This window comes from Arthrobacter sp. Y81 (genome assembly GCF_002929335.1).
Taxonomy (GTDB): Bacteria; Actinomycetota; Actinomycetes; order Actinomycetales; family Micrococcaceae; genus Arthrobacter.
Window position 1 is genome coordinate 1 of record NZ_PJIL01000009.1, and the last position, 56,778, is coordinate 56,778.

At 66.3% G+C, this 56,778-nt stretch carries 48 protein-coding genes and 1 pseudogene (1 of these 49 only partly in view); 26 read left to right on the plus strand and 23 right to left on the minus strand.

The genetic code is table 11. The annotated features are described in order from the left end of the window. Positions 1-104 precede the first annotated feature (104 nt). The gene (locus CXQ91_RS13095; protein ID WP_104174358.1) at positions 105-1,223 is read right to left on the minus strand and encodes a serine hydrolase; all 1,119 of its coding nucleotides are present in this window, start codon (positions 1,221-1,223) and stop codon (positions 105-107) included. After that, the gene (locus tag CXQ91_RS13100; RefSeq protein WP_104174359.1) at positions 1,214-2,230 is read right to left on the minus strand and encodes a magnesium and cobalt transport protein CorA; all 1,017 of its coding nucleotides are present in this window, start codon (positions 2,228-2,230) and stop codon (positions 1,214-1,216) included. The genes CXQ91_RS13095 and CXQ91_RS13100 overlap by 10 nt, the downstream gene beginning before the upstream one ends. Positions 2,231-2,467: 237 nt before the next feature. On the opposite strand from CXQ91_RS13100, the gene CXQ91_RS13105 reads away from it, so the two are divergent. The 3 genes from CXQ91_RS13105 to CXQ91_RS13115 all read left to right on the plus strand — a co-directional run bounded on the left by CXQ91_RS13105 (position 2,468) and on the right by CXQ91_RS13115 (position 3,798). Beyond that, on the plus strand, positions 2,468-2,869 hold the full coding sequence (locus CXQ91_RS13105) for a YccF domain-containing protein (RefSeq protein ID WP_104174360.1): 402 nt from the start codon (positions 2,468-2,470) through the stop codon (positions 2,867-2,869). A gap of 82 nt (positions 2,870-2,951) precedes the next feature. Continuing rightward, complete coding sequence (locus CXQ91_RS13110) at positions 2,952-3,302, plus strand: helix-turn-helix transcriptional regulator (RefSeq protein ID WP_104174361.1); 351 nt, start codon at positions 2,952-2,954, stop codon at positions 3,300-3,302. Beyond that, positions 3,295-3,798: an SRPBCC domain-containing protein gene (locus tag CXQ91_RS13115; RefSeq protein WP_181038878.1), complete on the plus strand. Its 504-nt coding sequence runs from the start codon at positions 3,295-3,297 to the stop codon at positions 3,796-3,798. The genes CXQ91_RS13110 and CXQ91_RS13115 overlap by 8 nt, the downstream gene beginning before the upstream one ends. Before the next feature lie 32 nt (positions 3,799-3,830). On the opposite strand, the gene CXQ91_RS13120 is transcribed toward CXQ91_RS13115, so the two are convergent. Both CXQ91_RS13120 and CXQ91_RS13125 read right to left on the minus strand, forming a co-directional pair. Then, entirely contained in the window at positions 3,831-4,583 is a 753-nt protein-coding gene (locus CXQ91_RS13120) for a 2-phosphosulfolactate phosphatase (RefSeq protein ID WP_104174363.1), read from the minus strand. Further along, complete coding sequence (locus tag CXQ91_RS13125; protein WP_104174364.1) at positions 4,580-5,467, minus strand: DUF4031 domain-containing protein; 888 nt, start codon at positions 5,465-5,467, stop codon at positions 4,580-4,582. Before CXQ91_RS13125 ends, CXQ91_RS13120 begins: the two co-directional genes overlap by 4 nt. A 160-nt stretch (positions 5,468-5,627) precedes the next feature. Here CXQ91_RS13125 and CXQ91_RS13130 point away from each other — a divergent pair, with 160 nt between their 5' ends. Further along, positions 5,628-7,364, plus strand: coding sequence for an HNH endonuclease signature motif containing protein (locus CXQ91_RS13130; RefSeq protein ID WP_104174365.1), 1,737 nt, complete (start codon positions 5,628-5,630; stop codon positions 7,362-7,364). Positions 7,365-7,508: 144 nt separating this feature from the next. Here the strand turns inward: CXQ91_RS13130 and CXQ91_RS13135 are convergent, their stop codons facing one another. Further along, a complete protein-coding gene (locus tag CXQ91_RS13135) occupies positions 7,509-8,843 on the minus strand; it encodes an FAD-binding oxidoreductase (protein WP_104174366.1) in 1,335 nt (444 codons plus the stop codon). A 191-nt stretch (positions 8,844-9,034) separates the two neighbouring features. Here CXQ91_RS13135 and CXQ91_RS13140 point away from each other — a divergent pair, with 191 nt between their 5' ends. The 7 genes from CXQ91_RS13140 (at position 9,035) to CXQ91_RS13170 (ending at position 17,726) form a co-directional block, all read left to right on the plus strand. After that, on the plus strand, positions 9,035-9,445 hold the full coding sequence (locus tag CXQ91_RS13140) for a molybdopterin-binding protein (RefSeq protein ID WP_104174367.1): 411 nt from the start codon (positions 9,035-9,037) through the stop codon (positions 9,443-9,445). Next, complete coding sequence (gene modA, locus CXQ91_RS13145; protein ID WP_104174368.1) at positions 9,442-10,260, plus strand: molybdate ABC transporter substrate-binding protein; 819 nt, start codon at positions 9,442-9,444, stop codon at positions 10,258-10,260. The genes CXQ91_RS13140 and modA overlap by 4 nt, the downstream gene beginning before the upstream one ends. A 7-nt stretch (positions 10,261-10,267) precedes the next feature. Continuing rightward, positions 10,268-11,152, plus strand: a complete 885-nt coding sequence (locus CXQ91_RS13150) for an ABC transporter permease (RefSeq protein ID WP_104174369.1) — start codon at positions 10,268-10,270, stop codon at positions 11,150-11,152. Next, entirely contained in the window at positions 11,149-12,207 is a 1,059-nt protein-coding gene (locus CXQ91_RS13155; protein WP_104174370.1) for a sulfate/molybdate ABC transporter ATP-binding protein, read from the plus strand. Before CXQ91_RS13150 ends, CXQ91_RS13155 begins: the two co-directional genes overlap by 4 nt. Before the next feature lie 198 nt (positions 12,208-12,405). Further along, positions 12,406-14,628, plus strand: coding sequence for a choline BCCT transporter BetT (betT, locus tag CXQ91_RS13160; RefSeq protein WP_258073965.1), 2,223 nt, complete (start codon positions 12,406-12,408; stop codon positions 14,626-14,628). Next, positions 14,625-16,139, plus strand: coding sequence for an aldehyde dehydrogenase family protein (locus tag CXQ91_RS13165; protein WP_104174371.1), 1,515 nt, complete (start codon positions 14,625-14,627; stop codon positions 16,137-16,139). Before betT ends, CXQ91_RS13165 begins: the two co-directional genes overlap by 4 nt. Positions 16,140-16,145: 6 nt before the next feature. Continuing rightward, positions 16,146-17,726, plus strand: coding sequence for a GMC family oxidoreductase (locus CXQ91_RS13170; protein WP_104174372.1), 1,581 nt, complete (start codon positions 16,146-16,148; stop codon positions 17,724-17,726). Here the strand turns inward: CXQ91_RS13170 and CXQ91_RS13175 are convergent. After that, a complete protein-coding gene (locus CXQ91_RS13175) occupies positions 17,723-18,232 on the minus strand; it encodes a carboxymuconolactone decarboxylase family protein (protein ID WP_104174373.1) in 510 nt (169 codons plus the stop codon). The genes CXQ91_RS13170 and CXQ91_RS13175 overlap by 4 nt on opposite strands. Before the next feature lie 663 nt (positions 18,233-18,895). Here CXQ91_RS13175 and clpB point away from each other — a divergent pair. Then, positions 18,896-21,565: an ATP-dependent chaperone ClpB gene (gene clpB, locus CXQ91_RS13180; RefSeq protein ID WP_104174374.1), complete on the plus strand. Its 2,670-nt coding sequence runs from the start codon at positions 18,896-18,898 to the stop codon at positions 21,563-21,565. Here clpB and CXQ91_RS13185 read toward each other — a convergent pair. Beyond that, entirely contained in the window at positions 21,562-22,314 is a 753-nt protein-coding gene (locus tag CXQ91_RS13185) for a septum formation family protein (protein ID WP_104174375.1), read from the minus strand. The two genes, clpB and CXQ91_RS13185, sit on opposite strands and share 4 nt — an antisense overlap. A 300-nt stretch (positions 22,315-22,614) precedes the next feature. Here CXQ91_RS13185 and CXQ91_RS13190 point away from each other — a divergent pair, with 300 nt between their 5' ends. Beyond that, complete coding sequence (locus CXQ91_RS13190; RefSeq protein WP_104174527.1) at positions 22,615-22,848, plus strand: DUF3073 domain-containing protein; 234 nt, start codon at positions 22,615-22,617, stop codon at positions 22,846-22,848. A 283-nt stretch (positions 22,849-23,131) separates the two neighbouring features. Here CXQ91_RS13190 and CXQ91_RS25735 read toward each other — a convergent pair. Beyond that, positions 23,132-23,278, minus strand: a pseudogene (locus tag CXQ91_RS25735) (alpha/beta fold hydrolase); the annotation flags it as partial. Positions 23,279-23,431: 153 nt separating this feature from the next. Here CXQ91_RS25735 and CXQ91_RS13200 point away from each other — a divergent pair. After that, positions 23,432-24,226 carry a VOC family protein gene (locus tag CXQ91_RS13200; RefSeq protein WP_104174528.1) on the plus strand — a complete coding sequence of 265 codons (795 nt, stop codon included), beginning with the start codon at positions 23,432-23,434 and terminating at the stop codon, positions 24,224-24,226. Then, the gene (locus tag CXQ91_RS13205) at positions 24,223-25,095 is read left to right on the plus strand and encodes a VOC family protein (RefSeq protein WP_104174377.1); all 873 of its coding nucleotides are present in this window, start codon (positions 24,223-24,225) and stop codon (positions 25,093-25,095) included. Before CXQ91_RS13200 ends, CXQ91_RS13205 begins: the two co-directional genes overlap by 4 nt. Positions 25,096-25,174: 79 nt before the next feature. Here the strand turns inward: CXQ91_RS13205 and purM are convergent, their stop codons facing one another. From purM to uraD, 5 genes are read right to left on the minus strand one after another with little or no spacing between them, the layout of a single operon-like run. Beyond that, positions 25,175-26,344, minus strand: a complete 1,170-nt coding sequence (gene purM, locus CXQ91_RS13210) for a phosphoribosylformylglycinamidine cyclo-ligase (RefSeq protein WP_104174378.1) — start codon at positions 26,342-26,344, stop codon at positions 25,175-25,177. Then, a complete protein-coding gene (gene purF / locus CXQ91_RS13215; RefSeq protein WP_104174379.1) occupies positions 26,341-28,005 on the minus strand; it encodes an amidophosphoribosyltransferase in 1,665 nt (554 codons plus the stop codon). The genes purM and purF overlap by 4 nt, the downstream gene beginning before the upstream one ends. Before the next feature lie 47 nt (positions 28,006-28,052). Further along, positions 28,053-28,403, minus strand: a complete 351-nt coding sequence (locus CXQ91_RS13220; RefSeq protein WP_104174380.1) for a hypothetical protein — start codon at positions 28,401-28,403, stop codon at positions 28,053-28,055. A 34-nt stretch (positions 28,404-28,437) separates the two neighbouring features. Continuing rightward, the gene (gene uraH / locus CXQ91_RS13225; protein WP_104174381.1) at positions 28,438-28,779 is read right to left on the minus strand and encodes a hydroxyisourate hydrolase; all 342 of its coding nucleotides are present in this window, start codon (positions 28,777-28,779) and stop codon (positions 28,438-28,440) included. Further along, complete coding sequence (gene uraD, locus CXQ91_RS13230) at positions 28,776-29,273, minus strand: 2-oxo-4-hydroxy-4-carboxy-5-ureidoimidazoline decarboxylase (protein ID WP_104174382.1); 498 nt, start codon at positions 29,271-29,273, stop codon at positions 28,776-28,778. Before uraD ends, uraH begins: the two co-directional genes overlap by 4 nt. A gap of 284 nt (positions 29,274-29,557) precedes the next feature. Between uraD and CXQ91_RS13235 the strand changes: the two genes are divergently transcribed. The 3 genes from CXQ91_RS13235 to CXQ91_RS13245 all read left to right on the plus strand — a co-directional run bounded on the left by CXQ91_RS13235 (position 29,558) and on the right by CXQ91_RS13245 (position 33,748). Beyond that, positions 29,558-30,841 carry a GAF domain-containing sensor histidine kinase gene (locus tag CXQ91_RS13235; protein ID WP_104174383.1) on the plus strand — a complete coding sequence of 428 codons (1,284 nt, stop codon included), beginning with the start codon at positions 29,558-29,560 and terminating at the stop codon, positions 30,839-30,841. Continuing rightward, a complete protein-coding gene (gene opgC, locus CXQ91_RS13240) occupies positions 30,828-33,344 on the plus strand; it encodes an OpgC domain-containing protein (RefSeq protein WP_104174384.1) in 2,517 nt (838 codons plus the stop codon). Before CXQ91_RS13235 ends, opgC begins: the two co-directional genes overlap by 14 nt. Before the next feature lie 164 nt (positions 33,345-33,508). Further along, entirely contained in the window at positions 33,509-33,748 is a 240-nt protein-coding gene (locus CXQ91_RS13245) for a hypothetical protein (protein WP_104174385.1), read from the plus strand. Positions 33,749-33,825: 77 nt separating this feature from the next. Here CXQ91_RS13245 and CXQ91_RS13250 read toward each other — a convergent pair whose 3' ends face one another. From CXQ91_RS13250 to CXQ91_RS13260, 3 genes are all read right to left on the minus strand, one after another. Further along, positions 33,826-34,635, minus strand: coding sequence for an IclR family transcriptional regulator (locus CXQ91_RS13250; protein ID WP_104174529.1), 810 nt, complete (start codon positions 34,633-34,635; stop codon positions 33,826-33,828). Positions 34,636-34,723: 88 nt separating this feature from the next. Next, entirely contained in the window at positions 34,724-35,980 is a 1,257-nt protein-coding gene (locus tag CXQ91_RS13255) for an aminopeptidase P family protein (RefSeq protein ID WP_104174386.1), read from the minus strand. A 128-nt stretch (positions 35,981-36,108) separates the two neighbouring features. Continuing rightward, complete coding sequence (locus CXQ91_RS13260) at positions 36,109-37,509, minus strand: MFS transporter (protein WP_104174387.1); 1,401 nt, start codon at positions 37,507-37,509, stop codon at positions 36,109-36,111. A 434-nt stretch (positions 37,510-37,943) separates the two neighbouring features. Here CXQ91_RS13260 and betA point away from each other — a divergent pair, with 434 nt between their 5' ends. The 6 genes from betA (at position 37,944) to CXQ91_RS13290 (ending at position 47,206) form a co-directional block, all read left to right on the plus strand. After that, complete coding sequence (gene betA, locus CXQ91_RS13265; protein ID WP_104174388.1) at positions 37,944-39,671, plus strand: choline dehydrogenase; 1,728 nt, start codon at positions 37,944-37,946, stop codon at positions 39,669-39,671. 9 nt (positions 39,672-39,680) lie between these two features. Next, the gene (locus CXQ91_RS13270; RefSeq protein ID WP_219816523.1) at positions 39,681-41,231 is read left to right on the plus strand and encodes an aldehyde dehydrogenase family protein; all 1,551 of its coding nucleotides are present in this window, start codon (positions 39,681-39,683) and stop codon (positions 41,229-41,231) included. Between the two features lie 175 nt (positions 41,232-41,406). After that, positions 41,407-43,008: an APC family permease gene (locus CXQ91_RS13275; protein ID WP_258073966.1), complete on the plus strand. Its 1,602-nt coding sequence runs from the start codon at positions 41,407-41,409 to the stop codon at positions 43,006-43,008. Between the two features lie 120 nt (positions 43,009-43,128). Further along, positions 43,129-44,268, plus strand: a complete 1,140-nt coding sequence (locus CXQ91_RS13280; protein ID WP_104174389.1) for an S-(hydroxymethyl)mycothiol dehydrogenase — start codon at positions 43,129-43,131, stop codon at positions 44,266-44,268. Then, a complete protein-coding gene (locus CXQ91_RS13285) occupies positions 44,265-44,885 on the plus strand; it encodes an MBL fold metallo-hydrolase (protein WP_104174390.1) in 621 nt (206 codons plus the stop codon). Before CXQ91_RS13280 ends, CXQ91_RS13285 begins: the two co-directional genes overlap by 4 nt. Further along, positions 44,882-47,206 carry an FdhF/YdeP family oxidoreductase gene (locus CXQ91_RS13290; RefSeq protein ID WP_104174391.1) on the plus strand — a complete coding sequence of 775 codons (2,325 nt, stop codon included), beginning with the start codon at positions 44,882-44,884 and terminating at the stop codon, positions 47,204-47,206. Before CXQ91_RS13285 ends, CXQ91_RS13290 begins: the two co-directional genes overlap by 4 nt. Here CXQ91_RS13290 and CXQ91_RS13295 read toward each other — a convergent pair. Further along, the gene (locus CXQ91_RS13295) at positions 47,203-49,359 is read right to left on the minus strand and encodes a glycogen debranching N-terminal domain-containing protein (protein WP_104174392.1); all 2,157 of its coding nucleotides are present in this window, start codon (positions 49,357-49,359) and stop codon (positions 47,203-47,205) included. The two genes, CXQ91_RS13290 and CXQ91_RS13295, sit on opposite strands and share 4 nt — an antisense overlap. A gap of 179 nt (positions 49,360-49,538) precedes the next feature. Between CXQ91_RS13295 and CXQ91_RS13300 the strand changes: the two genes are divergently transcribed. Beyond that, on the plus strand, positions 49,539-49,907 hold the full coding sequence (locus tag CXQ91_RS13300) for a hypothetical protein (RefSeq protein WP_146072336.1): 369 nt from the start codon (positions 49,539-49,541) through the stop codon (positions 49,905-49,907). 46 nt (positions 49,908-49,953) lie between these two features. On the opposite strand, the gene CXQ91_RS13305 is transcribed toward CXQ91_RS13300, so the two are convergent. The 3 genes from CXQ91_RS13305 to CXQ91_RS13315 form a co-directional block, all read right to left on the minus strand. Next, the gene (locus CXQ91_RS13305) at positions 49,954-51,078 is read right to left on the minus strand and encodes an RNA polymerase sigma factor (protein WP_219816524.1); all 1,125 of its coding nucleotides are present in this window, start codon (positions 51,076-51,078) and stop codon (positions 49,954-49,956) included. A gap of 171 nt (positions 51,079-51,249) precedes the next feature. Next, positions 51,250-51,504: a hypothetical protein gene (locus CXQ91_RS13310; RefSeq protein WP_146072338.1), complete on the minus strand. Its 255-nt coding sequence runs from the start codon at positions 51,502-51,504 to the stop codon at positions 51,250-51,252. Between the two features lie 235 nt (positions 51,505-51,739). Next, positions 51,740-52,090 (minus strand): DNA-directed RNA polymerase subunit alpha C-terminal domain-containing protein, encoded by a 351-nt coding sequence (locus CXQ91_RS13315; RefSeq protein WP_104174396.1) that lies wholly within the window; start codon positions 52,088-52,090, stop codon positions 51,740-51,742. 251 nt (positions 52,091-52,341) lie between these two features. Between CXQ91_RS13315 and CXQ91_RS13320 the strand changes: the two genes are divergently transcribed. Continuing rightward, positions 52,342-52,974 (plus strand): RNA polymerase sigma factor, encoded by a 633-nt coding sequence (locus tag CXQ91_RS13320; RefSeq protein ID WP_104174397.1) that lies wholly within the window; start codon positions 52,342-52,344, stop codon positions 52,972-52,974. A gap of 37 nt (positions 52,975-53,011) precedes the next feature. Here the strand turns inward: CXQ91_RS13320 and CXQ91_RS13325 are convergent, their stop codons facing one another. The 3 genes from CXQ91_RS13325 to purU form a co-directional block, all read right to left on the minus strand. Further along, positions 53,012-53,209: a DUF1508 domain-containing protein gene (locus CXQ91_RS13325; protein ID WP_104174398.1), complete on the minus strand. Its 198-nt coding sequence runs from the start codon at positions 53,207-53,209 to the stop codon at positions 53,012-53,014. Between the two features lie 188 nt (positions 53,210-53,397). Beyond that, positions 53,398-55,905, minus strand: coding sequence for an FAD-dependent oxidoreductase (locus CXQ91_RS13330; RefSeq protein WP_104174399.1), 2,508 nt, complete (start codon positions 55,903-55,905; stop codon positions 53,398-53,400). Positions 55,906-55,926: 21 nt separating this feature from the next. Further along, a protein-coding gene (gene purU, locus CXQ91_RS13335; RefSeq protein ID WP_181038879.1) for a formyltetrahydrofolate deformylase crosses the window boundary here: on the minus strand, positions 55,927-56,778 show its 3' portion. 126 nt of this gene lie beyond the right edge of the window; only the last 852 of its 978 coding nucleotides appear in the window; the start codon falls outside the window, past its right edge; the stop codon is at positions 55,927-55,929.

A 56,778-nucleotide genomic window follows, 5' to 3' on the forward strand; every position in this document is an offset into this window, starting at 1 on the left:
CAATCATCACCGAGGCCACACCTCACTCAAAGGTCAGCCACCGGCCAGCCGCGTCACTAACCTCTCAGGTCAATACACCTAGTCCCGTCCGGATCTCCTCATGTCTAAGGCATCCGGAGGATCAGCGAAAACAGCGTGGCGTAGTCGTAGCTCGTGGTGCTGTTGGACATGATCACGATTCCCCTGCCCCGTTCCGGGTAGAGGCGCATGATGTTCCAGAACCCCAGCCCCGTGCCGAAGTGCTCCACATAGGATCCGTCGGGCCCGTTCGTGTGCTTCCGGAACCAGCCTGCGGAGTGGTCAAACTGTTTTCCTTTGACGTGTATATCGCGCATCGCCCGTGCCGTGGATTCCTGAAGGATGCGGCGCCCCTCAGAACCCGCGGTAGCTTGCGGAGCCGTGGCGGTCCCCGGCAGTGCCGCCAGTCCGTCATTGAGGTGCAGCCGGGCAAACGCGGCTGCATCCAGCACGGTTCCCACCAGGCCCCCGTAGCCGGCCCCGTCCACCAGGAACGGGTTGATCGAAGAGTGGTCGCCGTGCCTGGGCCCGAGTGTCCCCGTCGGGAGGACCCCCGCCAATACCGGCGCGATGGGGCGGGGGATACGGACATAGCCAGTGGCCGCGGTATGTCCCGGCGGATACGAGAATCCGGTTGAATCCATGCCAAGCGGGCCAAGGATCTCGCGTTGGACGTAGCCCGTGAAAGGTTCGCCCGACACTTGGCTGATGATCTGCGCCGCCACAAGGTACCCGACGTTTGAATAGTGTCCTGTGCCGCCTACCGGGTAGCGGAACGGGCGGCGCCGGGCCATCAGCTTTCGCAGCATCTCCTCCTGGTCCGGCCTTGGTGAGCCCGCCCGGTGGACCCACTTCACGGGCAGCGGATTGCCCAGGCCGGCCGAATGCGTCAGCAGCTGCCACACCGTGGGCTGGGCATGGCCGGGGGCCCGCAGCCAATCGAGATATTCGTGCACGGGTGCCTGCAGGTCCAGCAGCCCGTGGTCCGAAAGCCGCAGGGCCGCAGTGGCTGTCACCGGCTTCGTCATCGAAAACCAGGGATAGACCGTACCGGGCGTCGCCGGGGTCAGTGCATCAAGGTCCGCGTATCCTGTCCCGCCGGAAAAGAGCACCCGCTCCCGCGACACTACGGCCAGGGACATTCCCGGAACGCGGGCCCGTCGGGCCGTGTCAGCCAGGGCGGCGCGGACCGCGGTCAGATCCATTTGTTGTGCTTGAACGCCGCGTACAGGACCACGCCCATGCCCGCCATCAGGCCAAGGGCCATGGGGTATCCGAAGATCCAGTCGAGCTCGGGCATGGTGCGGAAGTTCATTCCGTAGATGGTGCCCACCAGGGTGGGGGCGAAGAGGATGGCGGCCCAGGAGGAGATGCGTTTGACCTGCTCGCTCTGCGCGAAACTGGATTCCGTCAGGCGCCGCATCTCGTCATTCTGGCGCTGGGCCACCAACGCGGCGTTGACCGTGAGCGCGTTCTGGAGGAGGGCCCTGAAAGAAGTGGTCCGTTCACCCAGCCGCAGGACGTGGTCCAGGACGTCGCGCAGGTGGTCCAGCAGTTCCGTGCCGGGGAGGTGCTCCGGTGTTCCGGTGAGCAGGGCCTGCAGGATTCCCGCCAGCGGACTGGTCCCGCGCTGGAACATGATGACCTGGCGGGAGAGCTCATAGATCCGGCGCGACACGTCCGGGTCTCCGCCGAAGAGGTCATCCTCGATCTCGTCGATGTCGTTTTCCAGCCCGGCCACCACAGGTTCATACTCATCCACCACCTGGTCCAGGATGGCGTAAAGCACGGCGTCCGGCCCCAGTGCCAGGAACTCCGGCTGGGATTCCATCCTCCGTCGGACGCGGGCAAGGTCCGGTGATTCGGCGTGGCGGACGGTGACTACAAAATCCGGTCCCACGAAAACGTGGATCTCACCGAACTCAACCTTTTCGACCTCGTCGAGGTAGCGCGCTGGGCGCAGCACCAGGAAGAGGGTCTCGCCGTAGTGCTCAAGTTTCGCGCGCTGGTGCCCGGTCAGGGCGTCTTCCACGGCCAGATGACTGAGGTCGAACTCATCCGCCACGGATCGCAGTTCCTGCGAGTCCGGCCGGTACAGCCCGATCCAGGCCATTCCCTGACGCTGCCGCAGCAGGAAGTAGGTCTCCTCCAGCCCTTCCGGGTCGGTGGTCCGGCGGCCATTCACATAGACGGCGTTATCAACGATGGTCACGGCTGCGTCTCCTTCTCCGGAAGGCCATTGGGCCTGACGGTGGCCTTACCCGGCAAGCTGCCAACAGTATGCGCCACCGCTGCCGCGAAGCGACGCGATGCCGGCGTAAGGATTTCGTAAAGACCGGGGCCAGGCCGGGCGGCCCCGTGCAGCGGCCCGGTACAGCAACCCGGTTCAGGGGAGTTTTCAGGGCAATCCCCGAGGTCGGATCGGGCGGGCGCGGGGGAGAATGGCGGTATGAAGACATTGCTCAACATCATTTGGCTGGTATTCGGCGGACTCTGGCTGGCGCTCGGGTATTTCTTGGCGGGGATCATCTGCTGCCTGCTCATCGTGACCATTCCGTGGGGAATCGCGTCCTTCCGGATTGCGGCCTACACCCTCTGGCCTTTTGGCCGCATGGTGGTGGACAAGCCGGGCGGCAACGGCGTGTTTGCCCTGCTGGGAAATGTGATCTGGCTGTTGGTCGCAGGAATCTGGATCGCGATCGGCCACGTGGTGACGGCGTTCGCCATGGCCATCACCATCATTGGCATCCCGCTGGCCATTGCCAACCTGAAGCTCATCCCGGTCTCGCTGATGCCACTCGGCAAGCAGATTGTGCCGACGGACCGGCCGTTCGTCACCAGCTACCGCTAAGGAGCATGCTCCGGGTCTTGACGCAGGCAGCGTGCAGGAGCATATTTAACTTATTAGTTAATTAACGAAAAGGTTATATGCGATGGCGGCCGATCAGCTCACCATGATCTTCGCGGCGCTGGCAGATCCCACACGGCGGGCAATCCTGGCGCGCCTTGCCAGCGGCGATGCCACGGTCAACGAGCTGGCGGAGCCTTTCGACATCAGCCTCCCGGCCATTTCCAGGCACCTCAAAGTGCTGGAAGCCGCCGGGCTGATTTCCCGCAGCCGCTCCGCGCAATGGCGGTCCAGCCGCCTCGAAGCCGGGCCCCTCCAGGAGGCCACCCAGTGGATGGAAACGTACCGCCGCTTCTGGGACTCCAGCTTCGACCGCCTGGACACGCACCTCAAGAGAATCCAATCCCAGGAAACCGAGGATGACCCAAATGGTTGACAAAGCAGGACCAACGGAAGTTTCAGCGCAGCTGTTGACGCCAGACGACTCGATGCTGGTCATCACCCGTGACTTCGCCGCCCCCATCGGCGTCGTGTGGTCCGCCCTCACGGACCCGGACCAGGCTCCGGCCTGGTGGGGGCCGCGCGGATTCCACACGCCGCGGGAGACCATCGAAGCCGACTTCGAAGTGGGCGGCATGTACCGTGCCTGCATGGTCAGGGAAGAGACAGGCGAGAAGCTCTGGTGGAGCGGGGTCAACACCGAAATCGATCCGCCGCACCGCCTCGTGTTCACCCACGCCTGGGACAATGCGGACGGCACCCGGGGCTTCGAAACGGAAGTGACCTTTGAACTCGAGGAAACCGGCCCGGCCACGACCCGGATGACGTTCACCCAGGGACCCTTCGACACTACGGAGAACCGCGACGGGCATGGCGGGGGCTGGGGCGAGTCGTTCGACCGCTTGGCAGAGCACCTCGGCAGCGCGGCCTGAGCCGCTCTACTTTTTGGCTGTCATAGGCACCCTTACGCCCGTCGGAACGCGCCGCCGTCGAGAAGCGCGACGGCGGCGCTCCGGTTGAGTTCCGCCGCGATCTCCACGTCCTCGTGGTAGCCGCCGAAAACCAGTTCCCGTCCACTGGAGCATTCGAGCAGTGTCTCATTGAGGAGCGGCCCGGCAGCGGCGAAGGCGTCCATGGCCCACCGGGCTTCAGGGGAGAAACCTGCCCGGCGGTGCTCAGGCAGCGACGCCAGGAAAGCACCCGCGCCCAACTGGTCCTCGAGCGCCGGGCGGAGTCCGCCGTCGGGCCATTTTTCGCCGGCCGCGATGACGGCGATCACTGCCGCCGGCGGAAGGTTCCGGGCGGCCCAGTCCGCCGTGGCCCGGGCGTTCCGGAGGCACACCGCCGCCACCCGCGGCACCGCTCCCGCCAGGGAGTGGGCAAGTGTCGAGCCGTTGGGCGACGGCAGCACCACACGGTCCAGGGTGGGCACGTCCCGCAGGCTCGCGGGCGACAGGCTCACGCCGTTGCCGCCGCGACGGCCGGCCAGCACTGCCTCCTGCTGCGCGGCGAAATCAGCCGCAGTGCTGTCGTTCCAGCGGTAAGGAAACACCTCGGCGCCGCGGTCCACGGCAACGCTCACGCACGTGGTGAAACACAGAACGTCCACCACCACGGCCAGTTCGGCCCCAGGCGCAACGGCCACGGCGCCGTCGTGCCCCCAGTCGAAACGGACGGTGAACGGCAACTGCCGGTGCGCGGCGGGCACCTCGCTCACGCCAGCTTGCCTTCGGGGTTCAGCTCGCCTTTGAGGTTGCGTCGGGCGGAATCCAGCCAGAGTTCCCGGCCGCGGGCCGTGTTGAACAGCGGGTCCAGTTCCAGCAGGTGACGGACGACGGCGGCGCGTCCGGCCGCGAAGTCGGCGTCGCCGATGTGCGCGAAGTCTTCCCGGACGGCGCTGAGGTAGCGGCCGTAGGCCTTTGGTTCGCCGCCGAGTACGGAAAGGTCCGCGTCGCAGAGGAGGGCGCCGTCGTCGTCCCCGGCATCCGGCCGGTGGTCGGCAGTGAGCCGGACCAGCCGCCCCACCTCGTACGCCTCGTCTTCGGACAGGCCTGCATGCAGGAGCCGGTCCTCGGCGAGCCTGGCTGATTCCTCCTCGTCCTGGCCGGCGATGCCGCGGTACACGGCGTCGTGGAACCACGCGGCAAGGACTACGGTGCGGGGCGGATCGGCAGGTTCGGTGAGCAGGTCCAGGGCCTCGAGGACGGACAGCAGGTGGGTGCGGCCGTGGTACTTGCGGTGCTCCTCGCCCCAGCGGTCCAGGAGGTCCAGGAAGAGGGCGTCGTGGCCCGGCAGCACGGCGTTCCAGCGGTTCAGCAGCGGCACCTTGAGGGCTTTGCCGCGCTCGCGGGCCGGGATACGGAGGCCGCTGGCGATCAGTTTGCGGACCAGGACCCGGGCCTCCACGGGGATGGCGCCGGCTGCCACGAGGGCGTCATACCGGGCTTCGGAGACGTCGTAGTGGTCGCCGTCGAACGCCCTGTCCGTAATGCCGGCGGCGTCCGCGAAGCTGTGCAGCTCCTCGAGGGACGTGTCCGAGATGAGGTGCGAAAAGTGGGTTCCGTGGGCTGGCCAGAGCGGCGGATCCAGGTAGACGGCCATGAGGGAAGTCTAGTGCCGCGGGCGCCCGTGCCTGGTGCGGGAATGCCTGAGCGGTCGGCAGATCGCCTGGATGTATGGACCACGGCTGGCTGTGCAGCCAGCGGGTTCCACTGCCAGGGCGGCCTGCTTTTTTGTCTGACCCCTTTGGCAGAGTTATCCCATGGAAGCTGTTGGAGAACTCGCCCCGAACCAGGCCCCGCGCCTAGGGCAGATTTCCAGCGCTCCGTTAGAGCCTGTGCCGCTGGGCCGGACGCTGCATGCCGTTCCTCCGGATGGCCGCTTCGGCCGTGGTTCTAGCAGTCAGCCGGAGTCCGGCGCCGGCGGGTCCAGTGATCTGGCGCGGTGCCTTGAGCTGCTCAGGACCTTGAGTTCGACGGCGGTCGACGACGCCGCGCTGCTCGGCTTCCGCGAGGCCGCGGACTTCGCCGACAAGGTCGAGGAAATCTCCCGGGCCGCCGAATACCTGCAGATCGTCGCGGCCGGGGCCGTGGACCGGAGCCGCCGGGAAGCCGCAGCGGCTGCGCGCCCGGCCGCAGTCGGCTCAGGCGCGGGCGGCTCCAGCACCGGGGTTGGCTGGGTCACGGGATGGGGCGCAGAAACGGCCGCAGCGGATCATGAGGCGCCCCCGGCGCCGAACCCCGCCAATTCGGACCCCGCCAATTCGGACCCGGCTGATGACGGGTCCCGGAACGCGGCCGAGTTCCTCCGGGCACGGCTACGGATCAGCGCATCCGAGGCCCGGCGCCGGATCAGTCTCGCGTCCGCGGTGCTGCCCCGGACCGGGTTTGCGGGCAACACGGAACCGGCGGTGCGGCCCGAACTCGCCGCCGCCGTCGCCACCGGGACCGTCGCGTCCCGGGCCGCGACCATCATCACTCTGGCCCTGGACCGCGTCCGGCACCACGCCACCGAGGACACCACAGCCCGGATGGAACACGCCCTGACCCGCACCGCAGCCCAATACGACACCGACTTCCTCACCCGGATCGCCCGCCGCTGGACCGACGCGATCGACCAGGACGGATCCGAACCTTCCGAGGAAGAACTCCGCCGCCGCCAGGGCGTCTTCCTCCGCCCGGCCCGCCGCGGACTCCACCACCTGGAAATCTTCGCCACCCCGGACCAGTACGAACCCCTCCTGACCGTCATGAACACCGCCACCAACCCCCGCACCGGGGCGGTTGCTGACAGCGACGGCACGGACAGCGACGGAAACGGCGGCGGCCGCGGAACCGACACCAGCGGAACCGGCGGCGGACCTGACGCCGATCTGGACCAGCGGACCCGTCCGCAGCGGCTCCTCGACGGCCTGGTCGGTGCCTGCAAAGCAGCCCTCACCACCGATTCGCTGCCCGCCGCGGGAGGGCTCCGGCCCCAGGTGATGGTCACCATCGACTACCGCGACCTGCTGGACCGCCTCGAACACACCACCGCCCAGGGACCCCGCTACCGAACCGGAAGCACCGGCAGGCTCCCCGGCACGGGCTCGTGCACGTTCACCGGCCCGGTCCCGGCGTCCACGGTCCGGAAGATCGCCTGCGATGCGGACATCATCCCCGTCCTCCTCGGCAGCCAGGGACGCATCCTGGACATCGGCCGCACCACCAGGATCTTCCCGCCCCACATCCGCAAAGCCATCACCGCCCGCGACCAGGGCTGCGCCTTCCCCGGCTGCACCATCCCCGCCCCCTGGTGCGAAGCCCACCACATCACCTATTGGTCACACGGCGGACCCACCAGCACCGACAACGGAACCCTGCTCTGCTCCCATCACCATCATTTGATCCACAAGGAGAAGTGGACCATCCAGGTCAAAACCGGCATCCCCTGGTTCATCCCGCCACCACACATCGACCCACGCCAAAGACCTCAGCAGAACGACTACTTCAAGACGTGAATACCGGGTGAGGTCGGGCGCCGCTATGGGTCGAACCGGAAGCGTGGAATGGAATCGGCCCGGTGCTAACGGCCGAGGCCAGCCAGCTGCCGTAGTCCGACGCAGCGTAAGCACCAGGCCTCGCCTGCGGCTGGTCATTACGCCCTATGCCGGGGCGGGCGGGATGTTCTGGTTGCCGCGGAACACGTTGTCCGGATCGAACTCCCGCTTCACCTGGGATAGCCGGACGAAGTTCTCGTTCCCGAAGGCTGCCTGGACACGTGCCTGCCCTTCGTCACCCACGAAGTTCAGCCACACTCCGCCGGTGGCATACGGCGCAATGTCATGGCGAAACCTCTTGACCCAGGCCTTGGCTTCCTGCCCGCCTTCGGGAGTCTCCTCGATGCCGAAGGGGTGGCTGACCCAGCTGGCGTTGCGGTTCTGCAGGGGAGTCAGGGCGGCAGCGGGTCCGCCCACAGCCCCGCCCCAACGGGCTATCAGCTGTTGGGAATGCGGTCCCGGGAGGCTGCGAGCTGAATCGATGAAGATATCCAGCGCGTCGTCGGAGAGCTCGTTATGATAATCGGCGCTCCAGTAGTTGTAGAGGTTGGGCGGATCGTCGATCATGCACTGGAAATCGGCGTAGTTCATGTCGCCCACGAGGTCAACGGCGGGACCCAACTCACGGTACGGTTTGGCCTGTTCGGCACCCTCGCCCGCATCGCCGGCGAACACGTACGCCATCCCCACGGCCAACTTCCCGAGCATTTCTTCCGGCACGAACGGCTCCGGCGGGGCTGTCAGGTACACCAGGGCTGAGCCGACGGCGTCCGGCGCCTTGAGTGCCAGGTCGCGGTAGCCGCGGCTGATCTCCGGCGCCGCGTCGCCCGGCCAGAGCATCAGTCCGGCATGGACTGTTGGACCTAGTTGGTGGAGCGCGAATTTGAAGGACGTGGCCACCCCGAAGTTTCCGCCACCGCCGTGCAGTGCCCAGAACAGTTCGGGGTTCTCTTGAGCGCTGGCCGTCACCAGTTCGCCGGCTGCCGTGACGAGGTCCACCGAGACAAGGTGATCGCAGGCGAAGCCGTATGCCCTTTCCAACCAGCCCGAGCCGCCGCCCAGGGTGAAGCCGGCCAACCCTGTGGTGGAGACGCGGCCACCGGTCATGGCCAGGCCGTACTGCTGTGTGGCACGGTCGAACTCCCCGCAGGTCACGCCGGCGCCAATGGTTACAGTGCGGCTTTCCGGGTCCACCTCAATGGACTTCATCGGGCGCACATCCACCACCAGGCCGCCGTCGTTCATGGACATCCCGGCGACTGAATGCCCGCCTGCGCGGACAGCTACGGCAAGTTCGTTGTCCCGTGCATGCTTCAGGGCCTCGGCCACTTCGCCGGCAGTGCCGCATGGCGCAATCACGGCAGGGCGCCGGTCGATCATCGCGTTGAAAAGCTTCCGGGATGCGTCATAGTCCGGACTGTCAGGCCTGATCCATTGCATTGCAACGCTCCTTCGCGCTGGCGGCTCCGCCCCCACGAAAAATCGTACTGCCGCAACCCTTGGCCGGGCTATGGCTCCTTCTTACGGGAGTCTTTCGCTTGGGCTGGCCCGCTTTTCCGATTCGTCGGTTACTCCGAATTTGCGGATGAATTAGCCTTTCGTATCCGCAAATGAGGAAATATGCTTGTCTGATGTCAACAATAAGGATCGCGGAAGCTGCCAGGTTCCTGGGCGTCAGCGACGATACCGTCCGCCGCTGGACCGAGAACGGAAGCCTCACTCCGGTGAAGGACGAATCCGGCCGCCTGGCCGTGGACGGGTTCGAGCTGGCCACTCTCGCCCGCGAACAGGCACAGCTTCCGGAAGATCCAACCCGGGTGGGCAGTTCGGCCCGCAACCGGTTCGTCGGCCTGGTCACGGGCATTACCGCGGACAAGGTCATGGCCCAGGTCGAACTGCAGTGTGGGCCGTTCCGGGTGGTGTCGCTGATGAGCAGCGAAGCCGTCCGGGAACTGGGCCTTGAGCTCGGCTCGGTGGCCACCGCCGTCGTCAAAGCCACCACCGTGATCATTGAAACGCCCCACGGAAAGAGCATCGTGTGAACGTCCGGAACCTGCGCCTTACCGCAGTGCTGGCACTTGGCGCCGTCGCCACCGGCCTGGCCGGTTGTGCCCCCGCATCGCAGTCGCCTTCAGCTGCCGCGTCTTCGAACGGGACTGCACCGCAAGAGGCACGGCAGCTGTCCGGGACCGTCACCGTCTTCGCAGCGGCGTCGCTCAAGGCAACGTTCACTAAACTGGCCGGCGAGTTCGAAGCGAAGAACCCCGGCACCAAGGTGACGCTCAGCTTCGCCGGTTCCTCGGACCTGGTCACACAGATCACCCAGGGTGCACCCGCTGACGTGTTTGCCTCGGCCGACACCAAGAACATGGCCAAGCTTTCCGACGCCAAACTCATCGACGGTACGGCGACGGACTTCGCCACGAACGTCCTGGAGATCGCCGTCCCGCCGTCCAACCCGGCGTCGATCGACTCCTTCGCCGACCTCGCCAGGCCGGGCCTCAAGGTGGTTGTGTGTGCCAGCCAGGTCCCGTGCGGGGCCGCGACGGACACCGTGGAAAAGGCCTCCGGCGTCACGATTTCCCCGGTCAGCGAGGAATCATCCGTTACGGATGTCCTGGGCAAGGTGACCTCAGGTGAGGCCGACGCCGGCCTGGTGTACGTCACCGATGTGAAGGGCGCCGGCGACAAGGTGAAGGGAATCCACTTCGCCGAGGCCGGCAAAGCCGTCAACACCTATCCCATCGCCACAGTAGGCTCAAGCAGGAACAAGGAACTTGCCGCGGCCTTCATCGCCATGGTGACTGGTACCGAAGGCAGGAAGACCCTCGCCGACGCCGGCTTCGGCGCACCGTAAGGAGACCATGGGACAGGCCAGGGCAAGCGGGTACGACGGGATTCCGCGCTGGATCTACGGGATCGCCGCTGCGGGCGGCCTGTTCGTCCTGCTGCCGCTGGCAGCGATGGCGGCGAGGGTCAACTGGCCCCAGTTCATCCCGCTCGTGACGTCCGACTCCTCCCTGACGGCTCTCGGGCTCAGCCTGCGGACCTCGGCGGCGAGCACCGCCCTGTGCATCGTCTTCGGAGTGCCGTTGGCCTTGGTGCTGGCCCGTTCGACCTTCCCGGGCCAGCGCCTGCTGCGTGCCTTCGTGCTGTTACCGCTGGTGCTGCCGCCCGTGGTGGGCGGCATCGCCCTCCTGTACACCTTCGGCCGCCAGGGCCTACTGGGCCGGAGCCTGGAGGTCGCCGGGATCCAGATTGCGTTTTCGACGACGGCGGTGGTCCTCGCGCAGACGTTCGTGGCGCTGCCGTTCCTGGTGGTGAGTCTGGAAGGTGCGCTTCGGACCGCGGGTGGCCGGTACGAGGCCGTGGCCGCAACCCTCGGAGCCCGGCCCACCACTGTGCTGCGCCGTGTCACCGTGCCGCTGGTGCTGCCCGGTCTGGCGTCCGGGGCTGTGCTCTCCTTCGCGCGGAGCCTCGGCGAGTTCGGCGCGACGCTCACCTTCGCGGGGAGCCTGCAGGGGGTGACCCGGACCCTGCCGCTGGAAATCTACCTGCAGCGGGAAACGGACGCCGATGCCGCCGTCGCGCTTTCCCTGGTGCTGGTGGCGGTCGCTGTGACCGTTGTGGGGCTGACGTACCGGCGACCGGGCACGCCGGGCCGGCGCAGTGCCCCGGCGGGTGCGGACCCGGCAGGCGCTGACCTGAGACGCGCCGCCGCCGGCGGACGACCGGACGGCAACCGGTGAGCTTTCACGTGCAGGCAACGCTGGGCACCCGCGGATTCGACGTCGGTCTGGGCCTTGCGCCGGGCGAAACCGTGGCGGTACTTGGCCCTAACGGGGCAGGGAAATCCACCCTTCTGAATGTCATTGCCGGACTCCTGCGGCCCGATTCCGGCCGGGCCGAAATCGATGGAAAGGTGCTGTTCGACCTCGACGGCGGCGCCAGCACCTGGACCGCACCGCACCACCGCGGAACGGCCCTCCTCGCGCAGGAGCCGTTGCTGTTCCCGCACCTCAGCGCCCTGGAAAATGTGGCCTTTGGACCACGCAGCGCTGGGATTCGGCGGAAAACCGCCCGGGAGTCGGCCCGGAAGTGGCTGGCCGCGGTGGACGCCGGGGAACTGGAAGCACGGCGGCCGGCCGAACTCTCCGGTGGACAGGCGCAGCGCGTGGCGGTGGCCCGGGCGCTGGCGGCCAACCCCGAGGTGCTGCTGCTGGACGAGCCCATGGCAGCCCTGGACATCCATGCCGCGCCGCTGCTCCGCAGGCTCCTGAAGAAGGTCCTGGCCGGGCGTCGCGCCATCATCATCACCCACGACGTCCTGGACGCCCTGATGCTGGCCGACCGCGTGATTATCCTGGAGGCCGGCAGGATCACCGAGGAGGGTCCTACCCAGGAGGTCCTGCAGCGGCCGCGGAGCCGGTTCGCCGCCGGGCTGGCCGGCCTCAACCTCTTTCCGGGGACGCTCACCTCCACCGGCATCCGGACAGCAGAGGGCCTGGAGGTGGCCGGGCACCAGGACGAGGAAGTATTCCCGGCCGGCGCCGGGCAGCCCGGCGTAGCCGCATTTCCGCCGTCGGCCGTTTCCGTGTTCCTGACCGACGCGCACGGCAGTCCCCGGAACTCATTCGCCGTCACGGTTACGGACCTGGAGCAGCACGGGGACCAAATCCGGGTCCGGGCCGATGGGATGTCCGCCGACATCACTCCCGCAGCCTCGGCGGACTTGGGGCTCGCCCCGGGAATGACGGTCTATTTCGTGATCAAGGCGGCTGCAGTCGCCGTCTATCCCGCCTAGCAAACGCCCCCAAACTGCGGTAAACGGTACCAAACGAGTGAGTAGTCTCATAAAACTTGGGGGTGCGGTGGAGCGCGTTGATAGCGTCGAAAGCCAAGCCAGACGCAATGAGACGCCCGGCCCGGCTTCCGCGCGCCAACGCGCCGCGCCGGTTGACCGGGCGTCTGGACCGCAGCTTCAAAAACTGAAATGGGACCGATGAGCCAGAACTCCACAGCGCCCTCCGGCGCGCCGTCAGGACCTGAAGTGTCCGCAGGGCCGCCGGCCACAGGACCGCCAGGGCAGGCATCCCCGGCGTCAGGCGGGCCATACGGGCCAGGCGGGCCGGCCGCGCCGGACACCGGACCCGAACGCACAACACGGGTCAACAAGACCGTCTTCTTCGGCTCGGCGACGGGGGTCGTGGGAATCGCGTTGTGGGCCATCCTCGCCAAGGACAATGCCGAGGCCGTCATAGGCTCCATGGTGGGCTGGGTGTCCACCAACATGGGGTGGTACTACTTCCTGATCGTCACGGCCGTGGTGGCTTTCGTCCTCGTGACCGCGCTGTCCCGGGTGGGGAAGACCAAGCTCGGCCCGGACCATTCCAAGCCCCAGTTCGGCATGTTCACCTGGGCCGCCATGCTGTTCGCCGCCGGCATCGGCATCGACCTGATGTTCTTCTCCGTGTCGGAGCCGGTCAGCCAGTACCTGGCCCCGCCGCAGGGCGAAGGCGGTAATGCGGAAGCCGCACGCCAGGCTCTGGTCTGGACCCTGTTCCACTACGGCATCACCGGCTGGGCGCTCTACGCGCTGATGGGGCTGGCCCTGGGCTACTTTGCTTACCGGCACAACCTTCCGCTGAGCATCCGCTCCGCGCTGTACCCGATCTTTGGCAAGAGGATCGAAGGCCCGGTGGGGCATGCCGTGGACATCGCCGCCCTGCTCGGCACCATCTTCGGCATCGCCACCTCGCTGGGCATCGGCGTCGTGCAGCTCAACTACGGGTTGAACTTCATGTTCGGCATTCCCGAGAACCTCTCGGTGCAGATCGGCCTGATCGCGCTGTCCGTGGTGATGGCCACCGTCTCCGTGGTCTCCGGCGTCGAAAAGGGCATCCGGCGGCTGTCCGAACTCAACGTCATCATGGCCGTGGCCCTGATGCTGTTCGTGCTGGTGGCCGGCAAGACCAGCTTCCTGCTGGACGGCATCGTGCAGAACATCGGCGACGTCATGAGCCGCTTCCCGTCCATGACCCTTGATACGTTCGCGTACGATCGGCCTACCGACTGGATGAATGCCTGGACCCTGTTCTTCTGGGCGTGGTGGATTGCCTGGGCGCCCTTCGTGGGGCTCTTCCTGGCCCGCATCTCCCGCGGCCGGACAATCCGCCAGTTCGTGCTCGGCACCATGACCGTGCCCTTCATCTTCATCCTGCTGTGGATCTCGGTCTTCGGAAACTCCAGCATCGACCTGATCATGAACGGCAACGCGGCCTTCGGCGAGGCGGCCATGAGCCACCCGGAGCGCGGCTTCTACAGCCTGCTGTCCCAGTACCCCGGAGTTCCGGTGACGGCCGCCGTCGCCACCTTCACGGGACTGCTGTTCTATGTCACCTCAGCGGACTCCGGGGCGCTGGTGATGGCAAACTTCACCTCGCACCTCAAGGATGCCGACGCCGACGGTCCGGAATGGATGCGCGTGTTCTGGGCGGTGGCCACCGGCCTGCTGACCCTGGCCATGCTGATGGTGGGAGGGGTGTCCACGCTGCAGAACGCGACGATTGTGATGGGCCTGCCGCTGTCCCTGCTCCTGGTGTTCATCATGCTGGGGCTGTACAAGGCCCTGCGGGTGGAGAACTCCCTCAACGACAGCTACCGGGCCAGCCTGCCGGGCATCATCACCGGCCGGGCAGGCGAACAGCGCGGTGGACGCAGCTGGCGGCAGCGGCTCACCCGTGCCATGAGCTACCCCGGGCGCCGGCAGACCACGCGCTTCATGGAAACCGTGGCGGTTCCGGCGCTGCGCGAGGTCAGCGAGGAACTGAAGACCCAGGGCGCCGAGACGGTCCTTTCGGTGTCCACGGTGGAATCCTGCGGGATCGACAGCATCGACCTGCAGCTTGCCATGGGGGAGGAGCGGCCCTTCAAGTACCAGATCTATCCGGTGCAGTACGAGACGCCGTCCTACGCGACCAGGCGGGCAGACCCGGACGACCACTACTACCGGATGGAAGTGTTCTCCCTCGAGGGCAGCCACGGCTACGACCTCATGGGCTACACCAAGGAACAGGTCATCACCGATGTCCTTGACCATTACGAACAGCACCTGGAATTCCTGCACCTAAACCGTGCAGCACCGGGGAACACCGTCCTCGTCGAGGACCAGGTGGCAAAAGACAATTGGGAATCAGACTTCGAAACGCAGGAGGCAGCGAAATGACCACCGCAACGCTATTCATCGGCGGCACTTGGAGTGCGGCGTCCGACGGCGGCACCCGGGAGATCCGCTGCCCGGCCGACGGCGAGCCGGCCGGCGTCGTCTCCGAAGCCAACGCCTACGACGCGGTCCGTGCGGTCGCCGCCGCCAGGGAGGCGTTCGACGGCGGCGAGTGGGCCGGCATCCCGGCCCTGGAGCGCGGCTCGTTCCTGCTGCGAGTGGCCGCGAGGCTGCGGGAGCGGAAGGACGAATTCGCCCGCGCCGAAACGCTGGACACCGGCAAACGCCTGGTGGAAAGCGAAATCGACATGGACGACATCGCCAACTGCTTCGAGTACTTCGGCAAGATCTCGGGCCAGGACTCCGGCCGGCTCGTGGACGCCGGCAGCAGCACCGTGGTCAGCCGGATCGAATACGAACCCGTGGGCGTCTGCGCGTTGATCGCCCCCTGGAACTACCCGCTGCTCCAGGCCGCATGGAAGATCGCCCCGGCGCTCGCGGCCGGCTGCAGCTTTGTGCTCAAGCCCAGCGAGCTCACACCCCACACCGCGATCCTGATGATGGAGGTCCTGGAAGAACTGGGCCTGCCCGCGGGCGTGGCCAACCTCGTCCTGGGCGACGGTAAGACTGTCGGTTCCGTGCTTTCCGGCAACCCGGACGTGGACCTGGTGTCTTTCACCGGCGGACTCGAAACCGGCAAGACCATCGCCGCCTCGGCAGCCGCCACGGTCAAGAAGGTGGCCCTGGAGCTCGGCGGGAAGAACCCCAACATCATCTTCGCGGACGCCGACTTCGACGCCGCCCTGGACAATGCGCTCAACGCCGCGTTCGTCCACTCCGGCCAGGTCTGCTCCGCCGGCTCGCGGCTGATTATCGAGGAATCCATCGCCGAACGGTTCGTGGACGAGCTGGTGCGCCGGGCGGAGCGGATCCGCCTGGGCGGTCCCTTCGACCCCGACGCCGAGACCGGGCCGCTGATCTCCGCCGCCCACCGCGACAAGGTGGCCGCCTACGTGGACAAAGGCATCGCCGAAGGCGCACGCCTGCGTTGCGGCGGAAAGTGGGGCGACGGCGAGCTCAAGAAGGGGTACTACTACCTGCCCACCGTCCTGGACCAGGTCACCAGCGGAATGTCCGTCCTCAGGGACGAGGCCTTTGGCCCGGTGGTCACCGTGGAAACCTTCACCACCGAAGCGGAAGCCGTCCGGCTGGGCAATGACACCCACTACGGCCTGGCCGGTGCCGTCTGGTCCCAGGACGCCGGCAAGAGCCAGCGGATGGCCCGCAGACTGCGCCACGGCACCATCTGGATCAACGACTTCCACCCCTACCTGCCGCAGGCGGAGTGGGGCGGGTTCGGCCAGTCCGGCGTCGGCCGGGAGCTGGGACCCACGGGCCTGGCCGAATACCAGGAAGCCAAGCATGTTTATCACAACATCGATCCGCAGGTGACGGGCTGGTTTGCGGACCACGCCGCAGCCGGGAACACAGACGCCGCCGCAGAGGGGAAGTAAGCGCATATGACAGCCTTGGACAAGACGGACTTCGACTACATCGTCATCGGCGGCGGTTCCGCCGGTGCGGCAGTGGCCTCACGGCTGAGCGAGGACCCTTCGGTGGAAGTGGCGCTGGTGGAAGCCGGGCCTGACGACCGCGGCGTGGCGGCCATCCTGCAGCTGGACCGCTGGATGGAGCTGCTGGAATCCGGTTATGACTGGGACTACCCCATCGAGGAGCAGGAAAACGGCAACTCCTTCATGCGCCACGCCCGCGCCAAGGTGATGGGCGGCTGCTCCAGCCACAACTCCTGCATCGCCTTCTGGGCTCCCCGCGAGGACCTCGACGAGTGGGAACAGAAGTTCGGCGCCACCGGTTGGAACGCCGAGATGGCCTACCGGCTGTACAAGCACCTGGAAACGAACGAGGACGCCGGTCCGGACGCGCCGCATCATGGTGACAGCGGCCCTGTGCACCTGATGAACGTGCCCGCGGCGGACCCCTGCGGCCGCGCCCTGCTGGATGCCTGCGAGGAATCCGGCATCCCGCGGGTGCGCTTCAACTCCGGCGAAACCGTGGTCGACGGCGCCAACTTCTTCCAGATCAACCGCCGCGCCGACGGTACCCGATCGTCGTCGTCCGTTTCCTACATCCACCCGGTCATGGACCGGCCCAACTTCACCCTGTTGACCGGGCTGCGCGCCCGCGAACTGAAGTTCACCGCGGACAACCGCTGTACCGGCGTCGACGTCGTGGACAACTCCTTCGGGAAGACCCACGCCCTGACCGCACGCGCCGAGGTGATCCTGTCCGCCGGCGCCATCGATTCGCCCAAGCTGCTGATGCTATCCGGGATCGGCCCGGCCGCGCAGCTGGAAGAGTTCGGCATTCCGGTCCGCTCCGATTCGCCCGGAGTGGGCGAGCACCTGCAGGACCACCCCGAAGGTGTTATCCAGTGGGAGGCCCGGAAGCCCATGCCGGAGTCGTCCACCCAGTGGTGGGAAATCGGGATCTTCACCACCACCGAAGCGGGCCTGGACCGGCCGGACCTGATGTTCCACTACGGCTCCGTGCCGTTCGACATGCACACCCTGCGCCAGGGCTACCCGACGACGGACAACGGCTTCTGCCTCACGCCGAACGTCACGCACGCCAGGTCGCGTGGAACGGTCCGGCTCCGCAGCCGCGACTACCGGGACAAGCCCAAGGTGGATCCGCGGTACTTCACCCACCCGCACGACATGCGCGTGATGGTGGCGGGCATCCGCAAGGCCCGGGAGATCGTGGCACAGCCGGCCATGGCCGAGTGGGCGGGCAAGGAACTCTACCCGGGCGAGGCCGTCCAGACCGATGCGGAAATCACGGACTACATCCGCAAGACCCACAACACGGTCTACCACCCCGCGGGAACTGTCCGGATGGGCGCTGCGGACGATGCGATGTCCCCGCTGGATCCGGAGCTGCGGGTGAAGGGCGTGACCGGGCTGCGCGTGGCGGATGCCTCCGTCATGCCCGAGCTGACCACAGTGAACCCGAACATCACCACCATGATGATCGGGGAGCGCTGCGCGGAACTCGTCAGGGCCGCGCGGCAGGCTTCCTAGCGCGCTTCGGATTCATCCTTGGCTTCGCGCCGCACGGGGTGCTGGCTGGTGATGGACACGCGGTTGAACGCGTTCATGGTGATCACCAGCCAGCTCACCGCCGAATACTCTGCCGCATTCAGGTGCTGCCGGGCATAGCCGTCCTCACGGTCCCGCGTGTGGGCGTCCGGCAGGGTGGTGATGGACTCCGCCAGCGCCAAGGCCGCGCGTTCCTTCTCGGTGAAGAGGGCGGTGTCCCGCCAGGCTGCCAGGACGGCGAGCCGCTGCGTGGTTTCCCCCTTCTTGAGGGCATCGGCAACGTGCATGTTCAGGCAATAGGCGCAGCCGTTGATCTGCGAGATGCGGACGTTGAGGAGCTCCGTGAGGGCCCTGCTGATGCCGGCCTCGTCAGCCGCTTCCCGTGCTTTGAGGCCCAGTCCGTTAAGTGCTCGCCAGACCGACGGGCTCTCCTTGTCGATGAAGATGTGCTGGGTGGTGGGGTGCGGGGCTTCAGGGGTCTGGTCCATGGATCCCAGAATACCCACCCCTGCATGACAGGTTTTGTCATTATCGTGACAAGCGCAAGAAAGCATTGTAGTGTTTTCAACGGATCGCCCGCCCGCCCCTGCGGCGGGCGGCGGTCCACCAAAGAAGTCTCTGTGTGGAGCCGTGCGTCAGTGATGTGCAGGCTGCCCGCACCAGCCGGAGGGCGGTTCCTTGGGGGAACCGCCCTCCGGCATGTCCGGACAGGGGTGCCGGAGTCGGGGGCTGCCACCCGCCCAGGCCGGGGTCACGTTCCGGGCATGTCCAGCGCCTCATACGCCCGAATGCCGGCGCCGAGCGGCGTTCCCTGGTCCGCTGGGCCGCTTCAGGCGAGCTCTCCGCCATAAGTTCCTGTGCTGACTGGGTTGCGATGTAAAGAACTACAAACTTCTTCATCAGAGGTCCTCGTCTTTAGTGCCTTGCGGTGTCGGGTGGGTCGCCCTTCCGTTTCGCAGGCTCGAGCCTAGGCCGAAGGTTCGTCCGGGTCTATGGGCTCTCGCGGAAACTCCCACGGTGCCGACTACGGGCCGATCGCCCCTAGACAGCCATTTCGCCGTCGGCAAACATGGACCTAAAGGCGCAGTCCGCAAAGTTGAGCGTTGTACACTCAACTTTAAGAGTTGATTTATCCCCGAAAGGAGCTCTCTTTGGACGCCAAGTTCACCACCAAGAGCCAGGAGGCTCTTTCCGCTGCTGCCATGAACGCCTCCACGGCGGGAAATCCGCAGGTTGAGCCGGCCCATCTTCTCAAGGCGCTCATGGACCATCGGGAGGGTGTCGCCGTCGCGCTCCTGCGTGCCACCGGTGCCGATCCGGATGCCGTGAGCGTCCAGGCCAGCACCGCCATCAAGGCCCTTCCGGCCTCGTCAGGCACGTCGGTGCAGCAGGCCCAACTTTCCCGGGCGGCCCTGCAGGCCATCAAGAATGCCCAAAACGAGGCGGATAAACTGGGGGACACTTTCGTTTCCACCGAGCACCTTCTGCTGGGTCTCTCCGCCGGCAGCGACGCCGTCGGAAAGCTGATGCGCGACGCCGGCGCTTCCCACGAAGCGCTGCTCGCCGCCCTGCCGGGTGTCCGCGGGGACCGTAAGGTCACAAACGCCGACCCGGAGAACACCTTTCAGGCATTGGAGAAATTCGGCACGGACCTTACTGCCATTGCGCGGTCCGGCAAACTGGATCCGGTTATTGGCCGCGACGCCGAGATCCGCCGCATCATCCAGGTGCTGAGCCGCCGCACCAAAAACAACCCCGTCATCATTGGTGAGCCCGGTGTGGGCAAGACCGCTGTCGTTGAGGGCCTGGCTCAGCGGATCGTCGCGAATGACGTGCCGGAAAGCCTGCGCGGCAAGACCCTCATCGCCCTGGACCTGGCCTCGATGGTGGCCGGGGCAAAGTACCGCGGCGAGTTTGAGGAGCGGCTGAAGGCCGTCCTGGAGGAAATCAAGAGTTCCGAGGGGCAGATTGTCACCTTCATAGACGAGCTCCACACCGTGGTGGGGGCAGGCGCCTCCGGGGACAGCTCCATGGACGCCGGTAATATGCTCAAGCCCATGCTTGCCCGTGGTGAACTGCGCCTGATCGGCGCCACCACCCTGGACGAATACCGGGAGAACATCGAGAAGGATCCTGCCTTGGAGCGCCGCTTCCAGCAGGTGTTCGTGGGCGAGCCGAGCGTGGACGACACCATCGGCATCCTCCGCGGCCTCAAGGAGCGCTACGAGGCCCATCACAAGGTCTCCATCGCGGACTCCGCCCTCGTGGCCGCCGCCACGCTGTCCAACCGCTACATCTCGGGGCGCCAGCTCCCGGACAAGGCAATCGACCTGGTGGACGAGGCCGCCTCACGCCTGCGCATGGAGATTGATTCCGCGCCGGAGGAAATTGACCAGCTGCGGCGCCAGGTGGACCGGCTGACCATGGAAGAGCTGGCCCTCGCCAATGAGAAGGACGCAGCGTCCGTGGAGCGCCTGGCCGCGCTGCGGGCGGACATGGCGGACAAGAAGGAAGCACTGTCGGCACTCAACGCCCGCTGGGAAGCCGAGAAGGCCGGCCTCAACCACGTCGGTGACCTCAAAGCCCGGATCGACGAGCTGCGCTCGGCCGCGGAGAAGTACCAGCGCGAAGGGGACCTCGCTGCCGCCTCCCGCATCCTCTACGGCGAACTTCCCGCACTGGAACGCGAGCTGTCCGCCGCCGCCGAGGCCGAGTCTGCCCGGGTGGCCGGCGGTGGCGCCAAGCAGGAACTCATGGTGGCCGACGAAGTCACGGCAGGTGACATTGCTGAGGTGATTTCGGCCTGGACCGGAATTCCGGCCGGGCGCATGCTTCAGGGCGAAAGCCAGAAGCTGCTGCACATGGAAGAGGAGCTCGGCAAGCGGCTGATCGGCCAGAAAAAGGCCGTCGCTGCCGTGTCCGATGCGGTCCGACGTGCCCGCGCGGGCATCAGCGATCCGCACCGGCCGACCGGATCGTTCCTGTTCCTGGGACCCACCGGTGTGGGCAAGACCGAGCTTGCGAAGGCACTGGCGGAGTTCCTGTTCGACGACGAACGCGCCATGGTTCGGATTGACATGTCCGAGTACGGGGAAAAGCACTCCGTGGCACGTCTGGTCGGAGCGCCTCCGGGCTACGTGGGCTACGAGGAAGGCGGCCAGCTGACCGAAGCCGTCCGTCGTCGTCCGTACTCCGTGGTGCTTTTGGACGAAGTGGAGAAGGCGCACCCCGAGGTGTTCGACATCCTCCTGCAGGTGCTCGACGACGGTCGTCTCACCGACGGCCAGGGCCGCACTGTGGATTTTCGCAATGTGATCCTGGTGCTGACCTCGAACCTGGGCAGCCAGTTCCTGGTGGACCAGACCTTGGATGCCAACGCCAAACGCAGTGCCGTCATGGCCACGGTGCATGCTTCGTTCAAGCCTGAATTCTTGAACCGGCTGGACGAGGTGGTGCTGTTCGATGCCCTGGACGTTGAAGAGCTGGCCCGGATCGTGGAACTCCAGGTGGCGGAACTCGGCCAGCGGCTGCACGACCGCCGGCTCAACCTGGAAGTCACCGACGGCGCCCGAGCGTGGCTGGCCATGACAGGCTTCGATCCTGCCTACGGTGCGCGTCCGCTGCGCAGGCTGGTGCAGCGCGAAATTGGCGACCGGCTGGCCAAGGCCATCCTCGCCGGTGACATCGCCGACGGGGACACCGTCCTGGTCGACACTGCCGCCGGCGTCGACGAACTCACCATTGCCAGCCTGGACGGCCCCGAAGGGCCCGACGGTGGTGCCCTTGCCGGCAGTGGACTGTCCGTGCGGCGGAAGAGCTAGGGGATGAGGGATTCCATGATGATGTTGCCCTTGTCCGCTGTGACATAGCAGTCCACCCGCCTGTCGCCCTGTTCCCAGCTGGTGTCACTGGGGTAGGCGTTGCGTTGCATGAGGACATAGTTGGCCACGGCGTCGGTCAGCCCGGCGCCCTGGCAGATCTCGCGGCCCTTTTCCCGAAGTGCGGCGACGCCCGGGTACGAGTCCGACTCCGGGTATCGGTGCACGGCGACCAGCTGTGCGGAGTGGCCCGTGGTGCAGGGCACTACCCGGGATGCAGTGGCTTCGGGATCGAAATTCTCGAAGCAGTCGCCCAGCTGGTAGTCCAGGGCCCCCACCCCATCCAGGGGGAGCTCGCCCCGGGTTGCCTGCGCGGACGGGGACGCCGACTCCGTGGCCGGGGGCTGGGTTGTTGCCTGCTGGTTGCCGCTCCCGAGCAGGGTGGCAACCCACCAGATAAGCAGGCCCAGCAGAATCAGGCCTGCCACCACGATGCCGGCCTTCAGCAAGGTCTCCTTTGACACAACCGCCGGAGTTTCGTTGGACGGAGTGTCGTTGGACTGAGCAATATCGGACGTCTCATCCGACGGCGTCTCCCTGGGCGCGGGATCGTCCGTGCCGGCCGGCGGCTGGACGGGAATGCTGCTGGTCGGCGGTCGGGCAGGGGGAGGCGGCACGACTGGCGGCAGTCCGGTTCCCGGGGTTGTCTTCGGGTTCCCTGTGCTGTTGCCTGTTGCGTTCTCGTCATTCACGTGAGGATTCACCCTTCCCGGCGTCCTTTCCTGGCTTTTCCCTGCTTTTCCCCGGAGGAATGTCGCAGATGCGGCCGCTGGCTTGGAGTCGCTCAAACGACTCTACCGAAGAAAATAGGCGGGCCGATATGGCCGGGACCAGTGCAAACGTGGCAACTCTGCTCCGGAGGTAACCGGTCGGGGCGCAGTTACCGCTGAAAGCATGTAATCTAGGTGTACGACAAATTGACCAAACATTCCGGGGCCTCACTAACGCCAATGGTGACCACCTCCGGTCCGAGTACAAAAGGGGGTCACGCCATGGGGCGCGGCCGTCAAAAGGCAAAAGCTACCAAGCAGGCTCGGGATATTAAGTACTATTCCCCGAACACTGACTACTCTGCTCTTCAGCGTGAGCTCAAGAGCTCAGAGGGTCGTGCACCGAGCCGTTTCTCGAGTGAGCCGGTTGAGCCGGATTATTCGGCTTATGTGGACAAGTACGCGGATGATTTGGAAGAAGACGACGACGAGGTAGACACCCGTCGAATCGGCTAGTTGTCGCCCGCTGAACCTGCCGTAAGGCAATCAGCGGCGTGCCGCCGTCGTACTTTTCACCACAGTGTCCCGTACGACACTTCGGCTCTTCTTTTCCGGCACCCCGTGTGCTGACTTCAGTTATCAGGCCCGTCAGGGCATGCCGGCTTCCGGTGTGCCCTGACGGGCCTTTCTGCTGTTCCCGCCGGGTGGGTCGAGCGCGCCGTAGTGGCATGAGCGTCCAGGGCGGGCCGGCGGCGGCACCCACCACGGCCTCAAGCACGCCTGCCGTCTCGTCCGCCATGTCCGAGTAGTGGAAATCGGCATAGGTATCCACGGTATAACCGTGACCCCGCCGGTCGAAGGCGACGATGCGGAAACGCTCCGACAGGCCCGGGCCGATGCTGTTGAGCAGATCGTCGCTGTTACCGAGGCCGCCGTGCAGCAGCAGAAGCGGCTCGCCATTGCCGCCGCGGTCACATGCCGGTCGATGGTAGCGGGGGCGATGTTGTCAGCCGTGTTGTCAGTGCTGGAGCCCCGTACTAGGTTGATCGTGGGCTGTTCCATAGACTGGTCCACCGGCGGTCGAAGGGGATTGATTTCCATGCCAGAAGTTGAGAGCTACAAGCAGGGCACGCCGTGTTGGGCGGACCTCTCTGCGAGCGGCATCGAGGCGGCCAAGGAGTTCTACTCGCAGCTGTTCGGCTGGGAGCTGGACGCAATGCCCGCAGGGCCGGACATGACGTACTACATGGCCCGGCTGCAGGGCCGCTACGTTGCCGGAATGATGCAGCAGATGCCGGACATGGCGTCCGCCGGGTTGCCGTCCTACTGGGCCAGCTACCTTGCCGTGGACAATGCCGACGAAGCGGCCGCGAAGGTCGCAGAGGCAGGCGGAACCCTGCTGTATCCCGTGGATGATGTGGAGAACGGCAGCGGGAGGATGTTCTTCGCAGCGGATCCCACCGGCGCCCAGGTGGGCTTCTGGCAGGCCGGGTCCCACATCGGGTCCGGGCTGGTGGACGAACCCGGCGCCCCGGTCTGGAGCGAGCTGCAGACAAGCGACGTCCCGCAGGCCATCCGGTTCTACGAGGCCGTGACCGGATGCACCACGGAGACCGCACCCGCCGGCGAGCTCAGCGAATACACCAACTTCATGGTGGATGGGAAGCCCGTGGCCGGGGCCTTGAGGCAGCCCATGGGAGGGGTGCCGTCTTTCTGGATGATCTACTTCAAAGTCGAGGATGTGGACCTTGCCGCGGCCCGGGCGGCCGACCTCGGCGGGCAGGTCCATGTGCCCGGGTTCGATGTCCCGGGGGTGGGCAGGCTGGCCGTACTGACGGACGCCAACGGAGCCGCCTTCAGCATCATGGCTGCCGAAAGCGCGGGCACACGATGACCGGGCGCACCACCTTCAACGCCGGCGAGATCTGCTGGACGGACCTGCAGACCAAGGATGTGGAGGCCGCCAAGGCGTTCTACGCCGCGGTTTTCGGCTGGCGCTACGAGGACCTCCCCACGCCGGACGGGCGGAGCTACGCTAAGGCGTTCCTGGGCGATGACCTGGTCACCGTCATTGCACCCCAGAATCCCCATCAGGAAGCCTCCGGAACAGCCGCAAAGTGGAACATCTACTTTGCTGCCGCTGATGCTGGGGCCATTGTGGAAGAGACCCCGCACGCGGGCGGCTCCGTGGAGTTCGGCCCGGAAGAGGTGGAGGACACGGGTGTGATGGTGTTCCTGGCGCCGCCCGGCGGCGGCACCACCGGAGTGTGGCAGCCGGGAACGCATACCGGATCCGCAAGGTACAACGAGCCCGGCGCCCTTGCATGGGCGGAGTTGCTGACACCAGAGCCCCAGGCCGCCGTCGCCTTCTTCCAGCAACTGTTCGGGCATGAGGTCACCGAATACCCGCAGGACGACGGCGGAACGTACACCACGCTGATGGTGGACGGCGCGGAAGTAGCGGGGATCGCACCGCTGCCGCAGGATGACGCCGACGAGGACGAAGCGGGGTTCTGGGGTGCGGAGCCGGAGTACCCCGCCGGTGACGGGGACGAAGCGGAGCCTGAGGAGCGGGCGCTGCAGACAGGCTGGCAGGTGTACTTTGGCGTCTCCAGCGTCGCGGAGGCCGTGGCAGCAGCGGTGGCTGGGGGTGCCGTCGTCCTGATCGAACCGGAGGCTGACGGCAGCGACGACCAGGAAGCCGGAAGCGTGGCCACCCTGCAGGATCCGCAGGGTGGTGTGTTCAGCGTGCTGGAGGTCTAAACACGTCGAGTGCTCCGCAACTGCCGTTATGGACCTGCTAAACGGCGGTTGCGGAGCACTCGATGTGGTTTAGGAACCCTTAGGCGTAGGCGTTCACCAGTCGGACTGCGCCGCCGTCAACACCCTTGGCGCCCTGGACGTAGTCCGGACCGGTCTTGACGATTGCGTCCGAGTTCTGTTCCACCGTGCCCATGACCCAGGACGGCAGCCCGCGGTCGTTGAGGCGGTTCACGGCGGCGTCGGCAGCTTCGGGGGAGACGATTGCCACCATGCCCACGCCGAGGTTCAGCGTGCGCTCAAGGTCTGCCAGCGGGACGTTGCCCAGTTCCGAGACCAGCTTGAAGATGGCGGGCAGTTCCCACGTGGCGCGGTCCACCGTGGCGATGAGGCCCTGCGGGAGGACACGGGCCAGGTTGGCTGCGAGGCCCCCGCCGGTGACGTGGCTGAAGCCGTGGACGGCCTTGCCGGCTGCGGAGCCGTTCACCGGGAAGGTGCGGGCCAGGTCCAGGCAGTCGGCTGCGTAGACGCGGGTGGGCTCGAGCAATTCCTCGCCCAGCGTGCGTCCGAGTTCGGAAACCTGGCGGTCCAGGGCCCAGCCGGCGTGGTTGATGACGCGGCGGACCAGGGAGTAGCCGTTGGAGTGCAGGCCGGAGGAGGCCATGCCGATCACCACGTCGCCGGCGCGGACACGGTCCGGGCCCAGCAGTTCTGACGCTTCAACAACGCCGGTGGCAGCACCCGCGACGTCGTATTCGTGCTCGCCCAGCAGGCCCGGGTGCTCGGCGGTTTCGCCGCCCACCAGGGCGGTACCGGCCACGGAGCAGGCTGCTGCAATGCCGCGGACGATGTCCGCGATGCGCTCGGGAACAACCTTGCCGCACGCGATGTAGTCGGTCATGTAGAGCGGCTCGGCGCCTACCACCACGATGTCGTCCACCACCATGCCCACGAGGTCGAACCCGATGGTGTCATGGATGTCCATGGCCTGGGCGATGGCCACCTTGGTGCCCACGCCGTCCGTGGATGTGGCCAGCAGGGGGCGCTTGAAGGTGAGGAGCTTCGAGACGTCGTAGAGGCCGGCGAAGCCGCCCACGCCGCCGATCACCGAGGAATTGTGGGTGGCCTTGACGGCGTCCTTCATCAGTTCAACGGCGCGGTCTCCCGCTTCGACGTCTACGCCGGCAGAGGCGTACGTGATGCCGCGGGCTGTCTCTGAGGAGTTACCGGCGGCGGGTGATGCGGAAGTCATACGGACTCTTTCTTGTCAGAGGTCAGACGGTCAGCGTCGGTCAGCAGGTTCTCGAACTCGGCGTCCGGTCCCGGATCGCAGCCCGTGGCACCGGGCTTGCCGGCCGGGTCCTCGTCAGCGTCAACAGCTACGGCTGCACCAGCCGGAGCGGCGGCGGATCCTGCAGCGGCGGATCCTGCAGCGGGCAGGCCGCCGAGGTCCGTGCGCTCCAGCAGGTTCTTGCCGAGCTTGTCCGCGCCGGGCAGCTCGATGGGGTACTGGCCGGTGAAGCAGGCAGTGCAGAGACGTTCGCGCGGCTGCCGCGTGGCGTCGATCATGCCGTCTTCGGAAATGTAGGCGAGCGAGTCGGCGCCGATGGCCTGGGAGATTTCCTCGATGGTGGCGCCGTTGGCGATCAGCTCCGCGCGGGAGGCGAAGTCGATGCCGTAGAAGCAGGGCCACTGCACGGGCGGGGAGGAGATCTTCACATGCACGGAGGCGGCGCCGGCCTCGCGGAGCATCCGGACGATTGCGCGCTGGGTGTTGCCGCGGACGATCGAGTCATCCACCACCACAACGCGCTTGCCGCGGATGACGGACTCGAGGGCGTTCAGCTTGAGCCGGATGCCCAGCTGGCGCAGCGTCTGCGACGGCTGGATGAACGTGCGGCCCACATAGGAGTTCTTGACGAAGCCGTGCGCGAAGGGGATGCCGGATTCCTCTGCGTAGCCAACGGCCGCGGGGGTGCCGGACTCGGGGACCGGGATGACGATGTCCGCTTCCTGGGTGTTTTCGCGGGCCAGCTGGCGGCCCATCTCCACGCGGGATTCGTACACGGAGCGTCCCGCGATGGCGGCGTCCGGACGGGCGAGGTAGACGTATTCGAAAACGCAACCGGCCGGCGTCGGCTCTGCAAAGCGCTGGGACCGCACGCCGTCTTCGTCGATGGCGATGAACTCGCCGGGTTCGATTTCACGGATGAAGCTGGCACCAACAGTGGCCAGGGCCGACTGCTCGGAGGCAACAACCCAGCCGCGCTCGAGCCGGCCGAGGACCAGCGGGCGGATGCCGTAGGTGTCACGCGCAGCGTAGAGGGTGCCTTCGTCCATAAAGACGAAGCAGAAGCCGCCCTTGATCTTGGGCAGCAGCTCAATGGCGGTCTGTTCGAGGGACTTGCCCTCTTCGCCCTCCAGCAGTGCCGTGACCAGGGCGGTGTCCGACGTGTTGCCCTGCTTCATTTCGCCGCTGAGCTGGCCGCCGTTGCGCTCAATGATCATGGCGTTGAGCTCTGCGGTGTTGGTGAGGTTGCCGTTGTGGGCCAAAGCCACGGTGCCCGTGGCGGTGGCGCCAAGCGTGGGCTGGGCGTTCGCCCAGTGGCTGGCGCCGGTAGTGGAATAGCGGCAGTGGCCGACGGCCAGGTGCCCGGTCAGGGTGTTCAGCGTGGTCTCGTCGAAGACCTGGGATACGAGGCCCATGTCCTTATAGACGTTGATCCGCTTGCCGTCGCTGGTTGCTATGCCAGCCGACTCCTGACCGCGGTGCTGCAATGCATACAGCCCGTAATAGGTGAGTTTTGCTACTTCTTCACCTGGTGCCCAGACCCCAAAGACGCCACAAGCGTCCTGAGGGCCTTTTTCGCCAGGGAGAAGATCATGAGAAAGTTTTCCATCGCCACGTGCCACTGGTCGATTATCTCACGTGATGGGGTAGGACTTTTCCGGGCGCCCGTTTATGACTGACTGCCGGCCGTGGTGCCGTTGCCGGCGCCGTCGGCCGGATCGCTGCCGGGCCCGGTCTCCGGGACGGCTTCGACGACGGCGTGTTCGGTGCGCCGGACGCTGAGCCGGTCCAGCAGGAGCGCGACAATGGCGCCCAGAATCACGCCGCTGGCGCCGAAAAGAACCAGGAAGAAGCCGAAGACGGAGCTGGGTTCGTAATTCGGGTCCCCGGGCAGCGCAAACGCGATGACCGCCGCCACGATGATGCCCACGAGGCCGCCCAGTATGAGGAACGGCACGTATTTGGGCGCCCGGCGGACGGTGATTTCGCGCCGCTCGGCGGGGGTGTCTTCAGAAGCCATGCCTTCTAGCCTACTGCCCGGGGATTTGGTTGGGTTAGCTGCCGCGGTACGTCGAGTAGGCGAACGGGCTCAGGAGCAGCGGCACATGGTAGTGCTCGCCGGCGTCGGACACGGAGAACACCAGGTCCACCTCCGGGAAGAAGGTGGCCGTGCCCAGGCCCTCGTAGTAGGCCCCCGTGGCGAAGTTCAACCGGTACGTCCCGGCGGGGAGGAGCTCCGGACCGAGGTCCTTCGCCCTGCCGTCGGCATCGGTGGCGCCGGAAGCAACGAGGGCCCAGCCGCCGCCGTCGCGCGCGTAAAGCCCGACGGCGACGCCGGCGGCCGGACGCCCGGCCCCGGTGTCCAGGATGTGGGTGGTCACCTGTGAAACGGTCATTCGCTGATCACTCCTTCGAGCCGGAGCAGGGCGATTTCGCGCAGCTGCTGGGCCACTATGGCGTCTTCTTGGTCGGGGGTGTGGGTAAGCCGTTCGTGGAGCGCGGCCAGGATTTCCGGGGCCGTGCGTCCTGCGGCGCGAATCAGGAAGACCCGGCCGAACTTCTCCTCGTAGGCGCGGTTCCCCTCGGCCAGTGCCGTGGCCACGTCCGTGTCCGCCGGATCCACCCCGGCCTGCTCCGAACGGGACATGGATGCCTCGGTGGTGGCGGACGTGGGCCGTTCCCCGATCCGCGGGTGGTGCGCCATTGCGGACTCCACCTCGTCCGGAGTGAAGGGGGCGGCGGCGTCGCGGGCGAAGTCCAGCAGGGCCTGGCTGCTGGCGAACGGGCGGGCGTCCGCGATCTGGTCCACCCAGCGCTGGACATCAATGCAGGGGCGAAGTGCCGCGGTGACTTCCGCGCGGTCCGCCCCGTTGAATACGGCAAGCTGCATGCTTGTTCATCCCTCGTGCAAATGCTGGCATCCATGGCGTCGGCTATGCGGAAAAGGGAGTGCCCCGCTGCAGTTGTGCGCTGTGGCTCCATACTGGCCGCAACAGCTGCGCTGCATTCCGCATCATGGAACTGTTATTTCAGCATGCGTAATAGTCAACCGGAGCTTCAGTGCCGGTGTCAAGAGATTACCGCACCCCGGATGGAAGCCACCGGCTCCGCTAGACTCCTGCTGGGGGGACCGCGGCGCCTCGGCCGGCTGTCCTGAACTGGGGAAGGACCTTAATGGCTCATACCGACGCCCTCAGTTTTCCTGATGCTGACCTGAAACGTCGTTCAGTGCTCGCGGAGTACGGGCTGCTTCCTGATGGTCCGGATTCGGTAGCTGCCGCGAAGGTGCCCGACGCCCCCGACGTCAGTCCCAGCGCCAGCGCCGCGCGGGCCCTGAATTTCCTGGTGGACCTTGCCGCCAAGCTCTGCGGTGTGCCCTTCAGCGTGGTCAACATCATCACCCCCGAACAGCGGGTCCAGCTGGCAGCGGCGGGGCTGGAACCCGGACTGTGCGCACGTGAGGACTCGATGTGTGCCAAGGTTTTCCAGCAGGGCCGCACCACCGTCGTGCCGGATGCCGCAGCCGATCCGAGATTCGCGGACAACCCCTTTGTGACCGGCGAAATGGCGCGCGTCCGCTTCTACGCCTCCGCGCCGCTGCAGACCGGTTCGGGTTTCGCGCTGGGCTCCTTGTGCGTGTTCTCCGATGTGCCGGCCGGAATCTCCGCCGAACAGATCGCCATGCTGGATGTCCTGGCGGCGCAGGTCGTGGAAGTGCTGGAACTGCAGCACCGGACGGTGCAGCTCCACCAGGCCCTGGCAGAACTGGAGCGCAGCAACCGCAAGCTCGCCGAATTCGCCGGCCGGGTCAGCCATGACCTGCGCATCCCGCTGACCACCATCCTGGGCTATGTGGAACTCAGCGAGGAGGACGCGGACATCAGCCCGGGCGGGCCCGCCGCTGAGTACCTTCAGCGCATCGGCGGCAGTGGGCGTCGGATGCTCGGCATGCTGGACGATGTCCTCAGTTACTCCCAGGTGGGCGGCACACTGCGCCGGCACTCCGTGCCGCTCCGGGCTGCCGTGGCTGAGGCGGTCAGCGACCTGGGCGGAGAGTTCGGCGTCACTGCGGCGGTGGCATGCGAGGACGCGGACGTGCTGGCCGATCCGGCGCAGCTGCGTACGCTGCTGCAAAACCTTCTGGGCAATTCCTATGATTACCGCCGCCCCGGGGAGGACCTGAGAATCAGGGTCTCCGGCCTGGCTGATGAACGCGGTGTCACGGTCCGGGTCTCGGACAACGGCAAGGGCATCGCCGCCGCTGACCGCGAAAGGGTCCTTGAACCATTGGTCCGGCTGCACCGCCCCGGCGACGCTCCCGGATCCGGCCTGGGGCTCGCGACGTGCGTGCGGATCGTGACTTCACACGGCGGGGAACTCTCGATCACGGACAGCCCTGGAGGTGGAACGACGGTTTCGGCCCTCTTCCCCGAAGGCGGCCAGGATGGATTTGCCTAGGGCCACACGCAGGGCAATCCTGTTGCTGCTCACCCTTCTGCTTTTCCTGCCGGCTGGAGCCGCGCAGGCCGCGGTGACGGCGCGGGCCGGGATCCCGGCGTCGACCGTTAACGGTGGTGAAGGCCTCGGCGCCTCGCCGGGAAAGCCGCTCCTGGGCGGCGTCCTGGAATGGGGCGAGGATGATGCCGCCGGGTTCGCCGGGCGGCTGCAGGCCACCCCGGCGGTCCTGGGCCACGATGTCTTCTTTCCCATCAAAGGCGCCGAAAAGGGCTACCTGCGGGAGTTTCTGTCCCAGAGTGCCGCCTCGGGTGCCCACGCCCTGATCACGGTCAATCCAACGGTTCCGTTGGCGGCGGTCAACGCGGGTGGCGCCGCTGACTTCGCGGCGCAACTCGAGGAATTGGCGGAGGGTTTCCCCGGAAAGCTGCTGATCCGCTTCGCTCCGGACATGAATTCAAGCTGGGTGTCCTGGGGCCAGCAGCCTGGGGCCTACGTGCCGGCGTACCGCGCCATGGCCCAGGCGTTCGACTCGAAAACCAACGCACTGATGGTGTGGCAGCCGTTCCAGGCGCGGGACTATCCGTTCACCAGGAACCGCAATGCCCCGGCTTCCGGCTCTCCCGGGTTCGCCGCGCTGGACACGAATGCCGACGGCGCCTGGAACGGCTTGGACGCTCCCTACGCCCCGTACTACCCGGGCGACGACGTCGTTGACTGGGCGGGACTGACCACACATCACGATGACACCGGAGGGAAAGCCGCCGTCAACACGCTGCCCGAGGACGGCGAACTGGCCTCGTTGCTGACCGGGACGGCCAGGGGCGCTGCCTCCGTCGGGGACGGCGGTGGAGCTTCCGACGGCGGCGGCGACGCCAACTTCTACGAGTCATATGCCGTCCAGCGGGACAAGCCGCTACTGCTCCAGACAGCCGCGTACTACAGCCCGTCGGCGGGCGGCCCTTCGGAAACCGACATCAAGTCCGGCTGGTGGAATCAGGTGCTGGGCGAGGCCGCACCGGGCAAACTGGAGCGGATTGCCGCCGTCGTCTGGGACGAGAAAACGGACGTTGGGGACGCCGGCAACACCATCATTGACTGGCGACTCACCCGGAATGCCGCCGTGGCGGCTGCCGCCGGCGAGGCGGTCAGGGAATCGACGCTCGTTACCGGGCCGGTCACCAGGACGGTAGAGGGCCTGGCCGGGTCATCCGGCAACGCGCTGGCCGGCGTTCCGGCGGGGATCGCGGCAGCGGCGCTGCTGCTCGGAGCGATCCTGCTGTGGCTGGTGCCGGTGCGCCTGCGCTCAGCCAAGCGATGGACGTACTCGGACAAGTCCTCGCGCGATTCCCGGGTGGACCTGATGCGCGGGCTGGCCATCCTGTTCGTGGTGGTGAACCACGTGGGCATGACGTCGCTCTTTCAGCTGTTCACCCAGGAAGCCATCGGCTTTGTGTCCGGCGCCGAGCTGTTCGTGCTGCTGTCCGGGCTGGTGCTGGGAATGGTCTACGGGCCCAAAGCCCAGGACCGCATTGGTGAAGTGGCGCAAAAGACCGGCCGGCGGGCCGGCAAGCTGTATGTCACGGCGCTCGCCGTTGTGGTCCTGGTGTTCGTCATCAGCCTCATCCCGGCGCTCAACTCGGAGGCGCTGACCACCTTCACGGACCAGGGCACCGGAGGCGCAGGCAGGTCGGGCGCGGGCCGGACCTACGACCTGTACACGGGCATGCAGGGCCTGCTGCAGTTCCCGGTGTCCGGGGCTGTCATTCCGGCGGTCCTGCTCCTGCAGTTCGGCCCGTGGCAGTTCAACGTGATGGGCCTCTATGTCATCATGCTCCTGGTCAGCCCGCTGATCCTGCTGGCGCTGGCCCGCGGCAAGGTGCTGTGGGTGCTGGCGGCCACCACCGCCCTGTACATCGCCGGCACGGTGTTCCGCTTCAGGCTCCTGCCGTCGCAGTTCGAGGATTCCTTCCCGCTGCTGGTGTGGCAGGTCCTGTTCGTGCTTGGCCTGGTGGGCGGCTACTACCGGCGGACCATCGTGGCATGGCTGTCCGCGCACCGCTGGGTGGTTGGCGTTTGCGCCGCGATCACCGTGGCCTTCGCACTGATGTCCTGGGCCAACCCATACCTGGCCAACGAGTTCGACGTCCGGCTCGCGCTGACCTCGGACGCGAACTACCGCGCCGTGTACGACCAGTTCTTCGGGCGGACCTACCTCGAACCGGGCCGGCTCCTCAACGTGATCACGCTGCTGGTGACGGCCTACGCGCTCCTGACGGCGTACTGGAAGCCCATCGAACGCGCGGTGGGCTGGTTGCTGATCCCGCTGGGGCAGGCCACGTTGTACGTCTTCGTCATGCACGTGGTGCTGATCGCCGTCGTGGCCAACATTCCGGCGCTGCAGCAGGGGAACGTCTGGCTGAACACGGCTGCCTACGCGGCCATTGTGGCCCTGCTGTGGGTCATGGTCCGGACCAAGTTCATGTTCCGCATCATCCCCACCTGACGCTCTCTCACTTCCGGGCGCCGAATCGCGGACGCTCTCTCACTTCTTACTGGAGAGCCGTGGATATTCATGGCCGCGGGGACGGGCGAACCCGGCCTGGAGAATGTGCGAACCCAGGTCAGCGAGGCCGCCGTCCTGTCCGGAACGACTGGGCCACCACCATCATGGGGATCATCAACCGGTATGTGCAGCTGCCGGCGCAGCCGCCGGGGCCCTGGATTGTTTCGCTGTTCCGCTCCCCTGACCGCTACTGGGAGTTCATGGCGGACGTCGCTGCCGCGGTTGTGTGCGGCCCGGCCATGGAAGCGGCACGGCCCATGAACGCGACGGCGCGATCCGGCTATCGTCCGCGGCCACCATCGTGGTGGGAACGGTTTAGCCACGCTCGCCAGGAACTCAAGTGAGAGAGCTTCGGGGGAAAACCCGCGGGAAGTGGGAGAGCGTCGCCGGAAAACCCGCGGGAAGTGAGAGAGCGTCGGGGTCAGGCCTGCGCCGGAGATGCCCCGCCGAGGCGGGCCGTGACGCGGTCCGCGGCGGCCTTGCAGGACTCCCCGAGGCGCTGCAGCGTGTCCGGGGATACCCGGAAGCGCGGCGCAGGGATGAGGACCGCCGCCACGATGTCGCCGCGGTGATCGAAGACGGGGGCCGCCAGGCCTACTTCGTCCAGTGAGGACTCGCCGTAATTGGTGGCCCAGCCGCGCCGGGCGACGTCGCCCAGCCGGATCAGGTAGGCCTCGAGGCTGGTGTCGTCCAGGCCCGGATAGGCAATTTCGCCGCTCTTGAGCAGCACGCGTACGCGTTCGGCGGGTTCGGCGGCGAGGAAGACCTGGACGGAGGCGCTGAGCGCGTCCTTGTACCGGGCGCCCAGCGGGGTGGTGTGCTTGATCTGGTGGTGGCTGGCGATCTGTTCGACGCACATCGATTCGGACCCGTTCCACACCATGAGCGCGCTGGTTTCGCCGGTCTGCTCGGTGAGTTCGCGCAGGACGGGGTACGCCACACGCCGCTCTTCGAGTTCGGCCAGCAGAGGACCGGCGACGGCGATGAGGCCCAGGCCCAGGCGGAACCTGCGGGTCTCCGGATCGCGCTCCACCAGGTGTTCCTGCTCGAACGTGGCCAGGATGCGGGAAACGGTGCTTTTGTGCAGGCCGACGCGGTTGGCGATCTCCGTGACGCCGAGCAATGGCTCGTCCGCGGTAAAGCTTCGCAGTACTGCGATGGCGTTGACGATGACGGACGTGCCCTTGGCGTCGCCGTTGCTGCTGGTTTCGGGAGCTTCTGCAGAGGTCATGGTGTCCACCATCATTCCGTATGTGAGCCGGAAAGCGGCGCCACGGAGGACGTGGCGCCGCTTCCGGCAGAGGCAGGTTGTGGTGCCGTTATGCCCCGATGATGTTGTACTCCGGACCGAACGGGAACTTGGTGATGTTCTCCGCGCCGTCTTCCCCGACCACCAGGATGTCGTGCTCGCGGTAGCCGCCGGCACCGGGCTGGCCGTCCAGGACTGTGATCATCGGTTCCATCGAAACCACCATGCCGGGCTCAAGGACGGTGTCGATGTCCTCGCGGAGCTCCAGCCCGGCTTCCCGGCCGTAGTAGTGGCTGAGGACGCCGAAGGAGTGCCCGTAGCCGAAGGTGCGGTTGGCCAGGAGGCCGTGTCCCACGTAGATCTCGTTCAGTTCGGCGGCGATGTCCTTGCAGACGGCACCGGGCTTGATGAGTTCGAGGCCGCGCTTGTGGACCTCCACGTTGATGTTCCAGAGTTCCAGCGAGCGGGCATCCGGTTCGCCGTAGAACAGGGTGCGTTCCAGGGCCGTGTAGTAGCCGGAGGTCATGGGGAAGCAGTTCAGCGACAGGATGTCGTGTTCCTGGATCTTGCGGGTGGTGGCCCAGTTGTGCGCGCCGTCCGTATTGATGCCGGACTGGAACCACACCCAGGTGTCACGGATCTCCGAGTCCGGGAACGTGCGGGCGATCTCGTGGACCATGGCCTCGGTTCCGATCAGCGCCACCTCGTATTCGGTGATCCCGGCGGTGATGGCGTTGCGGATGGCCTCGCCGCCCAGGTCGCCGATCCGCGCACCGTGCTTGATGACCTCGATCTCCTCGGTGGACTTGATCATTCGCTGGCGCATGGCGGCCTGGGCCACGTCCACCAGGGTTGCGCCGGAGAAGGCGGCCTGGATCTTGTTGCGGTTGTCCAGCGGGAGCGAGTCATCTTCGACGCCGATCCGGCGGGCGTTGATGCCGCGGGTGCGCAGGACCTCCTGGATGGCGTGGATGTAGTTGTCCCGGCGCCAGTCCGTGTAGACAATGTTGTCGCCGAAGCTGCGGCGCCACGGCATCCCGGCGTCGATGTTGGCCGTGACGGTGACGGTGTCGTCCTTGGTCACCACCATGGCGTAGGAGCGGCCGAAGGTCGTGAAAAGGAAGTCGGAGTAGTACTTGATCGAGTGGTAGCTGGTCAGGGCGACGGCGTCCAGGTCCTTCTCTGCCATGATCCGGCGCAGGCCGGCGAGGCGGCGCTCGAACTCGGTATCGGAGAACGTCAGCTTGACCTTTTCGCCGTTGTGGAGGACCTTCAGGCGGTCCAGCTTGGCGACATTGTTGACGGCCTCGGTTTCGATGGTGGTCATGGGTTCATACCTTTCTTTAGTGCTGAATTGAGTGAGGAAAGTGTGTGGTGCGCCGTGCGGGGGCGTGCTGGGTGTGCCGGGTCCCTGGGCCGCAGGGCCCCTGGGCCGTAAGGACTCGGAATCGCGCGTCATTCCTGCCGGAGTGGCTTCTTCGAGGTCTCGGTGGCGAACAGGACTGCGACCAGGGAGACGACCGATGCCGCCACCAGGTACCAGCCCGGGGCCACCTTGTTCTGGGTCAGGCCGATGAGCAGCGTGGCCATGAACGGGGCTGTGCCGCCGAAGAGTGCGTTGGACAGGTTGAAGCTGACGGCGAACCCGGTGTAGCGGACCCGGGTGGGGAAGAGCTCCGCCAGGAAGCTGGGGAGCGTGCCGTCGTTGAGCGTCAGCATGCCGCCAAGCAGGATCTGGACCAGGACGATGACCAGGAAATTGCCCGTGTCCAGCAGCATGAAGGCCGGGACGGTCAGCACGATGAAGAGCAGTGAAGCGGTGATCAGCATGCGCTTGCGGCCGAACCTGTCCGAAGCGATGCCGGTCAGGAAGATGAAGCCGATGTAGCTTGCCAGGGCGATGGTGGTGGCAAGGAAGGACTCCGCTGCGCCGAAGCCGAGTTCCTCCGAGAGGTACGTGGGCATGTAGCTGAGGATTACGTAGAACCCGACGGCGTTGAGGAGCACGGCGCCGGTGGCAATGATCAGCTGCCTGCGGTAGGTCCGGAACATGGCAAAGACCGGGGTCTTGACGGTGTGGTCCTCGGCAGCCAGGGCCTGGAATGCCGGAGTGTCTTCGAGCTTGGTGCGGATGTAGCGTCCGATGAGGCCCATGGGTGCCGCGAGCAGGAACGGCAGCCGCCAGCCCCACTCATGCAGCTCCCCGGTGGTCAGGACGGTGCTGAGGAGCGCCGCGATCAGCGAACCAAGCAGCAGGCCCGCCGCGGTGCTGGCCGGAACGACGGCGGCATAGAGGCCGCGCTTGTTGGCAGGTGCGTACTCCACCAGGAAGGCGGAGGCGCCGGCGTATTCCCCGGCGGCGGAGAAGCCCTGGACGATCCTGACCAGGAGGAGAAGGATCGGCGCCATCACTCCGATGCTGGCGTATCCCGGGATCAGGGCGATGCAGAACGTGGATACGGACATGATGACGATGGAGAGCGACAGTGCTTTCCGCCGGCCCAGGCGGTCACCGATGTGGCCCCAGACGAATCCGCCGAGGGGGCGGACGAAGAATGAGACCGCGAAGACGCCGAAGGTTGCCAGCAGGGCTGCCTGCCGGTCAGCCTCCGGGAAGAACACTGACGAGATGGTCGCGGCAAGGTAACCGTAGACGGCGTAGTCGAACCATTCGACGAAATTGCCGATGAAGCTGGCAGTGACCACCTTCCGGCGGGTTTCCTTGCTGACGCCGCTGTTGACGCCGCTGTTGGCGTCGCCGTTTTCGTCGCCGTTAGCGTCACCATTGACGCCGCTATGCGACTCCGGGCTGATCCGTCCCGCGAGTGTGGCGGGGGAGGAAGTTTCGTTACTCATGTATCCACCAAAGTGTTTTGGGGTTGCATTCAGTGCAACGCTGTTGCACCAGAGTAGGCGTGACTTGTGACACAGTCAATGCCTTCTTGTTTCCATTTTATGAATTTGGCACGAACGGATTGCATCTGCACGCTGGGTGGCGGGCCAGGATTCACGAAAATTGTTGCATTCAGCGGATTGTGGTTGCAGCAATGAGGTTCGAGGAAAGCTCGCGCGGCAGCTCGCGGTTGTTGCGCTTCTGTGACCTATTGACACCCCCGTGTGACGGCTGTCATATTTTCCAGTACGCGCTATGTGCATCGCGTTGTGTAATACGCAATTCGGCGAGCACCACATCGTCAGGGCGCACTGAGCACGAACCGGCTTCCCGATCAGGGAAAGGGCCGGGCGTTACGGCGCCCGGGTCCGCACGACGTACAAGGAGACTTCGCAGAATGACAGAGACTAGCTACGACTACGTCATCGTGGGTGGGGGAAGCGCGGGTTCCGTGCTTGCCAACCGCCTCAGCGCCGGAGGCACGCGAAGTGTCCTGGTCCTGGAAGCGGGACGCAGCGACTACCCCTGGGATCTGTTCATTCAGATGCCGGCTGCCCTGACCTTCCCCAGCGGCAATCCGTTCTACGACTGGCGCTACCAGTCGGATCCGGAGCCGCACATGGGCGGACGCCGCGTGGCACATGCCCGCGGCAAGGTCCTGGGCGGCTCCAGCTCTATCAACGGCATGATCTTCCAGCGCGGAAACCCGCTGGACTACGAACGCTGGGGAGCCGACGCCGGGATGGATACCTGGGATTTCGCGCATTGCCTCCCGTACTTCAACCGGATGGAAAACGCCCTGGCGGCGGAGCCGGACGATGAGCTCCGCGGCCACTCGGGACCCCTGGTGCTGGAACGCGGCCCCGCCACCAACCCGCTGTTCCAGGCATTCTTCCGGGCGGCCCAGGAAGCCGGCTTCCCGCTGACCGATGACGTGAACGGCTACCGCCAGGAAGGCTTCGCGGCCTTTGACCGGAATATCCACAAGGGCCAGCGGCTCTCCGCGTCCCGCGCCTATCTCCGCCCGGGCTTCAAGCGGCCCAACCTGACGGTCCTCACCCGTGCGCTGGCCACGAAGATCAACTTCAAGGGCAACGTGGCCACGGGCGTCACCTATCGGCGCAACGGCAAGATGCACCAGGTCAACGCCGGCGAGGTGATCCTGTCCGGCGGCGCCATCAACACCCCGCAGCTGCTGCAGCTCTCCGGCGTCGGCGAAGCGAATCACCTCAAGTCGCTGGGCATCAACCCGGTGGTCAACCTCCCCGGCGTCGGCGAGAACCTGCAGGACCACCTCGAGGTCTACATCCAGCACGCCTGCACGCAGCCGGTCTCGATGCAGCCGAACCTGGACCTGTGGCGCTACCCGCTCATCGGCCTCCAGTGGCTCCTGGGCCGGAAGGGGCCGGCCGCCACCAACCACTTCGAAGGCGGCGGGTTCGTCCGCTCCAACGACGACGTCGCGTACCCGAACCTGATGTTCCACTTCCTGCCCGTTGCCGTGCGCTATGACGGTCAGAAGGCGGACGCCAAGCACGGCTACCAGGTGCACATCGGCCCCATGTACTCCGACGCCCGCGGCAGCCTCAAGATTAAGTCCACCGACCCCGCCATGCATCCCTCCATGGTGTTCAACTACCTCTCCACGGAGCAGGACCGCCGCGAATGGGTGGAATCCATCCACATCGCCCGCGACATCCTGGGCCAGTCGGCCATGGGTCCCTTCAACGGCGGGGAGCTTTCGCCCGGCCGGGGCGTCCAGACAGACGCCGAAATCCTGGACTGGGTGGCCCGCGACGCTGAGACGGCGCTGCACCCGTCCTGCACCGCGAAAATGGGGCCGGAATCGGACCCGATGGCCGTGGTGAACCCGCTCGACATGGGCGTGCACGGCATCCAGGGCCTCCGCGTGGTGGATGCCTCGGCCATGCCGTACGTGACCAACGGCAACATCTACGCCCCGGTGATGATGCTGGCCGAAAAGGCCGCCGACCTGATCACCGGCACGGCGCCGCTGCAGCCGCAGCATGCCGAGTTCTACCGCCACGGCATCAGCCCGCTTCAGCGGGATCACGGGGCGCGGGACCAAAGCGCAGCCACCCAACCCGTGGCGACGAAGGGCTGAGGGGGCAAATTGACGATCGATACTGAGCTGCAGCTCGCCCGCGGGGTCTACATCGACGGCGGGTGGTCGCCGTCGTCGGGAAACCGGACCCGCACCATCACCTGCCCGGCCGACGGCACCGAAGTGGCCGTCGTCGCGGAGGGAACGGCGGCGGACGCCGAGGCGGCGGTTGCCAGCGCACGGACGGCGTTCGACGACGGCGAGTGGCCGCGCACGCCGGAACGGGAACGCGGCCGTGTCCTGCAGCGGGTCGCCGAGCTGCTGGAGCGCGACCGGGCCGCCTACGCCAGGGCGGAGGCACTGGACACGGGGAAGAGGTACGTCGAGGCCGAATACGACATCGACGATGTTACGGCCTGCTTCCGCTATTACGCCGGCATCGCGGGCACTGACGCCGGGCGGGTGATCGACACGGGCAACCCCGATGCGATCAGCCGGATCGTGCACATGCCCGTGGGCGTCTGCGGGCTGATCACGCCGTGGAACTATCCGCTCCTGCAGGTCTCCTGGAAGGTGGCGCCCGCACTCCTGGCGGGCAACACCTTCGTCCTGAAGCCCAGCGAGCTGACGCCGTCCACGGCCGTCCTGCTCATGGAGACACTGCGCGAGGCGGGTGTGCCCGCAGGCGTCGCCAACCTGGTCACCGGTACGGGGCCGGAAGTCGGCGGCGTGCTGAGTACGGATCCCCGCGTGGACCTGGTGTCCTTTACCGGCGGCCTGGCCACGGGTAAACGCATCATGGAAGCGGCGGCCGGCACGGTAAAACGTGTTGCCCTGGAGTTGGGCGGGAAGAACCCCAACATTGTGTTTGCCGACGCCGACTGGGAAGCCGCCGTCGACTTCGCCCTGACCGCCATCTTCCTGCACTCCGGCCAGGTCTGTTCCGCCGGGGCACGGCTGATCGTCGAGGAATCCCTCCACGACGAATTCGTGGCCGAAGTGGCGCGCAGGGCCCGGAAAATCCGCCTGGGCGGGCCGTTCGACGAACGGGCTGAGACCGGACCGCTGATTTCCTTCGCGCACCGGGACAAGGTTCACGCCTACGTCCAGGCCGGTGTATCCGAAGGCGCGACGCTTGTCTGCGGGGGGATCATTCCGGACGGCGTGATCCACGGCAGTGTCATCCCTGACGGGCCAAATCTGGCCGCCGGAAGCTACTACCCGCCCACCATCCTCGACGGCTGCAGCAGCACCATGAGCGTGGTGCAGGAGGAGTCCTTCGGTCCCGTGCTGACCGTGGAAACCTTCCGCACCGAGGCCGAGGCCATCCGGCTTGCCAACGACACTGTCTACGGCCTGGCCGGGGCAGTCTGGACCGGCGACGGCTCCCGTGCCCAGCGGGTGGCCCAGGCGCTGCGGCACGGCACCGTCTGGATCAACGACTACCACCCCTACGTCCCGCAGGCCGAATGGGGAGGCTTCGGGCAATCCGGCAACGGACGGGAACTCGGGGCGCTCGGCCTGGCGGAATACCGGGAAACCAAGCACATCTGGCAGAACACCAGGCCCGGTCCCAGCCGCTGGTTCGGCTCGTCGGAACCGGGCCCGACGCCGGGCTAGCGGGGGCACTACCGGCAAGGCACCACCTATGGGGAACCGGTCCGCGCCGGCGGCTCCTGCAAGCACAGCTTTCAACACGCTGGCTTGCAGGCGCCGCTCGACGCCGGCCGTTGATTTCGCCCGCGCCTTCGGGCTGCGGGCCGTCACCATCGTGCTATTCGACTTAGGAGCTCAGATGTTAGAACCCAGCAAGATAGGACCCAGCACAAGCGCTGACGCAAGCGGCATGGACGAATTCGGCTACGCCCAGACCCTGGACCGCAGCATAGGAAAGTTCGCCAGCTTCGCCGCGGGAGTCAGCTACATCTCCATCCTCACCGGTGTTTTCCAACTGTTCTACTTCGGTTTCTCCATGGCCGGACCCGCCTATGCCTGGTCCTGGCCCATCGTCTTCGTCGGCCAGCTGATGGTGGCGCTGTGCTTCGCCGAACTGGCCGGCCGCTACCCGGTGGCCGGCTCGGTCTACAACTGGGCCAAGCGGCTCTCCTCCGGAACATTTGCCTGGCTGGCCGGCTGGCTGCTCCTGCTCTCCTCCATGATGGCGCTCGGAGCCGTGGCCCTGGCCCTGCAGCTCACCCTGCCCCAGATCTGGTCGGGCTTCCAGCTGGTGGGAGACGGCACCGGGCAGTACGACTTCGCGGTCAACGGAGTCCTGCTGGCCAGCATCATGATCGGCGTCTCCACCCTCATCAACGCCTTCGGCGTGAAGCTCATGACCCGGATCAACAGCATCGGCGTGTTCGTGGAACTGGCCGCCGCCGTGCTGCTCATCCTGGCCCTCGGCTGGCACGTGGTCCGCGGTCCTGAAGTCCTCTTCGACACCGCCGGCTTCGGCGACGAGCACCCCCTCGGTTTCTTCGGGGTGTTCCTCATCGGTGCCATGGCCTCCGGCTATGTGATGTACGGCTTCGACACCGCCAGTTCCCTCGGCGAGGAGACGAAGGATCCCAAGCGCACGGCACCCAAAGCCATCCTTCGCGCCGTCACCGCGTCCTTCGTGCTCGGCGGCCTGATCCTCCTCGGCGGGCTGCTGGCCGCACCGGACCTCAGCGACCCCAAGGTTGGCGCTGCCGACGGCGGCCTGCAGTACGTGGTGCTTTCGGTGCTGGGCGGCCCGTTCGGCAAGGCCTTCCTGGTCTGCATCGTGGTGGCGGTCATCGTCTGCACCCTGGCCGTCCACGCTGCCGCAATCCGGATGATGTTCGCCATGGCCCGGGACAACAACCTGCCGTTCAGCCGCCAGCTCAGCAAGGTGGACCCGGTCCGGAAAACCCCGACTGTGGCCGCCATCGTGATCGGCATCCTCGCCGTGATCCCGCTGGTCGTCAACGTCATGCAGCCCGCGATCTTCACCATCCTTTCCAGCATCAGCATCGTCCTGATCTACTTGTCGTACCTGCTGGTCACGGTCCCGATGCTGCGGAAGCGGCTGCTGAAGAAATGGCCGCTGGCGGATGATGACACCGAGCCGGGCTTCTGCCTGGGCAAGTGGGGGATGCCGGTCAACATCCTCGCAGTGCTGTGGGGCGGTGCCATGACGCTCAACCTGGTCTGGCCGCGCCCCGAGATCTACAACTCGGTGCCGCCCTTTGAGTGGTACCTCCAGTGGGGAGGCGTCCTCTTCGTGGGGGCCGTCGTCGTCATCGGTGTCCTGCTGTACCGCCTGAAGATCAGGCACCAGACGGGCGTCCTCGCGGAGCACGCCGCTCCCGCGGCGGATGCTACCGTGGCTGGCGAGCCCGTCACGCGTGATGGAGACCTCGAACCAGCCCGATAGCCATCCCTTTGGGTGCCCCCGGCCATCCCTTTGGGTAGCCGCCAGCGGGCACCGCAGCTTCTAGTATTTGTTAGTCGGATCGGCGATATTCGTCCGATCAACGAAAGGAACACAGGAATCATGGTTCACAAAGTAAAGGCCGTCATAGCCAGGGAAAAGAATGCCCCGGTATCGGTTGAGACCATCCTGGTGCCGGATCCGGGGCCGGGAGAGGCCCTCGTGGACATCCTTACCTGCGGTGTCTGCCACACGGACCTGCACTACAAGCAGGGCGGAATCACTGACGATTTCCCCATCCTGCTGGGCCATGAGGCCACCGGTGTGGTCAGCGCCGTCGGACCGGATGTCACCGAAGTGGCTCCCGGCGACCGCGTGATCCTGAACTGGCGGGCCGTGTGCGGTGAATGCCGCGCCTGCGCCAAGGGCCAGCCGCAGTACTGCTTCAACACGCACAACGCGACGCAGAAAATGACGCTTGAGGACGGCACCGAACTCTCGCCTGCGCTCGGCATCGGCGCCTTCGCCGAGAAAACGCTCGTCGGTGCCGGGCAGTGCACCAAGATTGACGACGACGTCGATCCCGCCGCCGTCGGACTGCTCGGCTGCGGAGTGATGGCAGGCATCGGCGCCGCCATCAACACCGGTGAAGTCAAGCGTGGCGAATCCGTCGCCGTGATCGGCTGCGGCGGTGTTGGCATCGCCGCCATCGCCGGGGCAAAGCTGGCCGGCGCCACGACGATCATCGCGGTCGACATCGACGCCAACAAGATCGAAATGGCCAAGTCCCTCGGCGCCACCCACGGCGTGGACTCCAGCAAGGAGGACCCCATCGAGGCCATCCGGGCACTGACCGGCGGCAACGGTGCCGACGTCGTGATCGAGGCGGTGGGCCGCCCCGAAACGTACAAGCAGGCGTTCTACGCCCGGGACCTCGCCGGCCGCGTGGTGCTGGTGGGCGTTCCGACGCCGGACATGAAGCTCGAGCTGCCGCTGCTGGATGTCTTCGGCCGCGGCGGATCCCTGAAGTCCTCCTGGTACGGCGACTGCCTGCCCTCCCGCGACTTCCCTATGCTGGTGGCGCAGTACAAGTTGGGCAACCTGGACCTGGACGCGTTCGTGACCGAGCGCATCACCATCGACCAGGTGGAAGAGGCCTTCGGCAAGATGCACGAGGGCAAGGTGCTGCGTTCCGTGGTGGAAATCCGCCCGGCCGCCGGGACCGTCACGTCCGCTGAGACTGTCACGGCGGTGTCCGCGTGAGCGTCACCATCGAGAACCTGGTCACCTCGGGGACGTTTTCGCTCGACGGCGGCACCTGGGACGTGGACAACAACGTCTGGATCGTGGGGAACGAGGACGAATGCGTGATCATCGATTCACCGCATGATGCCGCGGCGATCATCAGCCAGGTCCGCGGCCGGAAGGTCCTGGCCATCCTGCTCACGCACGCGCACAACGACCACATCGGCGCCGCGCGTGCCGTGGCGGAGGCCGTGAACGCGCCGGTCTACCTGCATCCTGACGACCTGGTGCTCTGGGAGCAGGTCTACCCGGACGCCAAGCCGGACCGTTACCTCGCCGACGGCGACGTGTTCCAGGTGGGCGGGGCGACACTGCGCGCCCTCCACACGCCGGGCCACTCGCCGGGGTCCACCTGCTTCCACCTCGAGGAGGAAGGCACGGTCTTCACCGGGGACACACTGTTCAACGGCGGACCGGGCGCCACCGGCCGGTCCTACAGCGACTACCCCACCATCCTCACCTCCATCCGCGAACGGCTGCTGACGCTGCCCGCACGGACAGTGGTGCGCACCGGCCACGGCGACGGCACCACCATCGGGGCGGAGCGGGAGACGCTGGCCAGGGTCAGCCAATGAAAGGCGTGCCCCTGAAGTTCGGCAGGCAGCCTGCTCCCGTCGCGGACATCAACGAGGACGAGCTGGAAGTCCATAAGCCGAAGACGCAGGCGGCGGGCGTGAAGGCGGTGATGGTGGCGCTGGAGCGCGCCGTGGCCCAGGCCGGGGTGTCCCGGACGGCCCAGTCGCTACTGCGCCTGAACCAGCGCGGCGGCTTCGACTGCCCCGGCTGTGCGTGGCCCGAATCGGACAAGAAGCGCAAGGTGGCCGAGTTCTGCGAGAACGGCGCCAAGGCGGTGGCGGAGGAGAACACCCTGCGCACGGTCGGGGCGGAGTTCTGGGCGAAGCACTCCATCGCGGAGCTGAGGGGGAAGACCGAGTACTGGCTGGGCAACCAGGGCAGGCTCAGCGAGCCGGTGGTGATCCGCGAAGGCGAAACGCACTACTCGCCGATCTCCTGGGCGGACGCGTTCGAACTCATCGGCGAGCAAATCCGGGCCTCCACGCCGGACCGCTGCGTCTTCTACACCTCGGGGCGCACAGCCAACGAGACGGCGTTTATGTATCAGCTGTTCGCCCGGGCACTGGGCACCAACAACCTGCCGGACTGCTCGAACATGTGCCATGAATCCTCGGGTTCGGCGCTGAATCCGACCATCGGCATCGGCAAGGGGACCGTGTCGCTGGACGACATCCACGACTCCGAGCTCATATTTGTGGTCGGGCAGAACCCGGGTACCAACCATCCCCGGATGCTCTCGGCGCTCAAGGAGTGCAAGGACAAGGGCGGCAAGGTGGTGGCGGTAAACCCGCTGCCCGAAGCCGGCCTGTTCAACTTCAAGGACCCGCAGACCATCTCCGGTGTGGTGGGCGGCGGCACCCCGCTGGCCGATGAATACCTGCAGATCAAGGTCGGCGGGGACCTGGCCCTGTTCCAGGCCCTCGGCCACCTGCTCCTGGCGGAGGAGGAACGGAACCCCGGCACCGTCGTCGACCGCTCCTTCGTCGACGCGCAGACGGACGGCTTCGACGCCTACCGCAACGCCCGCCGGGAACTGGACTGGGACGAGATCGAGAAGGCCACCGGCCTGGCGCGGAAGCAGATCGAGGACGTGGCCGGAATGCTGATCCGGTCCAAGGCCACGATTTTCTGCTGGGCCCTGGGCGTGACGCAGCAGCCGCACTCGGTGGACACCATCAAGGAAATGGTCAACGTCCTGCTCCTGCAGGGCAACTTCGGCAAGCCCGGCGCGGGGGCCTGCCCGGTCCGCGGGCACTCCAACGTCCAGGGCGACCGGACCATGGGCATCTGGGAGAAACCCAAGGAATGGCTGCTCGAAGCCCTTGACAAGGAATTCGGGATCACCTCCCCGCGCGGCCACGGCGTTGACGCAGTGGAGGCCATGGAGGCCTTTGAGCGCGACGACGTGGACGTCTTTGTGTCCATGGGCGGCAACTTCTCGCTGGCCTGCTCCGACACCGAGATGCTGGAGGCCGGGATGCAGCGGATCGGCCTGACCGTGCACGTGTCCACCAAGCCGAACCGCTCCCACGTGGTGCACGGGCGCACCTCGCTCATCCTGCCCACGCTGGGCCGGACGGACAAGGACGACAAACATCCGGGCGGCGCCCAGTTCCTGTCCGTGGAGGATTCCATGTCCGTGGTCCACTCCACCCAGGGCAGGCTCCAGCCGGTCTCCGAGCACCTGCTCGCCGAGCCGGTGATCATCGCCCGGATGGCCGACGCCACCTTCGGCGAGGACCACCCGGTCAACTGGAAGGCCATGGCCGGGGACTACGACGTGGTCCGGGACCACATCTCCCGCGTCATCCCGGGTTTCCAGGACTTCAACGCCAGGGTCCGGACCAGGAACGGCTTTGTGCTGCCCAACCCGCCGCGCGATACCCGGTCCTTCAAGACGGACATCGGCCGCGGCCGCTTCACTGTCAGCCCGCTGGAATACCTGACTCCGCCGGACAGTCACCTGGTGCTCCAGACCATCCGCAGCCACGACCAGTACAACACCACGTTCTACGGCCTCGATGACCGGTACCGCGGGATTTCCGACGGCCGCCGGGTGATCCTGGTCCACCCCGAGGACCTGGCCGGGCTCGGCTTCCAGGACCGGGACCTGGTGGACGTGGTGAGCACCTTCCGGGGGATCGACCGGCAGGCGGACAAGTTCCGGCTGGTGGCCTACCCGACGGCGAAGGGCTGCGCTGCGGCGTACTTCCCCGAGGCCAACGCCCTGGTCCACAAGGAAAACGTCGCCCGCGAATCCAACACCCCCGGCTTCAAGGCGATGTTCGTCCGGTTCGTGCCACACGAGGCTGATGCCTAGTCGTTCTTGTGCATCCTGGCCTTCTGCACCAGGTCGGACATCCAAGGCCGGGTTCCGTGGTGGAGGACCATGCCCTCGGGCAATCCCTGGATGGTCGCCTCGGAGCCGGAAATGTCGATGGTGATCCGGCCGCCGGCCATGGGCGCGTTGGTGATGCGGAGGTCCCCGTAGGATTCCGGGAGCACGGGGTCCATCCAGAGCCCGCCTTCGGAAACGTGGGGGTTGTAGCGCATCAGGTTCGTCACGAGGTAGATCGGTGTGGTCGCCGCCCATGCCTGGGGCGAGCACGCGGTGGGGTAGGGCACGGGAGCGGTGAAGTGCTGCCGGTCGAAGCCGCAGAACAGTTCGGGCAGCCGCCCCTCCGAGTACTCGGCTGCCTCCAGCAGGGCCGTGGAAATCCGCTGCGCCTCCTCCACGAACCCGTAGCGGAGGAGGCCGGCCTGGATGATGGCATTGTCGTGCGGCCAGACCGAGCCGTTGTGGTAGCTGGCAGGATTGTAGGCTCCCATGTCGGTTGCCAGGGTCCGCACTCCCCAGCCGCTGAACATTTCCGGGGACATCAGCCGTTCCACCACCATCGGCGCCTTGTCCTCGTCGATGATGCCGTTCCACAGGCAGTGGCCCATGTTGGACGCGCACGCATCGACCGGACGCTTGTTGCGGTCCAACGCGATGGCGTAATAGCCGCGCTCGGGTAGCCAGAACTGTTCGTTGAACTGCTTCTTCAGCCTGGCCGCGCGGTCCCGGAGGTCGGAGGCCAAAGCCTCGTCACCGGCGTCGTACGCCATCCACGACCGCGCCATATATGCGCCGTAAACGTAACCCTGCACCTCGCACAACGCGATCGGAGCCTCGGCCATGCGGCCATCGGCGAAATTGACGCCGTCCCACGAATCCTTCCAGCCCTGGTTGATCAGGCCCCTTTCGTTGAGGCGCGCGTATTCGACGAACCCGTCGCCGTCGCGGTCCCCGTAGTTCCGGATCCACTCCATCGCCCGGTCTGCATGGGGCAGCAGGGCAGCAATGGTCTCCGCGGCAAAACCCCAGCGGCCCACCTCGCCGAGGACTATCAGGAACAGCGGCGTGGCGTCGACGCTGCCGTAGTAAGCGGATTTTCCGCCCAGCGCCAGCCCGCTGGAAACGTCCAGCCTGACTTCGTGCAGGATCTTGCCGGGCTCCTCCTCGCTCATCAGGTCCACCGCGCTGCCCTGGCGGTCGGCCAGGGTCTGCACCGTGCCCAGGGCGAGGGACGGGTCCACGGGCATCGACATGATCGAGGCAAACAGCGAGTCGCGTCCGAAAAGCGTCATGAACCAGGGCGCGCCGGCTGCCACGACGATCCGCTCCGGGTGCTGCGGATCCTCAATCCGCAGGGCGCCCAGATCGTCGTAACTGCGGCGGATGGTCCGTTCTATGGAGCGGTTTCCCATGTGCAGCACGGGAATCTTGGACACCCAGGCCTGCCTGCGCAGGTCGCGGGGGGACATTTTCCCGCCAGGCGTGTGGGCGAACGGCTCAGCGGGGCCCGTGCCGTCGACCTTGGGCACCACGCTGACCCATGTGTTCCACTCCCCGTGCGGCGGGACGACCATCCGGTAGGTCAGGGCCTCCGCTTCGATGTCGGCGCCACCTGCTTTGACGACGACTCCCTTCCGGACGTCCTGCCAGGCGGCCCGGATGGTCAGCGTGTCACCGTCCGGCTCGCGGCTTTCTTCCCAGCGGCGCTGGATCCGGGCCTCCTTGACCTCGAAGAGGTCCGCGAAATCCGCTTCAACGCTCAGCTCCACCACGCACTCTGCGGCGTCGGACGAGTAGTTCCTGACGGTGATCTCCTCCAGGATTCCCGCACCCACTTCCCGCAGCCGCTCCACGATCAGCGGGCTGTCCGCATACCCGTCCGAACGGGGTACACGGCCGGCAAACCGCGCGCGGTACGGCTCCTTCGTCTCCGCCGCGAGCGGCTCGATGGACTGGCCATTGACCGTCAGGTTCCAGCGGGACAGGATCCGGGTGTCCTCATGGAAAACCCCGTGCGGGTGTTCCGGATGGATGTCCCCGTTGGCCGAAGAGATACAGAACGATGAACCTTCCACCAGCGTGACTGTTCCGGACCCCAGTGGCCCGGCAGCTGTATCCGCGTTCCATCCGGCCATCGCCGACTCCTTCAGTGGATTGACACCGCTGTGGCGGCGCCCGGCCACAAATGTGGCCCCGCCACAATCCAGCGACGCCGCCGCCTGCCTATGTGAATGACGCTACGCCTAGCTACACCGTGATGCCAGAGTGGACCCGCGGCCGGGTCTTGAGCCAATCCTTGCATCGGCTTGAGCCGATGCTGAGCTACTTTCGCGACACTCGAAGGGAACAGTTCAAGGAAGATCTTGTCCGCGCACTGGGGATGGTGAAGGTCCGCATGGAAAATATTCAAGCCGGCGAAAAACTGCTGGGCGAAGCCCTTGCGCGCGCCGCCGTCCAGCTGTTGAGGCAGAGCCCCGAGTACCGGAGGCGGGCCCTCCACTACGTGAAGCACTCGTGGAAGGTGTACTCCCTGTCCCGTGCCCTGGCCAAAGCCCTGGAAGACTCCTGGGAGGCCTCCAGCTGGCCCGGCGACCGGCTCCAGGTTGGTACGTACATGTCTGAACGGGTCGAAAAGGTCACCCGGCTCATTCAGCGTGAAGCCAGAACCTACGCGGCGGGCTAGCCGAAAAGACGGTCAGGACCACCTGGCGCCGTATCTGCAAATGGCGCTATCGGGATGATCGGGTCACTGCCCGCAACTGCAGGTAATCCGGGGCGGTGGCTGCACGGTGCACGCAACCGACGGATGTTCCGTAAGGGCCGCAAGTACCTTGGCGACCAGGAGGTTCCAGCTCAGGTGTTGCAGCGTTCGGGGCTGCCGGCAGGACCATAAGGACGACGACCGCCGCCGATGCGCCAATTGTTTTCAGTCCTTGGAAGAGCGAACGTGCAACGTCAGCAGATTCATTGATGGTTTCCGCGATGTGGCCCAAGGGGAAGTGCGGCGGGGATGACAAGGTTTCGAGGATCCGGACAGCGGTGAGTGGCGAGAGCGCCGCCGGCAGGAGCCCGGGATTCAGGAGACCTTGCATTCTGGAACGGACACCACGCAAACCCCGGAGTGCCACACGGCAGTTCCGGCACGTGCGGACGTGTCCGTCCACTTTGGCCTGGCCTGCCGCCGTAGTGCGGTCGAGGGCAGATTCGGCCAACATCCGCAGCATGGAGTCGCAGCCGCGGCTTTCGGAGTCGCGCAGATACACCAGGAGATAGGCCTCACGAAGTCCTTTGCGGGCACGCCGGAGGAGGGCTGAGAGTGCGTTGGGGGCGACGTCGAGAAGCGGCGCGGCCTCGCGCGGCTTCAGTCCTTCGATCTCGACATACCACAGGACTCTTTGCCAGCGAAGGGGGAGAGTCGCGAAGGCCTCCGCGACGAAGTCGTGTTCCTTGGAGCCGTTGAGGAGCCCGTCAGTGTTATGGCCGTCAGCCAGCTCGATGATTCGCCCTGACGGATGCTCGGCGGACAAATGGCGGTCACATGCCGCCGTGCGGACAGCCCTCAGGAGATATGGTCTGACCGGGCCGTCTGGCCCTTTTCCGCGTCGCATTGCGGTCAGGGACTTAAGGAATGCCGTAGCGGCGGCATCCTCGGCATCATGTGACGACCTGCTCAGCACGTTGGCATAAGCCAAGGCCGGTTCCCAGTGGGTTCTGAACAATTCCAGGACGGCCCCGGTCTTGCCTTCCCGGCAGTCCTGTACGAGCCTCGCCTCAGCTTCTGCCGCTGCGGCACCCGTACCCGCAGACGCGCCGTCCGGCGGGGTTGCGGCGGCCTTCACAGCGCTGCCCGGCACGCGGAAACGACACGTGATTGACGGCAAAGGGTGAACATAGTGACTCCGGGCGGACGACTAATTCCGGCTGGCGCGGAAATGTGGTAGCGCTCACATAATCACCTAATGAAGGGTTCAGGGCGTTTTGGTCATAAAAAACATGAACAAGTCGGCGCGTGACGGTGACGGCCTCTACCCGCGGTGCTCGGACTCGCGGTCCTCGGCGCCGTGGTGCTCGGCGCCGGATGGGGCCTCGCGGCCGATCGAAGCCAACAACCGGTCCAGGGAACGCAGGACCCCGCCGGTACGCCTCAGGGTGAGAACCGGGTCGACCGGGCTTGATCCCGCACTGGCCCCGGCGACATAGTCAGCCCACTCACGGTTCAATTGCTCAAACTCCTGCTGGCCCACTGATAGGGTCAGCCGCCCGTCAGGTCCTTCCGACATACCGAACACCCCCAATTACTGCGTATGCTGATTGGTCCCCACTTTACCGGTCAGCGGCGATCCGGCCTCCCGACAGGCCCCCGGATCCCGTGTAGGAACGGCCCGCCGCAGTTGCGCTGCTGCCAGCCGCAAACGAATCGCCGGCCACGATCTTCCAGCCGGCAATCGTTTCGCGAGTGTTGGTGGACCACGCGGCCGGTGCGGGCCGGAGGGGGCAGCGGAAATCGGCAATACTTCACTGAACCCCGCCCGCCTCATTCAAGATCGGCAGACCAGCCAGCCAGGCGTGGTGATTCCTGGCATGCCGGCTGAGTGGGCGGCTATACCGTGGCGCTCTTCCGGCGGTGGCGAGGCTCAGGCCTTCCCGCTTCAGGGCTTCCTCAATGTCACGGATGCTGCCGATCCCGAGGCCGTTAATCTCGTTCTTTAGATCCTGCCGCGAGCGTGCAATGAGCTGTCCGATGCTGTTCACGCCGTGCCGGGCGAGGCCGTTTGCTGCCCGTGAAGGCAGGCGCAGCTCAGATATCGGACGAGCCCGCTGCAGCTCAATCGAACGCGTTGACAAAGTCTCCTGGCCGTCCGGCATCACAAGAATCCTCCCGCAGTAATTAGGATCCCGCCGCGACGGCGGAACCACCCGGAGTTCTAACCGTGCTGCCCGGAGTCCGTGACGGACTACTGCGGGCCGGGCCCCCCCAAGGCCCGGACCTGCCAACCCCTGCAAACGCTTTCACAACAATTTCGGTTTCCGCGTCATGAAACAGGCCCGCCCGCGGTAAATGGGGTGAGGCGCTTGCAGTGCGTTCTCGCTTTTCGGCGTCGAGGGCAGGCAACCACATGGAAACAATTGAGCACGTTTCACCGGGGGGCGGGCATCGGCGCCGTGCAGCATCCGACGAGCCATCCGGCGGTATCCGGGGCGATGAATCGGACTTGATTGCCGGCGTCCGGGCCGGGGATGCAGAGTCCATGGCGGTGCTGTATGAACGGCACCGCGAGCCGGGGCTGCGGTTCATCCGGGGTCTAATGTCCGGCGCCCAGGAGGCCGAGGATGTGCTTCATGACGCGTTCGCCAAGGCTGTTGGCGCAATCAGGAACGGCTACGGGCCCACGGACGTGTTTGGCCCGTATCTGAGCACCGCAATCCGTTCCGTGGCTATGACGTTCTGGAGCAAACGTGTTCGTGAGCAACCGGCACCCGACGAAGTCCTGGATCCGGGACCTGTCGATGATCAGGGGCTCGAGACGGTCCTGACTGTGTTCGAACAGGAACACGTCGCTGCTGCGATGCGTTCCCTGCCGGAGCGCTGGCGGACGGTGCTCTGGTACGCCGAGGTCATGGGCGAGAAGCCACGAAACATAGCACCGATCCTGGGCCTCGAACCCAACGCGGTGTCCGCGTTGCTCATCCGTGCCAAGGCGGGGCTGCGCACCGCGTACGAGCAACAGAGCGGATCGGAACTGAGCTAGGCTCACTGGCTTGGATCGATGCTGGCGAAAAATCTCTTCAGGCTGTGGGCTTCAAGTCGGTGAGATCCACGATGCTCCCGGTGACTGCTGCTTCGCGCACGGCCCAGATCCCGGCAATTGCGACGTCCTCGTACGCGTAGGCCACCGAAGTGAGCATCACCTCACCATCCTCTGCGACCAGTCGGAACCTGAAGCAATCGTCCGCGTCCATAAACAGTTCGAACAAAGCGGCCATGGGTCGTTCTCCTAACGTGATGCGAATCGTTCACAACGCAGGGTCTTAACCGCATGAAGAGGTGATCATGACGGCGGCCGCATCCCCGTTGACCCTGTTTAAACCGAGAACGACGGCGACGCTCCGGACTCGCCGGTGTGTCGCCGTCGTTCTGGCGCAAAAAGAGGTCAGGACGGTGCGCTGGAGCGTTAGCCGCGCAGCCGCTCCATGCCGGGATCGAACAGCGGTTCGGCCGTGACGGTCGCCGCGATGCGCTCGCCGAAGTACTCCACCTCCACGGAATCACCGACGGAGACAGCGGCCGGCAGCCAGGCGTATGCAATCGGCTTGCGCACCGAGTAGCCGTATGCCGCGCTCGTGACGTACCCGGCGGCTTCACCGTTGACGTACACCGGTTCCTTGCCCAGCACCACGGACGTGCCGTCGTCCACGGTCAGGCACCGCAGCGCCCGGGTGGCCGGCTGTTCCTTGCGGGCGGCCAGGGCCTCGCAGCCCACAAAGCCTTCCTTGTCCTTGGCGATGGAGAAGCCCAGCCCGGACTCGTAGGGGTGGTGCTGGGAGGTCATGTCCGTGCCCCACAGCCGGTAGCCCTTCTCGAGCCGCATGCTGTTGAACGCGCCGCGGCCAGCCGCGATGATGCCGTGTTCCCGCCCCGCCTCGAAGAGGAGGTCCCAGAGCTTCAGCCCGTATTCCGCCGTGGTGTAGAGCTCCCAGCCGAGCTCGCCGACGTAGGAGAGCCGCATGGCCGTGACCGGGATGCCGCCCACCGAAATCTCCTTGGTCCGGAAGTATTTCAGGCCGTCATTGCTGAGGTCGTCCCCGCTGACCTTGCCGATCACTTCACGTGCCAGCGGCCCCCACAGCCCGATGCAGCACGTGCTGCCCGTGATGTCGGAGACGTGCACCCACTGGGCGGGATCCGCGGCCGACTGCTTCCTGGCCTCGACGCGCAGGTAGTCGAAGTCCACGTTGCTGTTCACGCCCAGCTGGAACTGTTCCTCCGCGAGGCGGGCAACGGTTACATCGCTGCGGATGCCGCCGTCGTGCTCCAGCAGCAGGCAGTACGTCACGGCGCCGGGCTTCTTGGCGATGTTGCCGGTGCTCAGGCGGTGCAGCAGCGCCTGGGCGCCCGGTCCGTTGACCTCCAGCCGCTTCAGCGGCGTCATGTCATAAAGCCCGACGGCGGTGCGCGTCTTCCACGCCTCGGCCGCCGAGATGGGGGAGTGGAACATGGCGGACCAGTCGTCCCGCTCCGGCGCCTGCCATTCCGCCGGCAGCTCGTCGAGCAGGCCGCGGTTGGCCTCGAACCAGTGCGGGCGCTCCCAGCCGGCGGACTCCAGGAAGAACGCTCCCAGCTCCTTCTGCCGGACGTTGAACGGGCTGACGCGCAGGTCCCGGGGTGATTCCTTGGGCTGGAGCGGGTGCAGGATGTCGTAGATCTCCACGAAGTTCTGCTGCGACGTTTCGCTGACGTACTCGTCGCTGGTCTGGACCTTCTCGAAGCGGGTGAGCTCACAGCCGTGCAGGTCGGTGCGGGACCGGCCCTCGATGAGAAGCTCGGCCATGGCCCTGGCGACGCCGGCCGAATGGGTGACCCAGACGGCCTCGGCCACGAAGAAGCCCTCGAGGTCGGGGGACTCGCCCATGAGCGGGCCGCCGTCGGGGGTGAAGGAGAAGATCCCGTTGAAGCCGTCCTCGATCTGCGCGCCGCGGAGGGCCGGAAGGAGTTCCTTGCTGTCCTCCCACACGGGCAGGAAGTCCTCCATGGTGAAGTCCAGCCGGGACGGCATGCGGTGATCGGACATCTCCTCCGCGCCGACCCGGGGCAGCTGGTCCATGTCCACGGGCATGGGGCGGTGCGCGTAGCTGCCGATGCCGATCCGGTCGCCGTGCTCGCGGTAGTACAGGTCCTTGTCCTGGTACCGCAGGATGGGCAGGCGGGCGCCGTTGGGAAGCTCGTTCCGGCCCTTCAGCTCCGGAAGCGGCGTGGTCTTCACGTACTGGTGCGCCAGCGGCAGCAGCGGCACCTTCATGCCCACCATCTTGCCGAGCTCGCGGCCCCAGAACCCGGCGCAGGACACCACGATGTCCGCCGGGATCACGCCGTCGGCCGTTTCGACGCCGGTGACCTTGCCGCCTGTCTGCTCGATGCCCGTCACGGCGGTGGAGCCGAGGTAGGTTACGCCGGCTTCGCGCGTGCGGCTGATCAGCAGCTGGACGGCGCGGGCCGCGGAGGCCAGGCCGTCCGTGGGGACGTAGAGGCCGCCGAGCACTTCGCGTCCGTCCCCGAAGGCGGCGGCGTTGAGCAGCGGGTAGTGCTTCTCGCACTCGTCGGGATCGATGATCCGGCCCTCGATGCCCCAGGAGGTGGCGTACCCCAGCTTGCGCTTGAGGTCCTGCAGCCTCGCCTCGGTGGTGGCCAGCTCAAGTCCGCCCAGCTGGTTGAAGCAGGACACTCCGTCGGCGCTGAGGGAGAGCAGCTTGTCCACCGTGTAGCTGGCGAATTCGGTCATGGTCTTGGACGGGTTGGTCTGGAAGACCAGTCCGGGGGCGTGCGAGGTGGATCCGCCGGCCAGCTCCAGCGGACCCTGTTCGACGACCGTGATGTTGTTCCAGCCGCGGCTGGCGAGTTCGTCCGCAAGGTTGGTGCCGACGATGCCGGCGCCGATGATGACAACGCGTGGTGATGCGCTCATAAGTGGTTCTCCTGGTTCGCGTTAGCGGAATACGACGGTGCGGGTGTTGTTGAGCAGGACGCGGTGCTGGCAATGCCACTTCACGGCCCGGGACAGGGCCTGCGATTCGGCATCCCGGCCGACCGTCACCAGGGCGTCCGCATCAAGGCTGTGGTCCACCCGGAAGACCTCCTGCTCGATGATGGGTCCTTCGTCCAGGTCCGGCGTCACGTAGTGCGCCGTGGCCCCGACGAGCTTCACACCGCGGTCGTAGGCCTGGTGGTAGGGCTTGGCGCCTTTGAAGCCGGGCAGGAACGAATGGTGGATGTTGATGGCACGGCCGCGGAGGCTGGTGCACAGGTCGTTGGACAGGACCTGCATGTAGCGGGCCAGGACCACCAGGTCCGCGTCGTACTGGGCCACGAGTTCCAGCAGCCGCGCCTCGGCTTCCGGCTTGGTGCCGGGCGTCACTGGGACGTGGATGAAGGGAAGTCCGGCGGATTCGGCCATGGCGCGCAGGTCCTCGTGGTTGGAGACCACGACGGCGATCTCCGCGCCCAGGCTGCCCGCCTGCCAGCGGAAGATCAGGTCGTTGAGGCAGTGCCCGAACTTCGAGACCATCACCAGCAGCCGCTGCGGCCTGCCGTCGTGGATAGTGAAGTCCATCCCGAATTCGCTGGCTGTCGGCTCAAACTCGGCGGTGAGGCCCTCCGCGACCTGGCCGAGCTCCCCGCGGGCCCGGTCACCGGAACCGGAGCCGCCTCCGGTGAACGCCGTGCGCAGGTAGAGCTTGCCGCTGACGTGGTCATCGAACTGCTGATGCTCCACGATGTCGAAGCCGCGGTCGGCCAGGAAGGCGGTGACAGCCCGGACGATGCCGGGCCGCTCGGGGCA

Excerpts from the sequence above, each read along its gene's own strand:
- CXQ91_RS13175 (WP_104174373.1), bottom strand. The coding sequence starts at position 18,232 with ATGGACCAGACCCCTGAAGCCCCGCACCCCACCACCCAGCACATCTTC.
- CXQ91_RS13310 (WP_146072338.1), bottom strand. The coding sequence starts at position 51,504 with ATGTCGGAAGGACCTGACGGGCGGCTGACCCTATCAGTGGGCCAGCAG.
- CXQ91_RS13200 (WP_104174528.1), top strand. The coding sequence starts at position 23,432 with ATGCCAGAAGTTGAGAGCTACAAGCAGGGCACGCCGTGTTGGGCGGAC.
- CXQ91_RS13205 (WP_104174377.1), top strand. The coding sequence starts at position 24,223 with ATGACCGGGCGCACCACCTTCAACGCCGGCGAGATCTGCTGGACGGAC.
- CXQ91_RS13140 (WP_104174367.1), top strand. The coding sequence starts at position 9,035 with ATGTCAACAATAAGGATCGCGGAAGCTGCCAGGTTCCTGGGCGTCAGC.
- CXQ91_RS13330 (WP_104174399.1), bottom strand. The coding sequence starts at position 55,905 with ATGAGCGCATCACCACGCGTTGTCATCATCGGCGCCGGCATCGTCGGC.
- CXQ91_RS13110 (WP_104174361.1), top strand. The coding sequence starts at position 2,952 with ATGGCGGCCGATCAGCTCACCATGATCTTCGCGGCGCTGGCAGATCCC.
- CXQ91_RS13150 (WP_104174369.1), top strand. The coding sequence starts at position 10,268 with ATGGGACAGGCCAGGGCAAGCGGGTACGACGGGATTCCGCGCTGGATC.
- CXQ91_RS13095 (WP_104174358.1), bottom strand. The coding sequence starts at position 1,223 with ATGGATCTGACCGCGGTCCGCGCCGCCCTGGCTGACACGGCCCGACGG.
- CXQ91_RS13190 (WP_104174527.1), top strand. The coding sequence starts at position 22,615 with ATGGGGCGCGGCCGTCAAAAGGCAAAAGCTACCAAGCAGGCTCGGGAT.
- CXQ91_RS13235 (WP_104174383.1), top strand. The coding sequence starts at position 29,558 with ATGGCTCATACCGACGCCCTCAGTTTTCCTGATGCTGACCTGAAACGT.
- CXQ91_RS13295 (WP_104174392.1), bottom strand. The coding sequence starts at position 49,359 with ATGGCCGGATGGAACGCGGATACAGCTGCCGGGCCACTGGGGTCCGGA.
- CXQ91_RS13290 (WP_104174391.1), top strand. The coding sequence starts at position 44,882 with ATGAAAGGCGTGCCCCTGAAGTTCGGCAGGCAGCCTGCTCCCGTCGCG.
- CXQ91_RS13275 (WP_258073966.1), top strand. The coding sequence starts at position 41,407 with ATGTTAGAACCCAGCAAGATAGGACCCAGCACAAGCGCTGACGCAAGC.
- CXQ91_RS13260 (WP_104174387.1), bottom strand. The coding sequence starts at position 37,509 with ATGAGTAACGAAACTTCCTCCCCCGCCACACTCGCGGGACGGATCAGC.
- CXQ91_RS13170 (WP_104174372.1), top strand. The coding sequence starts at position 16,146 with ATGACAGCCTTGGACAAGACGGACTTCGACTACATCGTCATCGGCGGC.
- betT (WP_258073965.1), top strand. The coding sequence starts at position 12,406 with ATGAGCCAGAACTCCACAGCGCCCTCCGGCGCGCCGTCAGGACCTGAA.
- CXQ91_RS13165 (WP_104174371.1), top strand. The coding sequence starts at position 14,625 with ATGACCACCGCAACGCTATTCATCGGCGGCACTTGGAGTGCGGCGTCC.
- CXQ91_RS13220 (WP_104174380.1), bottom strand. The coding sequence starts at position 28,403 with ATGGCTTCTGAAGACACCCCCGCCGAGCGGCGCGAAATCACCGTCCGC.
- betA (WP_104174388.1), top strand. The coding sequence starts at position 37,944 with ATGACAGAGACTAGCTACGACTACGTCATCGTGGGTGGGGGAAGCGCG.
- CXQ91_RS13325 (WP_104174398.1), bottom strand. The coding sequence starts at position 53,209 with ATGGCCGCTTTGTTCGAACTGTTTATGGACGCGGACGATTGCTTCAGG.
- uraD (WP_104174382.1), bottom strand. The coding sequence starts at position 29,273 with ATGCAGCTTGCCGTATTCAACGGGGCGGACCGCGCGGAAGTCACCGCG.
- CXQ91_RS13135 (WP_104174366.1), bottom strand. The coding sequence starts at position 8,843 with ATGCAATGGATCAGGCCTGACAGTCCGGACTATGACGCATCCCGGAAG.
- CXQ91_RS13280 (WP_104174389.1), top strand. The coding sequence starts at position 43,129 with ATGGTTCACAAAGTAAAGGCCGTCATAGCCAGGGAAAAGAATGCCCCG.
- purM (WP_104174378.1), bottom strand. The coding sequence starts at position 26,344 with ATGACTTCCGCATCACCCGCCGCCGGTAACTCCTCAGAGACAGCCCGC.
- CXQ91_RS13255 (WP_104174386.1), bottom strand. The coding sequence starts at position 35,980 with ATGACCACCATCGAAACCGAGGCCGTCAACAATGTCGCCAAGCTGGAC.
- CXQ91_RS13115 (WP_181038878.1), top strand. The coding sequence starts at position 3,295 with ATGGTTGACAAAGCAGGACCAACGGAAGTTTCAGCGCAGCTGTTGACG.
- CXQ91_RS13125 (WP_104174364.1), bottom strand. The coding sequence starts at position 5,467 with ATGGCCGTCTACCTGGATCCGCCGCTCTGGCCAGCCCACGGAACCCAC.
- CXQ91_RS13315 (WP_104174396.1), bottom strand. The coding sequence starts at position 52,090 with ATGCCGGACGGCCAGGAGACTTTGTCAACGCGTTCGATTGAGCTGCAG.
- CXQ91_RS13105 (WP_104174360.1), top strand. The coding sequence starts at position 2,468 with ATGAAGACATTGCTCAACATCATTTGGCTGGTATTCGGCGGACTCTGG.
- CXQ91_RS13130 (WP_104174365.1), top strand. The coding sequence starts at position 5,628 with ATGGAAGCTGTTGGAGAACTCGCCCCGAACCAGGCCCCGCGCCTAGGG.
- CXQ91_RS13320 (WP_104174397.1), top strand. The coding sequence starts at position 52,342 with ATGGAAACAATTGAGCACGTTTCACCGGGGGGCGGGCATCGGCGCCGT.
- uraH (WP_104174381.1), bottom strand. The coding sequence starts at position 28,779 with ATGACCGTTTCACAGGTGACCACCCACATCCTGGACACCGGGGCCGGG.
- CXQ91_RS13245 (WP_104174385.1), top strand. The coding sequence starts at position 33,509 with ATGGGGATCATCAACCGGTATGTGCAGCTGCCGGCGCAGCCGCCGGGG.
- opgC (WP_104174384.1), top strand. The coding sequence starts at position 30,828 with ATGGATTTGCCTAGGGCCACACGCAGGGCAATCCTGTTGCTGCTCACC.
- CXQ91_RS13250 (WP_104174529.1), bottom strand. The coding sequence starts at position 34,635 with ATGACCTCTGCAGAAGCTCCCGAAACCAGCAGCAACGGCGACGCCAAG.
- CXQ91_RS13300 (WP_146072336.1), top strand. The coding sequence starts at position 49,539 with ATGCTGAGCTACTTTCGCGACACTCGAAGGGAACAGTTCAAGGAAGAT.